Annotated in this window: 49 protein-coding genes, 3 tRNA genes and 1 pseudogene (1 of these 53 running past the window's edge); 21 read left to right on the forward strand and 32 right to left on the reverse strand. The window is 56.1% G+C overall.

What is annotated here, in order from left to right:
- The 3 genes and pseudogenes from E8M78_RS10805 to E8M78_RS10815 form a co-directional block, all read right to left on the reverse strand.
- Positions 1-69: pseudogene (locus E8M78_RS10805) on the reverse strand (elongation factor Tu); the annotation flags it as partial.
- A 165-nt stretch (positions 70-234) separates the two neighbouring features.
- A tRNA-Gly gene (locus E8M78_RS10810) sits at positions 235-308 on the reverse strand.
- 27 nt (positions 309-335) lie between these two features.
- Positions 336-420, reverse strand: a tRNA-Tyr gene (locus E8M78_RS10815).
- Positions 421-613: 193 nt separating this feature from the next.
- On the opposite strand from E8M78_RS10815, the gene E8M78_RS10820 reads away from it, so the two are divergent.
- On the forward strand, positions 614-1,492 hold the full coding sequence (locus E8M78_RS10820) for an RNA methyltransferase (RefSeq protein ID WP_137135073.1): 879 nt from the start codon (positions 614-616) through the stop codon (positions 1,490-1,492).
- A 12-nt stretch (positions 1,493-1,504) separates the two neighbouring features.
- Here the strand turns inward: E8M78_RS10820 and E8M78_RS10825 are convergent, their stop codons facing one another.
- The 6 genes from E8M78_RS10825 to E8M78_RS10850 all read right to left on the reverse strand — a co-directional run bounded on the left by E8M78_RS10825 (position 1,505) and on the right by E8M78_RS10850 (position 6,809).
- Positions 1,505-1,903, reverse strand: coding sequence for a response regulator (locus E8M78_RS10825; protein WP_137135074.1), 399 nt, complete (start codon positions 1,901-1,903; stop codon positions 1,505-1,507).
- 214 nt (positions 1,904-2,117) lie between these two features.
- Positions 2,118-3,176, reverse strand: a complete 1,059-nt coding sequence (locus E8M78_RS10830) for an HD domain-containing phosphohydrolase (protein ID WP_137135075.1) — start codon at positions 3,174-3,176, stop codon at positions 2,118-2,120.
- A 10-nt stretch (positions 3,177-3,186) separates the two neighbouring features.
- Positions 3,187-5,412: an ATP-binding protein gene (locus E8M78_RS10835; RefSeq protein WP_137135076.1), complete on the reverse strand. Its 2,226-nt coding sequence runs from the start codon at positions 5,410-5,412 to the stop codon at positions 3,187-3,189.
- The gene (locus E8M78_RS10840; RefSeq protein ID WP_137135077.1) at positions 5,409-5,903 is read right to left on the reverse strand and encodes a molybdopterin-dependent oxidoreductase; all 495 of its coding nucleotides are present in this window, start codon (positions 5,901-5,903) and stop codon (positions 5,409-5,411) included. Before E8M78_RS10840 ends, E8M78_RS10835 begins: the two co-directional genes overlap by 4 nt.
- 45 nt (positions 5,904-5,948) lie before the next feature.
- The gene (locus E8M78_RS10845) at positions 5,949-6,410 is read right to left on the reverse strand and encodes a chemotaxis protein CheW (protein WP_137135078.1); all 462 of its coding nucleotides are present in this window, start codon (positions 6,408-6,410) and stop codon (positions 5,949-5,951) included.
- A 323-nt stretch (positions 6,411-6,733) separates the two neighbouring features.
- Positions 6,734-6,809, reverse strand: a tRNA-Thr gene (locus E8M78_RS10850).
- 164 nt (positions 6,810-6,973) lie between these two features.
- On the opposite strand from E8M78_RS10850, the gene E8M78_RS10855 reads away from it, so the two are divergent.
- Complete coding sequence (locus E8M78_RS10855) at positions 6,974-7,747, forward strand: NAD kinase (RefSeq protein WP_137135079.1); 774 nt, start codon at positions 6,974-6,976, stop codon at positions 7,745-7,747.
- 77 nt (positions 7,748-7,824) lie between these two features.
- Here E8M78_RS10855 and prfB read toward each other — a convergent pair.
- The 3 genes from prfB to E8M78_RS10870 form a co-directional block, all read right to left on the reverse strand.
- Positions 7,825-8,956 (reverse strand): peptide chain release factor 2 gene (prfB, locus tag E8M78_RS10860; RefSeq protein WP_137135080.1). Its coding sequence is split into 2 segments (ribosomal slippage): positions 7,825-8,886 and positions 8,888-8,956, totalling 1,131 coding nucleotides; the frame shifts between segments, so codons are not numbered across the junction.
- A gap of 117 nt (positions 8,957-9,073) precedes the next feature.
- Positions 9,074-11,527 (reverse strand): penicillin-binding protein 1A, encoded by a 2,454-nt coding sequence (locus tag E8M78_RS10865; RefSeq protein WP_137135081.1) that lies wholly within the window; start codon positions 11,525-11,527, stop codon positions 9,074-9,076.
- 256 nt (positions 11,528-11,783) lie between these two features.
- Positions 11,784-13,025: an N-acetylmuramoyl-L-alanine amidase gene (locus tag E8M78_RS10870; protein WP_137135877.1), complete on the reverse strand. Its 1,242-nt coding sequence runs from the start codon at positions 13,023-13,025 to the stop codon at positions 11,784-11,786.
- Positions 13,026-13,662: 637 nt separating this feature from the next.
- Between E8M78_RS10870 and E8M78_RS10875 the strand changes: the two genes are divergently transcribed.
- From E8M78_RS10875 to aat, 6 genes are all read left to right on the forward strand, one after another.
- Positions 13,663-16,593, forward strand: coding sequence for a ribonuclease E/G (locus E8M78_RS10875; RefSeq protein ID WP_137135082.1), 2,931 nt, complete (start codon positions 13,663-13,665; stop codon positions 16,591-16,593).
- A gap of 289 nt (positions 16,594-16,882) precedes the next feature.
- Positions 16,883-17,653 (forward strand): DsbA family protein, encoded by a 771-nt coding sequence (locus tag E8M78_RS10880; protein ID WP_137135083.1) that lies wholly within the window; start codon positions 16,883-16,885, stop codon positions 17,651-17,653.
- Between the two features lie 155 nt (positions 17,654-17,808).
- Positions 17,809-18,246, forward strand: a complete 438-nt coding sequence (gene aroQ / locus E8M78_RS10885) for a type II 3-dehydroquinate dehydratase (RefSeq protein ID WP_137135084.1) — start codon at positions 17,809-17,811, stop codon at positions 18,244-18,246.
- Between the two features lie 25 nt (positions 18,247-18,271).
- Complete coding sequence (gene accB / locus E8M78_RS10890) at positions 18,272-18,748, forward strand: acetyl-CoA carboxylase biotin carboxyl carrier protein (RefSeq protein WP_062552584.1); 477 nt, start codon at positions 18,272-18,274, stop codon at positions 18,746-18,748.
- A gap of 9 nt (positions 18,749-18,757) precedes the next feature.
- On the forward strand, positions 18,758-20,107 hold the full coding sequence (gene accC / locus E8M78_RS10895) for an acetyl-CoA carboxylase biotin carboxylase subunit (protein ID WP_062552585.1): 1,350 nt from the start codon (positions 18,758-18,760) through the stop codon (positions 20,105-20,107).
- 2 nt (positions 20,108-20,109) lie between these two features.
- Positions 20,110-20,727, forward strand: a complete 618-nt coding sequence (aat, locus tag E8M78_RS10900; protein WP_137135085.1) for a leucyl/phenylalanyl-tRNA--protein transferase — start codon at positions 20,110-20,112, stop codon at positions 20,725-20,727.
- 75 nt (positions 20,728-20,802) lie between these two features.
- Here aat and E8M78_RS10905 read toward each other — a convergent pair whose 3' ends face one another.
- From E8M78_RS10905 to E8M78_RS10945, 9 genes are all read right to left on the reverse strand, one after another.
- Positions 20,803-21,204: a DUF2155 domain-containing protein gene (locus tag E8M78_RS10905; RefSeq protein ID WP_246658327.1), complete on the reverse strand. Its 402-nt coding sequence runs from the start codon at positions 21,202-21,204 to the stop codon at positions 20,803-20,805.
- Positions 21,205-21,440: 236 nt separating this feature from the next.
- Positions 21,441-21,839, reverse strand: coding sequence for an NADH:ubiquinone oxidoreductase subunit NDUFA12 (locus tag E8M78_RS10910; RefSeq protein WP_062552588.1), 399 nt, complete (start codon positions 21,837-21,839; stop codon positions 21,441-21,443).
- Between the two features lie 98 nt (positions 21,840-21,937).
- Positions 21,938-22,405 (reverse strand): GNAT family N-acetyltransferase, encoded by a 468-nt coding sequence (locus E8M78_RS10915; RefSeq protein WP_137135087.1) that lies wholly within the window; start codon positions 22,403-22,405, stop codon positions 21,938-21,940.
- A gap of 12 nt (positions 22,406-22,417) precedes the next feature.
- On the reverse strand, positions 22,418-22,918 hold the full coding sequence (locus E8M78_RS10920; protein ID WP_137135088.1) for a GNAT family N-acetyltransferase: 501 nt from the start codon (positions 22,916-22,918) through the stop codon (positions 22,418-22,420).
- A gap of 36 nt (positions 22,919-22,954) precedes the next feature.
- Positions 22,955-24,457, reverse strand: a complete 1,503-nt coding sequence (gatB, locus tag E8M78_RS10925; RefSeq protein WP_062552591.1) for an Asp-tRNA(Asn)/Glu-tRNA(Gln) amidotransferase subunit GatB — start codon at positions 24,455-24,457, stop codon at positions 22,955-22,957.
- Positions 24,458-24,553: 96 nt separating this feature from the next.
- The gene (locus E8M78_RS10930; RefSeq protein ID WP_137135089.1) at positions 24,554-25,063 is read right to left on the reverse strand and encodes a GNAT family N-acetyltransferase; all 510 of its coding nucleotides are present in this window, start codon (positions 25,061-25,063) and stop codon (positions 24,554-24,556) included.
- A 172-nt stretch (positions 25,064-25,235) separates the two neighbouring features.
- Positions 25,236-26,717 carry an Asp-tRNA(Asn)/Glu-tRNA(Gln) amidotransferase subunit GatA gene (gatA, locus tag E8M78_RS10935; protein WP_137135090.1) on the reverse strand — a complete coding sequence of 494 codons (1,482 nt, stop codon included), beginning with the start codon at positions 26,715-26,717 and terminating at the stop codon, positions 25,236-25,238.
- 60 nt (positions 26,718-26,777) lie between these two features.
- Complete coding sequence (gene gatC, locus E8M78_RS10940) at positions 26,778-27,065, reverse strand: Asp-tRNA(Asn)/Glu-tRNA(Gln) amidotransferase subunit GatC (RefSeq protein WP_137135091.1); 288 nt, start codon at positions 27,063-27,065, stop codon at positions 26,778-26,780.
- Between the two features lie 136 nt (positions 27,066-27,201).
- A complete protein-coding gene (locus tag E8M78_RS10945; protein ID WP_137135092.1) occupies positions 27,202-27,906 on the reverse strand; it encodes a metal-dependent hydrolase in 705 nt (234 codons plus the stop codon).
- A 186-nt stretch (positions 27,907-28,092) separates the two neighbouring features.
- Here E8M78_RS10945 and ruvX point away from each other — a divergent pair, with 186 nt between their 5' ends.
- Positions 28,093-28,584: a Holliday junction resolvase RuvX gene (gene ruvX / locus E8M78_RS10950; protein ID WP_137135093.1), complete on the forward strand. Its 492-nt coding sequence runs from the start codon at positions 28,093-28,095 to the stop codon at positions 28,582-28,584.
- On the opposite strand, the gene E8M78_RS10955 is transcribed toward ruvX, so the two are convergent.
- Complete coding sequence (locus E8M78_RS10955; RefSeq protein WP_137135094.1) at positions 28,524-28,853, reverse strand: DUF6105 family protein; 330 nt, start codon at positions 28,851-28,853, stop codon at positions 28,524-28,526. The genes ruvX and E8M78_RS10955 overlap by 61 nt on opposite strands.
- Positions 28,854-29,166: 313 nt before the next feature.
- Positions 29,167-30,819 carry an acyl-CoA dehydrogenase family protein gene (locus tag E8M78_RS10965; RefSeq protein ID WP_137135096.1) on the reverse strand — a complete coding sequence of 551 codons (1,653 nt, stop codon included), beginning with the start codon at positions 30,817-30,819 and terminating at the stop codon, positions 29,167-29,169.
- 122 nt (positions 30,820-30,941) lie between these two features.
- On the opposite strand from E8M78_RS10965, the gene E8M78_RS10970 reads away from it, so the two are divergent.
- The 9 genes from E8M78_RS10970 (at position 30,942) to rpmG (ending at position 42,667) form a co-directional block, all read left to right on the forward strand.
- Positions 30,942-31,898 carry an aspartate carbamoyltransferase catalytic subunit gene (locus E8M78_RS10970; protein ID WP_137135097.1) on the forward strand — a complete coding sequence of 319 codons (957 nt, stop codon included), beginning with the start codon at positions 30,942-30,944 and terminating at the stop codon, positions 31,896-31,898.
- Positions 31,895-33,184, forward strand: a complete 1,290-nt coding sequence (locus E8M78_RS10975; protein ID WP_137135098.1) for a dihydroorotase — start codon at positions 31,895-31,897, stop codon at positions 33,182-33,184. The genes E8M78_RS10970 and E8M78_RS10975 overlap by 4 nt, the downstream gene beginning before the upstream one ends.
- 11 nt (positions 33,185-33,195) lie before the next feature.
- Positions 33,196-33,813: a glycerol-3-phosphate 1-O-acyltransferase PlsY gene (plsY, locus tag E8M78_RS10980; protein WP_137135099.1), complete on the forward strand. Its 618-nt coding sequence runs from the start codon at positions 33,196-33,198 to the stop codon at positions 33,811-33,813.
- Positions 33,810-34,973, forward strand: coding sequence for a DNA-processing protein DprA (gene dprA, locus E8M78_RS10985; RefSeq protein WP_246658328.1), 1,164 nt, complete (start codon positions 33,810-33,812; stop codon positions 34,971-34,973). The genes plsY and dprA overlap by 4 nt, the downstream gene beginning before the upstream one ends.
- Before the next feature lie 429 nt (positions 34,974-35,402).
- The gene (gene topA, locus E8M78_RS10995; RefSeq protein WP_137135102.1) at positions 35,403-38,063 is read left to right on the forward strand and encodes a type I DNA topoisomerase; all 2,661 of its coding nucleotides are present in this window, start codon (positions 35,403-35,405) and stop codon (positions 38,061-38,063) included.
- 74 nt (positions 38,064-38,137) lie between these two features.
- Positions 38,138-40,417 carry a ribonuclease R gene (rnr, locus tag E8M78_RS11000; protein WP_246658329.1) on the forward strand — a complete coding sequence of 760 codons (2,280 nt, stop codon included), beginning with the start codon at positions 38,138-38,140 and terminating at the stop codon, positions 40,415-40,417.
- 65 nt (positions 40,418-40,482) lie between these two features.
- Positions 40,483-40,947, forward strand: coding sequence for a DUF983 domain-containing protein (locus tag E8M78_RS11005; protein WP_137135104.1), 465 nt, complete (start codon positions 40,483-40,485; stop codon positions 40,945-40,947).
- Positions 40,948-41,193: 246 nt separating this feature from the next.
- Positions 41,194-42,405 carry an MFS transporter gene (locus E8M78_RS11010; RefSeq protein ID WP_137135105.1) on the forward strand — a complete coding sequence of 404 codons (1,212 nt, stop codon included), beginning with the start codon at positions 41,194-41,196 and terminating at the stop codon, positions 42,403-42,405.
- 94 nt (positions 42,406-42,499) lie between these two features.
- Positions 42,500-42,667, forward strand: a complete 168-nt coding sequence (rpmG, locus tag E8M78_RS11015; protein WP_062552606.1) for a 50S ribosomal protein L33 — start codon at positions 42,500-42,502, stop codon at positions 42,665-42,667.
- An 805-nt stretch (positions 42,668-43,472) separates the two neighbouring features.
- Here the strand turns inward: rpmG and E8M78_RS11020 are convergent.
- Together E8M78_RS11020 and E8M78_RS11025 are read right to left on the reverse strand one after the other, a co-directional pair.
- The gene (locus E8M78_RS11020) at positions 43,473-44,837 is read right to left on the reverse strand and encodes a PleD family two-component system response regulator (RefSeq protein ID WP_137135106.1); all 1,365 of its coding nucleotides are present in this window, start codon (positions 44,835-44,837) and stop codon (positions 43,473-43,475) included.
- A 15-nt stretch (positions 44,838-44,852) separates the two neighbouring features.
- Positions 44,853-45,224 (reverse strand): response regulator, encoded by a 372-nt coding sequence (locus E8M78_RS11025; RefSeq protein ID WP_062552608.1) that lies wholly within the window; start codon positions 45,222-45,224, stop codon positions 44,853-44,855.
- A gap of 127 nt (positions 45,225-45,351) precedes the next feature.
- Between E8M78_RS11025 and E8M78_RS11030 the strand changes: the two genes are divergently transcribed.
- The 3 genes from E8M78_RS11030 (at position 45,352) to E8M78_RS11040 (ending at position 47,660) form a co-directional block, all read left to right on the forward strand.
- Positions 45,352-45,660: a DUF3572 domain-containing protein gene (locus E8M78_RS11030; RefSeq protein ID WP_137135107.1), complete on the forward strand. Its 309-nt coding sequence runs from the start codon at positions 45,352-45,354 to the stop codon at positions 45,658-45,660.
- Positions 45,657-46,301 carry a hypothetical protein gene (locus tag E8M78_RS11035; protein ID WP_137135108.1) on the forward strand — a complete coding sequence of 215 codons (645 nt, stop codon included), beginning with the start codon at positions 45,657-45,659 and terminating at the stop codon, positions 46,299-46,301. The genes E8M78_RS11030 and E8M78_RS11035 overlap by 4 nt, the downstream gene beginning before the upstream one ends.
- 135 nt (positions 46,302-46,436) lie before the next feature.
- The gene (locus E8M78_RS11040) at positions 46,437-47,660 is read left to right on the forward strand and encodes a L,D-transpeptidase family protein (RefSeq protein WP_137135109.1); all 1,224 of its coding nucleotides are present in this window, start codon (positions 46,437-46,439) and stop codon (positions 47,658-47,660) included.
- Positions 47,661-47,750: 90 nt separating this feature from the next.
- Here E8M78_RS11040 and dnaE read toward each other — a convergent pair whose 3' ends face one another.
- From dnaE to E8M78_RS11075, 7 genes are all read right to left on the reverse strand, one after another.
- Positions 47,751-51,248: a DNA polymerase III subunit alpha gene (gene dnaE / locus E8M78_RS11045; RefSeq protein WP_137135110.1), complete on the reverse strand. Its 3,498-nt coding sequence runs from the start codon at positions 51,246-51,248 to the stop codon at positions 47,751-47,753.
- 421 nt (positions 51,249-51,669) lie between these two features.
- A complete protein-coding gene (locus E8M78_RS11050) occupies positions 51,670-52,353 on the reverse strand; it encodes an ABC transporter ATP-binding protein (protein ID WP_137135111.1) in 684 nt (227 codons plus the stop codon).
- Positions 52,354-52,362: 9 nt separating this feature from the next.
- Complete coding sequence (locus E8M78_RS11055) at positions 52,363-53,670, reverse strand: lipoprotein-releasing ABC transporter permease subunit (RefSeq protein WP_137135112.1); 1,308 nt, start codon at positions 53,668-53,670, stop codon at positions 52,363-52,365.
- A gap of 41 nt (positions 53,671-53,711) precedes the next feature.
- On the reverse strand, positions 53,712-55,034 hold the full coding sequence (proS, locus tag E8M78_RS11060; RefSeq protein WP_137135113.1) for a proline--tRNA ligase: 1,323 nt from the start codon (positions 55,032-55,034) through the stop codon (positions 53,712-53,714).
- 594 nt (positions 55,035-55,628) lie between these two features.
- Positions 55,629-55,895: a DUF1467 family protein gene (locus tag E8M78_RS11065; protein ID WP_137135878.1), complete on the reverse strand. Its 267-nt coding sequence runs from the start codon at positions 55,893-55,895 to the stop codon at positions 55,629-55,631.
- 260 nt (positions 55,896-56,155) lie between these two features.
- Positions 56,156-56,560 (reverse strand): methylmalonyl-CoA epimerase, encoded by a 405-nt coding sequence (mce, locus tag E8M78_RS11070; protein WP_137135114.1) that lies wholly within the window; start codon positions 56,558-56,560, stop codon positions 56,156-56,158.
- Positions 56,561-56,659: 99 nt separating this feature from the next.
- Positions 56,660-57,671, reverse strand: the 3' portion of a protein-coding gene (locus E8M78_RS11075) for a ribonuclease J (RefSeq protein ID WP_137135115.1). The gene runs 659 nt beyond the window's last position; only the last 1,012 of its 1,671 coding nucleotides appear in the window; its start codon lies off the right edge, out of view — the gene reads right to left on this strand; its stop codon occupies positions 56,660-56,662.

The raw sequence follows: 57,671 nt of genomic DNA on the forward strand, positions 1-57,671 counted from the left end.
ATGGTCAACGTGGCCAATCGTGCCGATGTTCACATGCGGCTTGGTACGCTCAAACTTGCTCTTTGCCATTGATGCTTCCTGTGATCAAAAAGAATGGTTCATCCGCGCGTGCGGATTTGGTGACGCCGTTTAAGGCTTTCCAGTTCAATGCGCAAGATAATTATTGCAAAGGCCCCGGAGGTATCCACGCGCAACAGCCAGACGCCATCAACTGAATGTTTCCTGGTAGAATTTTGGAGCGGGTAGCGGGAATCGAACCCGCGTATTCAGCTTGGAAGGCTGCTGCTCTACCATTGAGCTATACCCGCGGGCTTGTGTTCGGTCGAAGATCAGAATGGTGGAGGGAGTTGGATTTGAACCAACGTAGGCTGAGCCAACGGATTTACAGTCCGTCCCCTTTAACCACTCGGGCATCCCTCCAGTATTCTGTCTGGACCGAAGACCAAGCTTGTGAACCGCGTCGTTTGCTGCAGTCACGGCGGCGTATATGACTGCCAGTTCGCCTGCTGTCAACACGACATCAAATGAAAATTTCGAGAAATTTCAAAACTTCTCTTCGACCTGTGGATGACGGTGGACTTTCCCCTTGGATGCACAGTCGCTATAAGGCGGCATGACCAAGAACGAAAACAAAGATAAATCCGCCCGAGACAGCCACTACGCCAATCTGCGTCGGCAAGTTCGCGATTCCAAGAGAGAGCGTGGCGAAATTCCGACGCCGGCGCCTGCCAAACGGCGTAAGTCAGGCGGAGATTGGTCTCCGCCTCAGCTCGAAGCGGAACAGGTCTACCTATATGGGCTTCATACCGTTCGCGCAGCCATTGAAAATCCGGCCCGCAAACTGCTGCGCCTCTTTGTGACGCAAAATGCGTTCATCCGGCTCGATATCGGCCCTGCGGAAGCGCTGCCGTTTCCGGTGGAATTCGTCGTTCCGTCGGACATTGAGCGAATCCTAGGCCCTGAAGCAATCCATCAGGGCGCCATGCTTGAGACCAGAGCGCTGCCCATTCGAAGGCTCGAAGCGCTGAAGGACAGCCCTCTCCTTCTGGTTCTCGATCAGGTAACTGATCCGCATAATGTCGGTGCGATCATGCGTTCAGCCGTCGCATTCGACGCGGGTGCGGTGATCACGACCCAGCGTCACAGCCCGACCGAGTCGGGTGTCCTCGCAAAGTCGGCGTCTGGAGCACTGGAACTCATTCCCTACATTCAAATCACCAATCTAGCTGATGCACTTGGTGAGCTCCATCGGCTCGGTTTCCAGTCCATAGGTCTAGACTCCGAGGGGCCCGCACCAATCGAGGGGACGTTCACTGGAGACAAGATTGCCCTCGTGCTTGGTTCCGAAGGGAAAGGGTTGCGCCAGAAAACCCGGGAAACCGTGACCTCCCTCGCCCGTCTCGATATGCCTGGCGCCATCAAGTCACTCAATGTATCGAACGCCGCCGCTATCGCACTTTATGCAACAGGACAGTTCCTCAAGCGCAAGTAAGCCTCAGTAATATCAGTTCTCGAAACGCTTGAAGCGTTCTGGCGCGAGCGCGTCGCCTCCCGACCTGAGATCCGCTGCGAATTGGATGGCACCGACCAGCTCCAGATCGAAGATCGGCTTTGAAATGACGCCTAGTGTTCCCGGCACGCCCTCGCCCAGCAGGTCCGGATTAGCCGTCATGAAGAGTACTGTCGCGCCAGATTGCGCAAGTGCGGCACCGATAGTCGGGCCGGTTATTCCGTCCTGCAACTGCACATCAACGAGCGCGATTTCGCAATCCTGAGCGTACTTCATCGCGTCCTGCGAATTCGCTGCTATGCCCACCACATCGTGGCCGAGCGCGATCACCGCATCCTCGATATGGAGTGCGATCAACAACTGATCTTCGACAATCAAAATTTTATAGGTCATTTAATTCGGCCCGCAATCCGAACATTGATAACCCACAAGCACTGGAAAGGTTCCCTTACTTTTTGTGCTATCGTGACGGCCACGATCACTGACGACGATCGGGATGTTTCTGCTCAATCATTCGGCGCGCGACCGTCTCCAGGGATCAACCACGCGCCTTGCAACGCAGACACCAGTTTTCAGTTTTATCCCTCTGACTGAGACAACCAGATGTTCAGGCGGCAGCTCCCGGCTCTTCGGTTCTTTCATGCGGAGCGTTCATGATTCTCCTGATATCTGGCAATGCGCTAATGAACGCCTGAACACATTGCGGATCAAACTGACTGCCGGCTCTATCGCGAATGTGCTGGATCGTCTTATCCATGGTCCATGCTTCCTTATATGGGCGAGCCGTCGTGAGGGCGTCAAAGCTATCGGCGATTGCAACGATTCGGCCTGCCAGAGGGATCTCGGCTCCGGAAAGCCGATGCGGATAGCCTTGACCGTCCCACCTCTCGTGATGAGCACCGGCAATCTCTGCAGCGAGTTGAAGCAGGCTGGAACGAGAATGACCGAGAATTCGCGAACCAATCGATGTATGACACTGCATCTGTTCCCGCTCGACATCGGTATAAATCCCGCGTTTCAGAAGTACAGCGTCCGGAATACCCACCTTACCTATGTCGTGCATCGGGGCAGCCATGCGAATATCTGCGCAGATTTCATCTGGTAGACCATAGGCCTTGGCGATTGCTTCCGAATACGCCCCCACACGCAGAGTATGCATGGCCGTTTCCGGATCTTTATAGCTAGCAGCCAAGGTCAGTCGGTAAATTATTTCCTGCTCACGCTCGCGCAGTTCGTTGACGACTTTTTCAACTTCAGTGCGCAGCCATTCCGCTCGCTCCGCCAATTGATTTCGGGCTGTGGTCAATGCCGCGAGGTTGCGGATGCGCGCCTGAAATTCGAGGGGGTTGATCGGCTTCGTCATAAAATCAATTGCGCCGGCATTCAACGCCGTCATTCGGGTAGCGGTATCGCCATCGGCTGTCACCACCACGAATGGCTTATCGCGATATTTATCGAAACGGCGAATCTCGACGAGGAGATCGACGCCATTATAGACAGGCATCTGGAAATCGATCACACCGATATCGAAATCCAGATCCGGCATTGCATGCAGCGCTTCTTCGGGACTGGAGAAGCCAATTGCCTTGCATCCATCCACGGTCGCAACAAGTTTCTTCAGCAGAACCAGATTGGTCTTGTTGTCGTCGACCACCAGAATGTTCATGTCTTTCTCCTCAGGCGGCCAGCGCAGTCTGCGCGGCACGAATTTGTTGCGAAAGCTCATCAATGTCGGCCAGTGTGAGTTCCCTCTTACGAAGAGTTTGCGCCTGCATGGCGATCTCCTCCAGACCGATATTGGCTGCAGCTCCCTTTAGATTATGCAGAAGCGTGTCAAAATTTTCCTTACGTCCGTCCTGCATTGAGACATTCAGTGAATTCAGAAGATCGACTGCGTCATCAAAAAATGCTGCCATGAGTTCCTCGAAGGCATCGGCTCCCAGGATCTCCTCAATCTCCTTGCGTCGGTCGGCCACAGCAGCGATACCGCTTCTCGGTTCCTGCGAATGGTCGACCGAAGTCGTATCGACGACAGGGCGTTCAGGCTCAATCGATGACATAGGAGTTACACCCTGCAACACGGCACTCAGAGCAGCGAGGCTAATGGGCTTTGCCTGGAAGCCAGTCATACCGGCATCACTGCATAGGCGACGATCTTCTTCCGAAGCATTCGCTGTCAGCGCTACAATGGGCACATTCCTGTTCCGGCTCTCGGGCTCACGAAGACGACGCGTCGCTTCAATCCCATCCATGATCGGCATTTGCATATCCATCAGAACAAGGTCGAAATCCTGTCTGGATGCCAACTCCAGTGCGACTTGACCATTTTCGGCGACGGCTGCTGTCTGCCCGAGGTGACTGAGATAGCCGAGGATAACCTGCTGATTGATTTTGTTGTCTTCAGCCAGAAGGATCCTCAGAGGTGCAATCCTGGTGAATCCCTTGGGCGTTTCGACATCCTGTTCTGTCGCCGGAGCCTCTGTTGCCTGCACAGGGACCTCGAACCAGAAGGTGCTGCCGAAACCGGGGGCACTATCCACGCCGATCCGGCCACCGAAGCGGTCGATGATCTCCTTGCAGATGGTCAGCCCCAGGCCGGTACCGCCGTAGCGGCGGCTGATGCTGGCGTCGACCTGTGAGAAGGGTCGAAACAGTTTTTTGCGCCCTTCTTCGCCTATACCGATGCCTGTATCCTGAACCTCAACACGTAACCAAACCGCATTCTGGCGAACCTGCTGCCGCATCCGCAAGGTTACGGTGCCTTCGCTGGTAAATTTCACTGCATTGCTCATCAGGTTCAACATCACCTGACGCAGGCGTGTGGGATCCGCAAGCACGTGCCGCGCATGCCAACGATGGGGAAGGTCGACAGAAATCCGCGTTCCCGCTTCAGTCGCGCGTCCGCGCATCATTTCCGCCGAATTCTCCGCTAGTGTGACGAGATCCACCGGACGCTCTTCGAGTTCGAGCTTGCCGTGCTCGATTTTAGCGTAGTCCAGGATCTCGTTGATGATATCGAGCAGAGCCTCCCCAGAGCGACGAATTGTTTTGACACGGCTCAGCGCATCGTCAGGGAGCTTGTTGAGTTCCAGCAGTTCCACCATGCCCAATATGGCATTGAGAGGCGTACGAATCTCGTGGCCCATAGTCGCCATGAACTGTGATTTGGCGCGGTTCCCCGCCTCAGCTGCCTGATAGGACACCGTTAACTCATGCGCCATGGCCTCCAGGCTTGCACCTGCCGCCTGGACACCGCGCAACTGGCGTCTGAGGCCGACAATCAATAGAAGAACGGATAGAGACAGCAGGCCAACGATCAGGAAAGCCTTCTGCTGGAGGGCCTCCACTTCCAAACGGTTCTGAGCGCGCTCTTCGCTCGTGAGCGTGTTCGTATAGACGAGCAAAGCGCCCGTCGCTTCCGACAATGCACTTGCCTGCGCCAGGAGCTCGACCGCATTTACAGACCCGGGGTCAATCTGCATCAACTTACTGAACACCAGATCTAGATGCATGATCATGCCCTGCACCTGCTCCAGTCTAGCCTTGACCTGGTTGTCTGCCGAAAAGCCCTGCTCGAACTTCGACTTTCGCAACACGTCCATGCGCGAATAGACGATATCGAAACGCAGGGCGAGCTTTTCGCGCGTCGCGGCTGCTGCCAAACCTTCGAAAGACAGTTCTTTGAGCGAATGGAACAGTTCGTCGGCCTCGCGGTCCAGTTGGTAGACAGACCACATCGCGTTTTCACGGACGGCGTCTTTGAGACTACCCTGTCGGTTCGAAATGTCGATGTATATGGAGACGAGAATCCCCAACAGGATCACCGCGAATATCTGCAGCGCCGCCGTCGTCCGGCTGGCGCGGCGAATGACCTCGCCACCAAACGGCATTGCTGGTGTCACGGCTTTACCTCAATCTCCTTGATCTGCCAGACAGACCGAGAAAAGTATTTTTCGTTGTAAAGTGCAGGATCTTTATCGAAAGGATAGATCAAAAAAAGTGGCCCCTTTTCCCGGACCGACATGACCTTGCCATTCTGTCGCGTCGCCAGAATCGTATCCAGCTTCTCCGCATCTTCAACGGGCACCTCCGCGAAATAGTCGTTCAATGCCTTCACTTGGAGTTTGCTGCCAGTCGCTCCCGCTTCTTTCAGAACTGCGCGCAAAAGCGGACCCGAGAAACTTGTCTCTCCTTCCGTCCAGGGTGTCTTCATCTTGCCCGTGCGGCCATCCAGTTTTTCCAGCATTTCAAGGTCGAACTGCGCCGTCGCACCGACATTGGCATGAGTAAGCGTGCCCTTGACCGTCAGGATCACAGGCCCCTTCGGCGCGTCCAACGCCAGGGCTGAGGAGGCAAACAGCAGGGAAGAAGCGATCAGAGTGAGAAATCGCATTTTTGAAGGCCCGTTTCGTTCTGCGGAGTGTAAAGAGGCAGCAACTCAGGCCGCCTGAGGAATCTGGTCGTTCTCGAACAGACGTTCGATATTGAGGTAACAGATCATTCCGGAGTCGTGAGTGATGATCCCGTCGCAGTAACGGCTATCGAAACTGGTCAGGACGACGGGGACCGGCTGCAGCTGATTAGCTGACACGGTCAACATGTCTGTCACGTGATCGACGACCAGGCCGACAATCGTTGGACCAGCCTCAGCCACGACGATGGCGCTGCGTTCCGTGCGTTCCGCTGGCGTCATGCCAAGTCGGCGCGCCAGATCAATGGTGGGAATCACATTACCGCGCAAATTGATGACACCAAGCACGAATTCAGGAGCGTTCGGGATAGGCATTGACGGCCCCCAACCGCGGATCTCACGCACGCCGGTGGTGCGGATGCAAAAGTTCTGTTCGCCCAAACGAAAGGCGATGATTTCCAGAGCGTCGTTCTTGGTTGCGGCCGTCATGGTTCGATCCTCATCTGGCAGTTTCGGGCAATGGTTCCGAACCGACGAGGGATGCCGTTCACGCAAGCACAATAGCCTGCATGGCTGACAGCTGAGAATCGTGAGGATGTCCGCGCTGAAGATGGCTTAACTGCGTCTCAGCATCGATTCGGTCGGGTCCGCATTCATTTCGGTGGTGATGCGACCGCATCGCCCGACGCTCTCAACCTAGTAGAAAGAGTCTAATCGACGCTGAAATAATTGCTTCAATTTGATTGAATTCTCGCTTTTTCAAGCAACGGCAGCCTGTAAGCTGCGACTGAATGACGACCATGAGGAGAGAATGGTGCCCCCGGCAGGGTTCGAACCCGCGACCCCCTGATTACAAATCAGGTGCTCTACCAACTGAGCTACAAGGGCACTTGCGGGTGTCCAACTAGCATATCTGGCCGCTGTGTAAACCCCAAAATGCATTTTTCGAGAAGAAGAGGAGATAAAAGAGAGGGAGAACCATCAACCCTCAGCACGGCCTTGTACCTGGAGACCGATATCGGCTACCAAAGTGCCAGGAACGAGGAGAGCCAATGTCTTCTACCAGCTACAAAATTTGCTTTCTGGCCTCTCCAGCACCAGAGGCGCAGGCGGCCTTTGCCGAGTTGACATCGTTATACGGGAATCACGATATCTCCGACGCCGATGTCGTTGTTGCACTGGGAGGCGATGGGTTCATGCTTCAGACCCTTCACCAGACCATCAATAGCGGCAAACGAATCTACGGCATGAATTGCGGTTCCGTCGGCTTCCTGATGAACGATTACCGTATTGATGGCCTCAACGCGCGAATCAATGCTTCAGTTGAAAACGACCTTCATCCTTTGCAGATGAAAACCCTCAATGCAGATGGGTCCAAATCCGTCGCACTTGCCATCAATGAGGTCTACATCTTCCGTCAATCTTACCAGGCGACAAAAGTGCGCGTGACCATCGATGGGCATACACGCCTCGAGGAGCTGATTTGTGACGGGCTGATGATTGCAACGCCAGCAGGTTCAACTGCCTATAATCTGTCTGCTCACGGACCCATTCTGCCACTGGAAGCCCCTTTGCTGGCCATGACACCGGTAAGCGCATTCCGTCCTCGTCGCTGGCGTGGCGCGCTTTTGCCGAACAAGGTCTGCGTTGAGCTCGATATTCTGGAAGCAGACAAACGTCCGGTGAATGCTGTCGCAGATAACACTGAGGTCAAGAGCGTACTCAAAGTTATCATTTCACAGTCCAGCGATCGGACTGCGAGGATCCTGTCCGATCCCGATCATTCATGGTCTGAGCGAATCCTGGCGGAGCAGTTCTCAGACTGATTATTCCTGCAAGATACAAAAAGGGCCGCGCAACATGCACGCAGCCCTTTGTAATCACGGCTGAAAGATCGAGCAGCTCAATCGATGTCGGCCACGTCTGCCCCGGCACCACCATTGATCCGGTGTGCGAGGGCCGCCTCCATGAACTCATTCAGTTCACCATCCAGAACATCGCCCGGTGCCGTGCTTTCCACGCCAGTACGAAGATCCTTCACCAACTGATAGGGCTGCAGAACATAAGAGCGGATCTGATGCCCCCATCCGATATCGGTCTTGGATGCGGCTTCGGCGTTTGCCGCCTCTTCCCGCTTCTTCAATTCAACCTCATAGAGACGTGCGCGCAACATGTCCCACGCCTTGGCGCGGTTCTTGTGTTGCGAACGCTCCTGCTGGCAAGCGACCACGATACCACTTGGAATATGTGTGATTCGAACAGCGGAATCCGTCGTGTTGACGTGCTGTCCACCCGCACCGGATGAGCGATAGGTATCGATCCGGCAATCGCTTTCGTTCACCTCGATCTGGATCGAATCGTCAACCACAGGATAGACCCAAATCGATGAGAATGACGTGTGGCGACGTGCGTTGCTGTCATAGGGCGAAATACGCACTAGCCGGTGAACGCCCGATTCGGTCTTAAGCCAGCCATAGGCGTTATGGCCCTTGACCAGGATCGTGGCAGACTTAATTCCCGCTTCTTCTCCGTCGTGGACTTCCAGCAGTTCCACCTTGAAGCCCGAGCGTTCCGCCCAACGGGTATACATGCGCAAGAGCATGTTGGCCCAATCCTGCGATTCGGTACCACCAGCGCCGGAGTGAACTTCAACATAGGTATCGTTGCCGTCCGCCTCGCCCGAGAGCATGGCTTCGACCTGCCGGCGGGTTGCTTCAGCCCGAAGAGCCTTCAACGCATTTTCCGCGTCGCGGACGACGGTTTCGTCGCCTTCTTCTTCGCCAAGCTGGATAAACTCGATATTGTCCCGAAGCTGCTGCTCCAGAGACTTCACGCCGCTGATGCTGTCGTCCAGCTGCTGGCGTTCGCGCATGAGCTTCTGCGCTTCACTTGCGTCGTTCCAGAGTGTTGGATCTTCCGCCTTGTTGTTCAACCAGTCCAGTCGTCTTACCGCCTGATCCCAGTCAAAGATGCCTCCTCAGCAGGCTTATGGCCTGCTTGATTTCGTCGATAACATTCAAAGTCTCGTTGCGCATTCTCTGCCTTCTCGTCCTTTCGGGATTTGACGGTTGAATAGTTCGACCGACGAGATCTGTAAAGCATCACAATGAGCTTGCCATCCTGTCGGCGCGGGATCTGAGCGTTCTGCTGGATCAGAACAGGCCACCGGAACCGGAAGTCACAGCCTGCTGTGCCTGCGGCGATGTCTTGAGGATTTCCTCAGGCGGCAATTGCGCATTCGCGCCGATGATCGTCAACGTGTCTGCTGGTCCGGTTCCCGGCTTGAACGCTTCAACGATCGTATCCGGCTCACCCTCAAGCGCAAACATGCCCGTCTTTCTATTGACGGCAATGAACTGCATTCCAGCAGGAACCTGGAATTTCGTCGCCGGGGTGACTTTGGCAGCCTGAGCGAGGAATTCACCGAAAATCGGTGCCGAGAGGCTGCCGCCAGTGCCGCCACGACCGAGCGGCGTCGGTGTATCGAAGCCGATGTAGAGGCCGGCGACGAGATTCGGCGTAAAGCCCACGAACCAGGCATCCTTTTCATCGTTGGTTGTGCCGGTTTTTCCAGCGACCGGACGATCCTTCACCGGGATCTTGCCTGCGGCGGTGCCACGCTGGACAACACCTTCCATCATCGATGTGATTTGATAAGCCGTCATCGGGTCAAGAACCTGCTCGCGGTTATCGATCAGCGTTGGCTCGGGCTGGTTTGCCCAACTATTGAAATTACATCCCTGACAGGTTCGCTCTTCATGGCGGAAAATGGTCTTGCCGTAACGATCCTGGATGCGGTCAACCAGGGTGGGCTTAATCTGCTTGCCACCGTTCGCGATGACCGAATAGGCAGAGACCATACGCAGAACGGTGGTTTCACCGGAACCAAGCGACATGGACAGAAGCGGCGCCATCTTGTCGTAGATGCCGAAACGCTGCGCATATTCCGCAACAAGATCCATGCCCATGTCCTGCGCGAGACGCACAGTCATCTGGTTACGCGATTTCTCGATTCCGACTCGAAGCGTCGACGGGCCACCGGATTCGCCACCGTAGTTATCCGGACTCCAGACCTGCCCACCAGACGTGACTTCAATCGGAGCGTCGAGAATAACGGAAGACGGAGTGTAACCATTGTCCAGCGCGGCAGCATAGACAAACGGCTTGAATGACGAACCGGGCTGGCGCATTGCCTGTGTCGCGCGGTTGAACTCAGACTGACCGTAAGAGAATCCGCCCACCATGGCCAATACGCGACCTGTATGCGGATCCATCACCACCATACCGCCCTGAACTTTCGGCGGTTGTCTCAACGCGAAAATGCCAGGCTTATTTTCGATCGGCTCGACGTAAACGACATCGCCTGGTTCGACCACACCAACGGGAGACTTGGCCGTTTTCTTGACGCCCTTCGCATCGCGGAAGGCCCATTTCATCTGATCGGCAGGAATCGTTCCCTTTTTGCGTTCCTCGACAACTTTACCGGCTACCAGGTCAGGTTGAAGACCGATATCGACCTGCTTGTCCGACACCGCAGTGACGACGGCCAGCTTCCACTCCGGAACATCACGCAGAGCCGGAACCTTGGCAAGTTCAGGGCCCCAGTCGCCGGATACGCCGATCTTGGCAATTGCACCGCGATAACCCCGGCGCTCGTCGTAATCGACCAATCCTTTTTGCAGGGAAGCCCTGGCCATGATCTGCAACTGCGGATCCAGCGACGTACGAACAGAAAGGCCGCCTTCATAAAGAGCCTTGTCGCCGTATTTTTCGATAATCTGGCGACGTACTTCTTCCGAGAAGTATTCGGACGCAGCCAGCGTCGCGCCACCACGGTTCATGTTCACTCCGAGCGGCTGCTTCTTGGCCTGCTCGGCGTCACTGGCTGTTATGTAGCCGTCTTCCGCCATGCGGCTGATCACGTAGTTACGCCGGGTCACGGCCGCTTCTTCATGACGGAACGGATTATAGTTCGCCGGACCTTTCGGCAGGCCGCCCAGATAGGCCGCCTCTGCGATCGTCAACTCTGTCACGGATTTATTGAAGTAGGTCAGTGCCGCGCCTGCGATGCCGTAGGAATTGAAGCCGAAGAAAATCTCGTTGAGATAGAGCTCGAGAATCTTGTCCTTCGAGTAGGTCTGCTCAATGCGGAAGGAGAGGATGGCTTCCTTGACCTTGCGATCAATCGTTTGATCCGCTGAGAGCAAAAAGTTTTTGGCAACCTGCTGGGTGATCGTCGATGCGCCTTCGGGTCGCCGACCGGATCCGATATTCTGAATATTGTTCACGACAGCACGTGCGAGACCCCATGGGTCAACACCGGGATGCTTGTAGAAGTTCTGGTCTTCTGCGGCGATAAATGCTGCCTTGACACGATCCGGGATGGCCTGAATCGGCAGAAAGAGGCGCTTCTCTCGCGCATACTCGGCCATCAGCGCTCCATTGCCTGCGTGAACGCGCGTTGCGACCGGTGGCTCGTAGGAGGCTAGTACCTCGTAATTCGGAAGGTCCTTGGATACGCCCATCAGGTAGACGGCGGCGACAGCAGCAAACGCAAAGAACGCGATGCACGCCAGGCCGAAAAAATATCCAAGTAATCTGATCATTCGCTAGCTACCGCTTCGGTCGTTCGGCACAGTCCAGGCCGACTCTCATGTTTCCACGCGTTTCGCACAAGGCCTGCACCGACTGCAAGCGTCGGCAGTCAAAAACCATGTTTGGTCACCCATTCCAAGCATCACTCTGTAACGCCGGGAATGTGAGTAAAATAGGGCTCTTGCGGAGACCTGCCCGTCTTCACCGCGATACTTTGACCGAAACGGCAACCCAATGAGAGCATGTTGCACTCAGGCAACAATGCAATCAGCCGCCGCCTGCAACAGTCTCGCCCCGGTATTTGAGGACCGCATCAACAAGAAGGCTGGTCACTTTATCCCGCCACTCTTCACTCAACAGCAGTTTTTCATCTCCCTCGTTGGACAAAAAGCCAAGCTCAAGCAGGATCGATGGAATGTCTGGTGCCCGCAGCACCTGAAAACCTGCAAAGCGGTGAGGATTATTGATCAGACCGATCTGACCCTCGAAGGATTTTACCACCCTGTTTGCCAGGGAAATGGAAAACGCCTGCGTTTCCCGGCGGGTCAAATCCAGTAAAATGTCGGCGATTTCAGGCTGTGGTACCTCAATCGAGTAACCGGCGAGTTGATCCGAAAGATTTTCACGCGCGGCAAGCGCTGCAGCCATCTTGTCCGATGCCGTATCGGACAGCGTGTAAACGGTCGAGCCGCGAATGTTCTTCTGGCCCAGCGTATCGGCATGAAGGGAGATGAAGAGATCTGCCTTGCCCTGCCTCGCAAGAACTACCCGCTCTGAAAGCGACAGAAAACTATCATTGCTACGGGTCAGAAATGCTTGAATGCCGGATTGCGTATTCAGCTTTTCGACCAAGATCTTTGCAAAGGCGAGCGTTATGTCCTTCTCCGGCGTTTTCGTCACGGCGCCGGAAGCTCCTGCGTCGATGCCGCCATGACCGGCGTCTATGGCGATGGTGAAGACACCATCCTTCGCAGTCGTACCATCCGGCAGTCCCCCAATAGTTGCCGACTGCTTTACTTCGGCATTCTTCCAGTTCTGGGTCCTGACCAATTCTGCGAATTTCTCCCTGGTTGTGATCTCAGCGTCGAGCACCAGCCTGAAACCGCGATCCTCGTTTTTTTGCACCTCGGCGGCAACCAGTTTTACAGGTCGTTGTGCGGTCAAGACGATACGCGCGCTGCCCTCGCCCATGGTTCCGTAACGGATGTCCTTGAACAGTCCGCGCGCGGAAAGATCTTCAGCAGGAAACCCGAATGCGGTCGCAGGCAAGTCAATGACGATACGTTCTGGCGAGGCAACATAATGAACTGAGAATTCCGGCTTGTCGTCGAAATCGACAACTACCCGAGATCGCGCATCATCGCCGACAATGCGCGCCGAGAATGCCAGCAGCGGTTCATCGGCTTTTTCGGTTGCTGGGACCGAAACGGGGCAGAGCAGAAACAGCGCGAAAAGCAAACGCGATAAAAGAGTGAAGACGCTCCCGGCACCGACTGCCCGTCGGCACATTGATTTCACGGAGCTTCTCCAAACCGGCCTCAATGCGCTTTCCCTCCCTGTATCTGATTCTTAATGTACAACACGCAATCACCGCTGTTCAATTTCCCCGGCAAAGGCGCTCAATGCCAAAGCGAAACGGCGCCACTGCGCTTTAGTCCGTCAATTTGATCCATAATAAGGCAGGATCGGCTTTGCCCTTGCTATTGTGACAGATAAAACATACAAGGCTTGTGAGGGTTTAAGTGTCGACGGGATAGTCTGTTGCAGGCAGCCAGCTGTCATGTTCTGGCGCCGTGGAGCAAAGACATCCGCCGTCTCTACACTTAGCCTGAAACACCATCAACTCCGGCATGGCCGGACGAATACCGGATGGCTCGCCATCCTGCTCATCGGGAGCAAATTCATCGGGTTCCGAAAGGAATCTTGTATAACGTCATTCTCGACTGGTCTTTAATGTTGCGGCACGATTTGCATACTCCAGGCAGGCTGAAAAGAACGAAGGTTCTGACGCTTGTCGTGGCGATGCCGCTCGAAAGCGTATCAGCGGGAAATCATTATCCGGCGCAAAACTCGCGATGCAGGGAGGTACTGACATGAGGGCAGGCCTCTTCAAGCACGCGCGGCTGCGCCGAGGAGCACATGTTCAATGGCAGACAAAATGCTTATCGACGCCTCCCATGCGGAGGAGACACGCGTCGTAGTCGTCCGGGGAAACCGGATTGAAGAGTTCGATTTCGAGTCGCAGCACAAGAAGCAGATACGCGGCAACATTTATCTAGCGAAGGTTACTCGCGTTGAGCCTTCCCTCCAGGCCGCATTCATTGACTATGGTGGCAATCGCCATGGCTTCCTTGCTTTCGCGGAAATCCACCCGGACTATTATCAAATTCCGCTTGCTGACCGCCAGGCACTGCTTCAGGCGGAAATGGAAGATAATCCCCGCCATCACGATCATGACATGGAGTCCGGTATTGATCTTGCGAAGGCGGATCAACCTGATGTGGGAATTATCAATCAGGTAGAAGCCGCTCTTGGCGCTGATGACAGCGTAAGCGAGCCGCTCGCTGCGACAGAAGCTTCTACCAATGCTGACAGCTCTGCTGAAGAGGTAGCTGCTGGGACGATTGCGGAAGAGAAGCCAAAAGCCAAGCCGCGCCGTAGCCGTGCCCGCAAAAAGCCGGTTGAGGCCGCAGCAGGTGAGACGGCCGTAGCTTCAGAAACGCCGGACGCAAACGACGACAGCACGCCCGACGAGATGGCGGCGATGGTCGATACCGACTCCGTGTCTGAAGATGTCGTCGATCGCCGTTCCAATGACGACGATGATGACGATGACGACGATCAGGAAAAGGAAGTCATCGAGTCCGTTGGCGCGGAAGATGCCATGGAAGAGGTGCCGGATCGCGTATACCGCAAGCCGCGCAAGCAATACCGCATCCAGGAAGTCATCAAGCGCCGCCAGATCCTGCTGGTTCAGGTTGCGAAGGAGGAGCGTGGCAACAAGGGCGCTGCTCTGACGACCTATCTTTCTCTTGCAGGTCGGTATTCGGTTCTTATGCCGAACACCGCACGCGGTGGCGGTATTTCGCGCAAGATCACAAATCCGACCGACCGCAAGCGCCTCAAGGAGATTGCGCGCGAGCTGGACGTGCCGCAGGGCATGGGCGTGATTCTGCGTACAGCCGGTGCGAACCGGACCCGTGTCGAGATCAAGCGTGACTTCGAATACCTGATGCGTCTGTGGGAGAATGTCAGAACGCTGACATTGAACTCGATCGCTCCCTGTCTGGTTTACGAGGAAGGATCGCTGATCAAGCGCTCCATCCGCGATCTTTACAACAAGGACATATCCGAGGTCATCGTTGCAGGTGAGGAAGGCTATCGCGAAGCGAAAGACTTCATGAAGATGCTGATGCCGAGCCATGCCAAGGTGGTTCAGCCCTATCGAGATCTGCATCCGATTTTCTCGCGCTCCGGTATCGAGGCACAGCTCGACCGTATGCTGCAGCCGCAGGTTACGCTGAAGTCCGGCGGCTATCTTATCATCAACCAGACGGAAGCGCTGGTCGCTATTGACGTCAACTCCGGGCGTTCGACGCGCGAGCATTCGATCGAAGAGACGGCACTGCAAACCAATCTGGAAGCAGCAGAAGAAGTTGCTCGCCAGTTGAGGCTCCGCGACCTCGCAGGCCTGATCGTTATCGATTTCATCGATATGGAAGAGAAGCGGAACAACCGCTCGGTCGAGAAGAAACTGAAGGATTGCCTGAAGAATGATCGGGCGCGCATCCAGGTAGGTCGAATCTCGCATTTCGGCCTTCTCGAAATGTCGCGTCAGCGTATTCGTGCCAGCGTGCTCGAATCCACAACGCAGGTCTGCTCGCACTGTGGCGGAACAGGTCACGTTCGTTCGCAGTCTTCGATCGCCCTGCATGTGCTGCGCGGTGTTGAAGAATACCTGCTCAAGAATACCACGCACGATATTACGGTGCGAACGACGCCCGAGATTGCGCTTTATCTGCTCAATCACAAGCGCGGCAACGTGGTTGATTATGAAAACCGCTTCGGCGTCTCTATCTTCATTGAAGCAGATGGCGCGGTCGGCGCAAGCCACTTCGCAATCGACCGCGGTGAGCCCGTTGCCAACCCTGTGAAGATCGAAAGCCTCGTTCAGTTTGCGGCCCTCCCCACTGAGGACGACGAAGACGATGTCATCATCGAAGCCGATGACGAGGACGAAGATGAGGCGCCAGCAGCTGCGGCAATCTCTGCGCAGGCTGTACGTTCTGAAGATGAGCAGGGCAATCGCAAGCGCAAGCGTCGCCGCCGCCGTCGCAATCGCAATGGCGAGCGCAACGATCCATCTCAGCAAGCTTCGGGTGACGCATCCGGTGCCGACGAAGACGGTGATGATGATGAAGACGATGATTCTGCGGAAAGCCAGATGGATCAGGCCCAGTCGGAAACCGATGAAGGCAATAAGCGCAAGCGTCGTCGTCGCGGCAAGCGTGGCGGTCGCCGCAATCGTCAGGGCGAAGAGGATGGCGCGCAGCCAAACTCCGGCGAGGATGATGCGGACGCCAATAGCCTTACCGACGAGAGCACAGACGACAATGATCTGAGCCCTGTATCCGGCTTCTCTGACGGCGGCTCGACGCAGGAACTGCAGGTCGATGCTGAAGAGGCAGTAGCAGCAGAAGCAAACGAAGCCGCAAAAACGGAAGAAGCTCCGGTCAAGCCGCGTCGCACGCGTCGATCCAAGGCATCCAGCAAATCGGAGATCGAAGCGCTTGCCGATACTGCCGCAGTGACGGAACAGCCCGCAACGAGCTCAATCCAGGCTGAAGTGGTGGAACCAGAAGCAGCGAAGACGGAACCAGCGGTCGAAGTCGCTGTAGACGCGGCTTCGTCATCGGAAGAAAGTGCGGCCGAAAAAGCAATTCGGGCAAACCGTGCTTCCAACATCGCTTCGTCGGAACCGGTTGTGACATCCAGCGCTCCATCCGACAGTGAGCCAGATGGCGAGCCGACGAAGCCGAAGCGTGCTGGCTGGTGGCAGAAGCGCGGCTTCCTTTGATATCCATATGAGACTTGTAAAGCGGTCGCACATGTTGCGGCCGTTTTGCTTTTCGTCGGTGAGATTATGAAACGTGCGCGAAGTGCTGCGGCACTTTTGTGGTCAAAGGTGATTGATCTCAATGTGTTGCGGTGGCAATCATGAATTGATCAGTCTCTGCCAAAATTGTGATCGTTTGATCCAGTAGACCCCGAGACCGCCGAAGCGCTACAGGATCGGGAATGATTCACCCAGATGTCAATCGATAGGGTTGAGTCGCGATCAGTTTCATCGATGCGCGATATAGAGGATGAACATGAAATCTTTTCTGAAGTTGCTTACCGCCGGGCTACTGGCATCCGCTACCGTTATCGCGCCGGGAACTGCTGCAAACGCTCTTGATGAACAGCAGAAGAAAGAATTCGGGGCATTCATCCGGGAATATCTGATCGCTAACCCTGAGATCATGCTCGAAGTGCAGGATGCGCTGGAAAAGAAGCAGCAGGATACCCGCACCTCTCAAGCGTCGGAAGGTATCGCAGCAAACAGCAAGGCAATCTTTTCAACAGCCAGCGACATCACCTTGGGTAATCCGAACGGCGATGTGACAATCGTTGAGTTTTTCGATTACAACTGCACGTATTGCAAGCGCGCCCTGACCGACATGGAAACAATCCTCTCATCAGACAAGAAGGTGCGTTTCATCCTCAAAGAATTCCCGATTCTCGGCCCGGATTCCATGGCCGCCCACCGCGTTGCCAGCGCCTTCAAAGCTATAGCGCCGGAGAAGTATCCACAGTTCCATAAGCAGCTTCTCGGCGGGCCGCAGCGGGCAACGGAACAGACTGCGATTGCTGTCGCAACAACTCTGGGCGTCAGCGAGGCCGCAATCCGGAAGTCGATGAAAGACAATCCAAACGACCAGCAGATCCGCGCGACCTATGAACTTGCAAACAATCTCGGCGTCACCGGCACACCGTTCTATGTTGTCGGAAACGAGGCTGTTTTTGGTGCTGTCGGACATGAAGAACTGTCCAGCAAGATCAGCAACATCCGCTCCTGCGGCAAAGCCACCTGCTGACCATTGCTTGCAACCCCTTCACCGGTCGCTTACCCCGCAGTGAGATCAGTATATTCAGTCATTAAACCCCGGTTATTAACGGCTTTTGTGGCCGGGGGCTTTCCCTTGCCAGCCTGCCGGTCTATAGGTTTCGCTGGTTTTATGGTGGGAATTCCATGAGCAAGACAATCTTTGTCCTCAACGGGCCGAACCTGAATATGCTGGGGAAGCGAGAACCCGGCATTTATGGCGGCAAGACTCTCAAAGATATCGAGAGCGCGTGCGTAACCGCCGGTCGGGAGCTTGGCTTCGAGATCGAGTGCTTTCAGAGCAATCATGAGGGCGCCCTCGTCGATCGGCTTCACGAAGCCGACGATCGGGCAGCGGGCGTTGTGATAAATCCTGGCGCTTACGGCCACACCTCCATCGCGCTTCACGATGCCATCCGGGCCATATCGGTCCCCGTGATCGAAGTACATATTTCGAACATCCATGCTCGCGAGGAATTTCGACATAAATCGATGATCGCACCAGCGGCCAAAGGCATGATCTGCGGCCTCGGCCCGGGCGGTTATCTTCTGGCATTGCGCGCGCTGCGCGACATCACCAATTAAGAACAACAGAGCACATAGGTTGACCATGTCTGAGAAGAAGAACGGTTTCGACAAGGGGTTGATCCGCGATCTGGCGAACATCCTCAACGATACCGATTTGACAGAGATCGAAATCGAGCAGGACGATCTGCGCATTCGCGTATCTCGTACCATTCAGGCGCCCCAGTACATCCAGGCTGCTGCACCGGCGCCGCAACTTTACGCAGCGCCTGCCGCAGCACCGGCAGCGCCCGTCACCGGCGCTGCCGTTGAACCTGCGAAAGATCGTTCAAAGGCTGTCACTGCACCAATGGTCGGCACAGTCTATCTATCCCCTGCCCCTGGCGCACGGTCCTTCATTGAAGTTGGTGCGACCGTAAAGGAGGGGCAGACGCTTCTTATCATCGAAGCCATGAAGACCATGAACCAGATCCCTGCACCGCGCTCGGGCAAGGTAACGGAAATCATCGTCAATGACGCGCAGCCTGTCGAATACGGCGAGCCGCTCGTTGTGATCGAATAAGGCGGTCTCATGATTTCGAAGATCCTCATTGCCAACCGTGGCGAGATTGCCCTTCGTGTCCTGCGGGCATGCAAGGAACTCGGCATCTCGACCGTCGCCGTTCATTCTACGGCTGACGCTGACGCAATGCATGTGCGTCTGGCAGACGAAAGCGTATGTATCGGCCCACCGCCATCACGTGACAGCTACCTCAACATCCACCAGATTGTTGCGGCTTGCGAGATCACCGGTGCGGATGCGGTGCATCCTGGCTACGGCTTCCTGTCGGAAAATGCCAAGTTCGCGGATATACTCGAAGCGCATGGCATTACCTTCATCGGACCCACCGCTGAGCATATTCGCCTGATGGGTGACAAGATCACGGCCAAGAAGACGGCTGTCGAGCTTGGTATTCCGGTCGTTCCGGGTTCCGATGGCGAAGTGACGCCTGACAACGCTCTGGAAATTGCGCGGCAGATCGGCTTCCCGGTACTTATCAAGGCTACTGCTGGCGGCGGCGGCCGTGGCATGAAAGTCGCCAAGACTGAAGCAGACCTTGAGGAAGCCTTTAATACGGCCCGTTCCGAAGCGGCTGCAGCATTTGGCAATGATGCCGTCTACATGGAGAAGTATCTCGGCAAACCTCGGCATATCGAGATCCAGGTCGTGGGTGACGGGGCTGGCAATGCTATCCACCTCGGAGAACGCGATTGCTCGCTGCAGCGCCGTCACCAGAAGGTTTGGGAAGAGGCAAACTCCCCTGCCCTGAATGTCGATCAGCGCATGAAGATCGGTCAGATCTGCGCTGACGCCATGAAGAAGATGAAGTACCGCGGTGCCGGTACAATCGAGTTCCTGTACGAGAACGGCGAATTCTATTTCATCGAAATGAATACGCGTCTTCAGGTCGAGCATCCGATCACAGAAGCTATCACCGGCATCGATCTCGTTCATGAGCAGATCCGCGTTGCCTCTGGTGCCGGGCTTTCCGTAACCCAGGACGAGATCAGTTTTTCCGGTCACGCGATCGAGTGCCGCATCAACGCTGAAGACCCGCGTACATTCGTCCCATCTCCGGGAACCATCACGCACTTCCACGCGCCGGGTGGCTTGGGTGTTCGTGTCGATTCGGGCGCCTATGCGGGTTACAAGATCCCCCCCTATTATGACAGCCTGATCGGCAAGCTCATCGTCCACGGTCGGACTCGCGTCGAATGCATGATGCGTCTGCGCCGTGTGCTCGACGAATTCGTCGTTGACGGGATCAAGACGACACTGCCGCTTTTCCAGGATCTCGTTTCCAACCAGGATATCGCCAACGGCGACTACGATATCCACTGGCTGGAAAAGTATCTTGCTGGCGACAAGCCCAGCGCTTGATCATGGCAGGTCGGCGCGGCAGATATTATCCCGCCATCACGCCGGAAATTCTGTTGCGTGCCTATTCCATCGGTCTGTTTCCGATGGCTGAATCGGCGGACGACCCGGAAGTCTTCTGGGTCGAACCGGAACTGCGGGGCATCATTCCGCTGGACGCTTTTCATATATCGAAGAGCCTTCACAAAGCCGTTCGGCAGCAAGCTTTCTCTATTCGTCGCAATACGGCATTCGAAGCCGTGATGGCGGGCTGCGCCGAATCAGCGCCTGACAGGCCGACGACCTGGATCAATTCCACAATCCGATCGCTCTACAAACAGCTCCATGCCATGGGTCATGCCCACAGTGTTGAAGCCTGGGAAGGCGATCAACTGGTCGGCGGGCTTTACGGCGTGTCCCTGGGGGCTGCATTCTTTGGAGAAAGCATGTTCTCCCGGCGCACAAATGCGTCGAAAATCTGCCTTGTGCATCTCGTGAATCATCTGCGTGCTAACGATTTTCACCTGCTGGACACGCAATTTACGACTGATCATCTGAAAACATTCGGCGCGATCGACATCCCGAAACAGGATTATCTCGAACTGCTGAAAGCAGCTGTCGAACTGCCTGACCGCCCTTTCTGATCAGTGACGGCCGAACATCACAGGCATCGACCACCAGCGAATTTGGTAGAGGACGCGGCCAGACGTGATGCGATTTTATGGCTTGGCAGCGGCAGCTGGCTTTGCCGGGCTTGCTGGAGGCGGAACATCTGACTTCTGCTTACAGCCTGTCAGCCAGACGTCATAGATCGGATGTTCAACTGCATTCAGACCAGGGCTGTCTGCAAACATCCATCCTGTGAAGATCCGCCTTATCTTGCGATCAAGCGTGATTTCATCGACCTCAATGAAGCCGTCTACCTTTTGTGCTTCTGTGTCATCGCGTGAGAAACAGGCTTTCGGCGTTACCTGCAAGGCACCGTACTGGACAGTCTCATTCACATAGACATCGAAGCGGGTAATACGCCCCGTGATCTTGTCGATCCCTGAGAATTCAGCAACCGGATTTTCGATACGGGCCGCGGAAGCAGGTGCAACCATCGCCAGACAGAGCGTCATTCCCAGAAGCAGCGAACGAACGGATCTATGGGACATGGGAGCGAAATCACCTTCAGAAATTACTAAAGCGTATCGCGATCTTTCAGATTCGCTCCTGACGCTTTATCTCTTTACTTTAACGCATGTCGTTGTCGCAAAACCGCTGAACACTTTTGCGCGACATGCTGTAGGTCCCGATCAATGCCGGGACCTAATGGAGATAGTTTAAAAATGTGGCGTGAGATAGAGCAAGACGCTCAGGAGCCCGGTGTCCATGCATCATAGTCACCGGTCACACGTGGACGCTGACCTGTCGCATCCATGGAGCCCGTTGGCTTGTACGCGAATGGCGTCCCTGTAAGGTTCTCATGATGGGGCTTCTGCCACTCACGGGCTGCATAATTTTCCTTTGAAGGAGGCGTATCGGTCCGGTAATGCATCCAGCCGTGCCAACCCGGCGGAATAGCCGAGGCTTCGGCGTAACCCTTGTAGATGACCCAGCGACGAGGCAGACCAAAGGATGTCATGCCGCCTTCGTAATAAACATTGCCCAGTTCATCCTCGCCTACGCGCTTGCCGTTGCGCCACGTAAAGAAGCGTGTGCCAAGCGTCTGGCCATTCCACCAGGTGAAGATTTGAAGGAGAAGATTCTTCATAGTTTTCCAGCGTCCTCGCGAGAGACAAGGAATGTTTCCTTGCCTCGCTTATGCAATCTCGATCGGCGAATGTCCAGCCTTTAGGGGGTGGATAGGCGCTATTTGAAGTGCATTCTGAAGCCTGTGTAGTCTGGCGAAAAACCGGCCTTCTCGTAGAAGGCCCGGGTTCCGTCACGGTCGCTTCGGTGCCTGATTTGCACCAGTCGGCAACCGCGTCGTTTTGCCTCGCTTACGGCAAACTCCAGAAGCTTTGAACCGATCCCCTGCCCGCGTTTGTCTGAGCGCGTATGCAAGGCCTCGATCACGCCCGTCAAGCCACCCCGACCGCGCAGCGTTCTTAGAAATGCGAGCTGAAAGCTGGCAACGACTTCGCCCCCCTGCTTGGCGACGTAAAGCTGCTCGTTCAGCGACTGATCTATGACGTGAAAGGCGCGGACATAATCATCAAAGGCTTGCTCGTCACTGGTATCACCATGGCCGCCATGCTCATCCTCCTCAAAAAGCCGGATCAATTCGGAAAGATCACTTTCCCTGGCTCTTCTGATATGCAAGTCGCTGTCAGTCATGGCACTCCTCCCTTAGTGCGCGAGCGGCTTCTCCATGATGATCGCTTCAATACCACTATTGTCCTGACCGCAGTTCTTGGTGCGGTCAACTTCTGTGAAGCCTAGTCGCGTGTAGAAGGAAATTGCGCGTTCGTTCGCAACGTCAACTTCCAGGCGAAGAATTTCCGCATCCGGGAAACAGGTTTCCAACTCGGCAAAGAGATCCCGGCCGATTCCTTCGTTCTGGCAAGTCGGATGCACGTAGAGCTGATGCAGGACTGCGGTCTTTGTCATCGTAGGCGACATGGCGGCAAATCCCATGCCACCAATCCGCTTTCCGTTATCGGCAACCAGAAACTCGCCGTCTTTCAGGTTGATCCTCTTCAGGATCGCCTCTGCGCTATGCAAGCTAGTGACGAGTGATCCCACCTTCAGCGGACCATGGATGGGATCATAGGTCGCGTGCCATGTCTCCGCCAATAGCTTGCGCACCGGCTCTACATCTTTTGGGCCCGCTGTACGAATGAAAAACATGGAACAGCCCTCTCTCGGAGAAGCAAGGCCGAAGCCTTACTCCTCGATGCCCAGCTTTGCCTTTACCAGCGCCTGCACGGCCTGCGGGTTGGCCTTGCCACCGGTCGATTTCATAACCTGGCCCACGAACCAGCCGGCCAGCGTCGGCTTTGCCTTGACCTTGGCGACCTGATCGGGGTTTGCGGCGATGATATCATCAACGGCCTTTTCGATGGCGCCGGTATCGGTCACCTGCTTCATGCCGCGGCTTTCCACGATTTCCGCAGGATCGCCGCCTTCGTTGAAAACGATTTCGAACAGGTCCTTGGCGATCTTGCCGGAGATGGTCTCATCCTTGATGAGATCGATGATGCCACCAAGCTGGGCAGGAGAAACCGGAGTCTCTTCAATGCCTTTGCCAGCTTTGTTCAAGGCGCCCAGCAAGTCGTTGATAACCCAGTTCGCCGCCGTCTTGCCATCACGACCTTCAGCAACCGATTCAAAGTAATCGGCGATGGCCTTCTCGGAAACCAGCACGGAAGCGTCGTAAACCGACAAACCAAGTTCGCGCACAAAACGGGCCTTCTTGTCATCGGGCAATTCCGGTAGGTCGCTCTTCAGCGCCTCAACGAAAGCATCGTCAAACTCCAACGGCAACAGATCCGGATCCGGGAAGTAGCGGTAATCATGGGCATCTTCCTTGGAGCGCATGGACCGCGTTTCGCCCTTGCCCGGATCGAACAGGCGAGTTTCCTGGTCGATCGAGCCGCCGTCTTCCAGAATTGCAATCTGGCGGCGCGCTTCGTATTCAATCGCCTGGCCAATGAAACGGATAGAGTTGACGTTCTTGATTTCGCAACGTGTGCCAAAGGCTTCGCCTGGACGGCGTACGGAAACGTTCACGTCGGCGCGCATGGAGCCCTCGTCCATGTTGCCATCACAGGTGCCGAGATAGCGCACGATGGAGCGCAGTTTCGTCATGTAGGCCTTCGCCTCATCCGAAGAGCGCATGTCCGGCTTGGATACGATCTCCATCAGGGCAACGCCTGAACGATTCAGATCCACATAGGACATGGTCGGATGCTGGTCGTGCATGGATTTGCCGGCGTCCTGCTCAAGGTGCAGGCGCTCGATACCGATCTCGATGTCTTCGAAGTTGCCCTGACGATCCGGACCGAGCGAAATGATAATCTTGCCTTCGCCGACGATCGGATCCTTGAACTGAGAAATCTGGTAGCCCTGCGGCAGGTCCGGATAGAAATAGTTCTTGCGATCGAAAATCGAGCGGTTGTTGATCTGCGCCTTGAGGCCGAGACCTGTCCGCACGGCCTGCTTCACGCATTCCTCGTTGATGACCGGCAGCATGCCGGGCATCGCCGCATCGACCAGCGAGACGTTGGAATTCGGCGCCTTGCCGAACTCGGTGGAAGCGCCAGAGAACAGTTTGGACTGTGAAAGAACCTGCGCGTGAACTTCCATGCCGATGATGATCTCCCAATCACCCGTGGCACCGGGAATCAGACGTTTCGGATCAGGTGTGCGCGTATCGACAAGGGTCATCTCAAAGGCTCTTCATGCGGTCAAATGGGTGAATGTCAGGTAGAACAATTGGTGGAGCGGTGCAAGCTTTGAGGCCATGTACCTGGTCATTAGAGACTAAAACTCAACGCCGTAGCCCGCTGGTGCCACAGCAACCAGTTGCTTGGACATCCCAACGGATTGCACATCCTGATCAAGCTTCGGCGCATATGCAATCGACAGCCAGTTAACCCGATAGCCGTTCATTTCAAAGAAACTGACCGCATCCGTATTATGTGCATGCGTTTCCAGCTTGATTTCATGGAAACCATGCTGGCGGACTTCCTCCTCGACGGCTTGAAGGAGCTCTGAACCGAGACCTCGCCGCTGATGGTCTGGGTCGATCCAGAAATCGGTGATCTTTTCGTCGAGCGCTTCGCGGGATGCCCATCCTGCAGCGACACCGCCCTCCTCGATCACCGTAATCTTCACCCAGGAGGAACGAACGAAGTCTCCGAACGCACGTAATGCGTTTTCCAGCATTGCCTCGGTGCCGCCAATGGGCCCCATGGCCTGGGCCCAGGCTCTCAGACCTATGCCTGTCAGCGCGTCGATCTCGTTCTCACGGGCATTGCGAACATGGTGCATGAAAATCCCCGGAACGTCGCCACGATTAGATCATTGCCGGAAGGTGTTTCCAAGCCCGTCGAGGGGATTAGCCTGCGATATGGAGATCTTTGTTGAAAACTGGTCAACAAAAAAGGACCGGCACAATGGATGCGCCGGTCCTTCTGCAGTCAGATAGTGGGTGTGGAGAGTGTTACCACCACTTTGCTGGCGTGAACTTTCCGGCGGCCTGTTCGATCACATGCGCCGTCTTGAACAGGGTTTCTTCTTCAAACGGCTTGCCGATGATCTGGAGACCCAGCGGCAAACCCTTGTGATCGAGACCGGCTGGAACCGAGATACCAGGAAGGCCGGCCATGTTGAGCGTGACCGTGAAGACGTCCTGCAGATACATCTTGACCGGATCTGCAGCGAGTTCCTTGTCACCGATGGCAAAGGCGGAAGACGGCGTGATAGGCGCCAGGATAGCATCGACGCCCGCATGAAACGCCTCTTCGAAGTCACGCTTGATGAGAGTGCGGACCTTCTGAGCCTTCAGGTAGTAGGCATCGTAGTAGCCAGCAGACAGAACATAGGTTCCGATCATGATGCGGCGCTGAACTTCCTTGCCGAAGCCCGCAGCGCGGCTCTTCTCGTACATATCGGCAATGTCCTTGCCGTCAACGCGCAGGCCGTAGCGAACACCGTCATAGCGTGCCAAGTTGGACGACGCTTCCGCGGGCGCCACGATGTAGTAGGCCGGAAGCGCATATTTAGTGTGTGGCAGCGAAATTTCGACGACTTCAGCGCCAGCATCCTTCAGCCATTCCACACCCTGCTGCCACAGCTTTTCAATTTCCTCCGGCATGCCCTCGATACGATATTCCTTCGGAATGCCGATCTTCATACCCTTGACCGACTGACCAAGTGAAGCTTCGTAATCCGGAACCGGCAAATCGACAGAGGTCGTGTCCTTGGTATCGACGCTCGCCATGCTCTTCAGCAGGATTGCTGCGTCGCGCACATCGCGCGCAATCGGACCAGCCTGATCCAGCGACGAGGCATAGGCAACGATACCCCAGCGGGAGCAACGGCCATAGGTAGGCTTGATGCCGACCGTGCCAGTAAAGGCCGCAGGCTGCCGGATGGAGCCGCCTGTGTCGGTGGCAGTGGCACCGGCGCAGAGATGCGCCGCAACAGCAGCAGCGGAGCCGCCTGAAGAGCCGCCCGGCACCAGCTTTTCATCCGAACCCTTGGCCTTCCACGGGTTTACCGCCGGTCCGTAATAGGAGCTTTCGTTGGATGAACCCATCGCGAATTCATCCATGTTCAGCTTACCGAGCATCACGGCACCATCATTCCAGAGGTTCTGGGTGACGGTCGATTCGTACTTCGGCTTGAACCCATCGAGAATGTGGCTGCAGGCCTGCGTGTGGATATCACGCGTTGCGAACAGGTCCTTCACGCCAAGTGGGATACCCTCAAGAGCGCCGCCCTTTCCATCTGCCAGACGCGCATCCGACGCTTTCGCCATCTCGCGCGCCTTTTCGGGCGTTACGGTCACGTAGGCGTTCAGGGCACCGTTGGCAGCGTCGATGGCCGACAGGTAAGCGTCCGTCAATTCGACCGCTGTGATATCGCGGCCCTTCAGTTTAGCGCGTGCTTCGGAAATGGTAAGGTTGGTAAGTTCGGTCATCGTGATCTCGAATTTGGCTTAAGGCTGCGTTGAAGGTCGGTGCTGCGGAATGATCCGCGCTTACTCGACGACCTTCGGCACGAGGAAAAAGTTCTGATCTGAATTGGGGGCATTGGCCACGATATCGGCGGCCTTGTCACCATCCGTCACGGCATCGGCGCGTTTGCGCATAGTGATTGGAGTAACGGAGGTCATCGGATCGACCCCACTGACATCAACCTCGGAAAGCAGTTCAACAAATCCGAGGATACCATTCAATTCACCCGTCATCCGTTCCAGATCATCTTCGGAAACGGCAATGCGGGAAAGGCGCGCAACGCGCTTGACGGTAGCGATATCGACGGACATGGAACTTCTCCGGATGAATTTTCCTCCCGCTATAATGGCCATATCCGGCATTCGCAACGGTTTTGGCCTCAACTGGGACAGAGATCTGAGGGAAATCAGCGCGGTTCTCCTCCGAACCGCGCTGATTTCCGTAACGTCAGATGCTTAGCGTTACGCCAACCTTGGGCGTCTCTACTCTGGTCTTCAGGCCTTCCATGCCTTTCACGAACTTTTCCGGCGTCTGGTCAATGATGGGGAAAGACCCGTAGTGGCACGGAATGGCATGCTTGAAGTCAAAGAAGCGCTGGCAGGCGAGCGCTGCCACGGCACCGCCCATGGTGAACCGGTCGCCGATCGGCACGAGACCGATATCAGGCTGATGCAATTCGTTGATCAGACCCATATCGGTGAAGATATCCGTGTCGCCCATGTGCAGCAGCGAGGCCTCATCTTCGAAATGCAGCATCAGGCCATTGGCATTGCCGAGCGCATGAGAGACCCCGTCTTCCGTAATCTGGGCGGAGGAATGGAGGGCCTGCGTCAAGGTCGCGCTGAAGCTGCCGAAGCTGACGGTGCCGCCGGTATTGCCCATTTCGAGACGCTGGACACCCTTGGAACCCAGCCATGCGGCGAGATCGGCATTTGCCAGCACAACGGCGCCGGTTTCCTGTGCCAGAGCCACGGTATCCCCTACGTGATCTCCATGACCATGCGTCAGCAAAATGTGCGTGATGCCCGCAGCCGCTTCCTTCCGATCCTGGTCTGCAAAGGATGGGTTACCGCTGAAGAATGGATCGATCAAAATCTTCGCATGGGCGGTTTCGAGCCTGAAGGCCGAATGGCCAAGCCAGGTGATCTTCATGATAAATCTCCATTTTGCAGTTGGGATCAAAGGGTCCGGGTGTGGACCGCCAGTTAGGCGCAGGTTATTCAACGCCATGATACGCATCAACCGGACAGACGGATTTTATTTCCCTTGCCAACCCCATAGTAGACCTAGAGCATCCGCAATCAATTCAAGAGCATAAGCCGAGAGAAGGAAACCGCCGTGGCAACAATGACGATCGAAGAACTGGCTGCCAGCCTACTGCCGGGGCAACCGGTGGCCGGTCTTGATCTCGGCACGAAGACCATTGGCCTTGCGGTCTCGGATTTGGGTAGGCGATTCTCGTCACCTCGACCCGTGTTAAAGCGCTTGAAGTTTACAAAAGACGCGGAACTCTTGCTAGCCTGGGCGGACAAGGAAAAGGTGGCAGCCTTCATCATCGGACTGCCAATCAATATGGATGGCTCATCGGGCCCGCGTGTTCAGGCGACCAGAGCTTTCGTTCGCAGCATGAGTGACAAGACGGAAATACCGTTCGTTTTCTGGGACGAACGTTTATCCACCGTGGCCGCAGAGCGAGCGCTTCTGGAAATGGATGTGTCCAGGGCAAAGCGCGCTGAACGGATCGATTCGGCGGCCGCGAGCTTTATTCTTCAAGGCGCCTTGGATAGGCTTGCATCCTTGGCAAGGGCTGCATCGGGAGATGACGCATAGCGCCTGATCCACCAGGCGTGAATCTGTTTGCGACGACGGAATGCCAGAATTGCGATAACGATCAGGCTGTCCACTGCAACGGCACGGACAACCAGCATGGGAAGAAGCGCCGGATCAATTCCCAAAATCTGTCCATAGATCTGAAAGACGAGATCGTGGGTGTCGCGGGTCAGCATGAAGAACCCGAAACTGATGTTGTAGTAGGATAGCCAGTACCAGGCCCCCAGGAATGCGACCGGGCCAGCCCAGAGGATGAGAAACCACTTCATGCGGCGTTTCCTTCCACAATTAGCCAGCGCGTTGAACCCGGCCAAGGTGCCGACAGAACCGCCCAGCGCAGAAACGCCATGACGCTCAGCACGATGGCAGGAAACGTCAGATCAACCGCCCAACTCGCAAAGAAGCAAAGAGCCAGACACAGTAATCCGTATTGATAGCATTGGTTGCCAGACACAGCCTTACCACGCAGCGATGGTTAACAAATCGTTAACCTCAACCTAGTGCGCGGGGTCCAAAGCGCAACGAGAACCACTCAATATGGTTAACGTCGGGCGCCGACCTGTGGATGACTGCCCTGGAAACTCAGCTGGCGGCGGGATACAGAAGGTCGACGATGTAGGAGGCATCGAAGCGGGAATCGAGCATTCCATAGGTAGCTCGCCACCCTCCGGCCAGACGGGTTTCCACGAAGGCGTCTGCGATCTTGCCGGCACCCAGCCGAAACAGCTCCGCAGCCGCCGCTGCCAACGCAAGTTGCTCGACCAGAAGTCTTGCCGCGCCCTCGTCCCGTTCCGCCAGGGCCATGGCGGCGCGCAGCACGTCCGTCGTCTTTCGTCCACTTGGACCCAGATCCCGCTCGATGCCCGACAGAACCGAATCGAACAGATCACGGCCTCTGCTCAACACGCGCAGCACATCCAGCGCCATGACATTGCCTGAGCCTTCCCAGATCGCATTGACCGGAGCCTCGCGATAGTGACGGGCAAGCGGACGCTCCTCCACGTAGCCATTGCCACCAAGGCATTCCATCGCTTCGTAGATCAGCGGAGGCGCGATCTTGCAGCACCAGTATTTGATGACGGGCGTCATGACGCGGGCAAAGGCTGCATCGGCGGGATTGCTACCGGCCTTGTCGAAGGCTTCTGCCAGACGATAGGCAAGCGCCGTCGCGGCTGCGACGTCCAGCGCCATATCCGCAAGAACCCGCGTCATCAGGGGCTGATCAATCAGGTTTTTGCCAAAGGCGCTGCGACCGCGGCAATGATGTACCGCCTCTGCCAACGAGGCCCGCATGATGCCAGCTGACGCAAGAGCACAATCCAACCGCGTGAGCGTTACCATGTCGAGGATGGTTCGTACTCCACCGCCCGCTTCGCCCAGCAGGTAGCCGAACGCATCCTGAAACTCGACCTCGGAAGAGGCATTGGAGCGGTTACCCAGCTTATCCTTCAGCCTCTGGAATTGAAGCCCGTTTGCCGTACCATCTTCCAGGAGGCGCGGAACCAGAAAACAGCCGATCCCCTCATTGGTCTTGGCAAGCATCACGAAGGCGTCGCTCATAGGCGCGGACATGAACCACTTGTGACCGGACAGGCGGTAGACACCCTCACCCACGCGTTCGGCCACCGAACGGTTGGCGCGCACATCCGTACCCCCCTGCTTCTCCGTCATGCCCATACCAACGGTGATGGCCGTCTTCTGCTGTGCCGGACGATTGGACGAATCATATTTCCGCGACAGGATGCGCGGCGCCCATTCCTTCTGGACACGAGGCGAAGCCATCATCGCCGCAACGGAAGCGCTGGTCATCGTCAGCGGACACAAATGGCCGCATTCCAGCTGGGAGGTCAGATAGAACCGGGCAGCACGGGCGCGGTGCTGGTTGTTGCGCGATTCGGCGATGTTCTCCCACAAGGAGGAATGCAGACCGCTGCCCATCGAGCGTCGCATCATGGCATGCCAGGCAGGATGGAACTCCACCGTATCCAGCCGTTCGCCTCGCGGACCGTGGGTCTTCAGCTTTGGCGGATTTTCATTCGCCATCCGCGCAAGTTCCTGCGCTTCGGGAGACGTTACATAGCGGCCCAGCGCATCGAACTCCTCGCGGATTGCGCGGTGCAATCCCGCCGTCAGATCCACGATCAACGGGTCTGTGCGATAGGCATTGATACCGGACCAGAGGCTTGGCTGGTTCAGGTCGGTGAGATTGTCTTCGGTCCGGTTCATCTGATTCATGAGCTGCTCTTAAACGAAAGCTGGGCAAATTGCATGGGGATCAAGAAAACTCGATGCAGCACACGCTTGCCCGCTCGCCTCGCTGTCTCTATAGACCGCGTAAACAAGCGGAGGACGTAATCGTGGTCTTCTTTCCCCACCGCCATCTCCTCGGGATCAAGGGCCTGACCGAGCAGGACATTACATTCCTTCTCGACAAAGCCGACGAGGCGGTCAAGATCAGCCGTCAAAGAGAGAAGAAAACTTCGACTCTTCGCGGGCTCACCCAGATCAATCTTTTCTTCGAGGCTTCGACACGCACGCAAAGCTCCTTCGAGCTGGCCGGAAAGCGTCTGGGCGCAGATGTCATGAACATGTCCGTCGGCAACTCTTCGGTCAAGAAGGGCGAAACGCTGATCGATACGGCCATGACGCTGAACGCCATGCGGCCTGATGTCTTGGTGGTTCGGCATTCGTCCGCGGGTGCCGCTGCCCTTCTGGCGCAGAAAGTGGCGTGCTCGGTCGTCAACGCCGGTGACGGTCAACACGAGCACCCGACGCAGGCACTTTTGGATGCGCTGACAATCCGTCGCGCCAAGGGCAAGCTGTCCCGCATCATCGTCGCGATCTGCGGCGATGTTCTGCACTCGCGCGTTGCCCGCTCCAACATTCTTTTGCTGAATGCCATGGGCGCACGGGTTCGCGTGGTCGCGCCGTCCACTCTGCTACCATCGGGCATTTCGCAAATGGGCGTGGAAGTCTTTCATTCCATGGAAGAAGGCCTGAAGGATGCAGATGTCGTGATGATGCTGCGTCTTCAGCGCGAGCGCATGTCCGGTTCGTTCGTCCCGTCTGTCCGCGAATATTTCCATTTCTACGGTCTGGACGCCGAGAAACTGAAAGCGGCCAAGGAGGATGCGCTCGTCATGCATCCGGGGCCGATGAATCGCGGTGTGGAAATTGCGTCGGAAGTCGCCGATGGTCCGCAGAGTGTGATTGAAAGCCAGGTCGAAATGGGCGTTGCCGTCCGTATGGCTGTGATGGAGACCTTGCTGATTTCCCAGAACCAGGGGCCGAGAAGCGAAGGAGTAGGCGCATGAAGCCGCTTGTTCTGAAGAACGTGCGTATCATCGATCCTTCCCGGCATCTGGACGAGGTCGGCACGATCATCATCGGTGACGACGGTCGTATTCTTGCATCTGGCGCAGACGCGCTCAATCAGGGATATCCCGAAGGTGCCGAGATACGCGATGCCAAGGGTCTCGTTGCGGCGCCGGGCCTCGTTGACGCACGGGTCTTTGTTGGCGAACCGGGTGCGGAACATCGGGAGACTATCTTCTCCGCCAGCCGTGCCGCCGCTGCAGGCGGTGTAACGAGCTTCATCATGATGCCGGATACGGACCCGGTCCTTGACGATATCGCTCTTATCGAATTCGTTCTCAAGACAGCTCGCGACAAAGCTCTCGTCAACATTCACCCAGCTGCAGCTTTGACGCGCGGGTTAAAGGGCGAGGAGATGACCGAGATCGGCCTGTTGAAGCAGGCGGGCGCCGTCAGTTTTACCCAGGGCCGTCATGGATTGGCTGATACGCAGGTTTTGCGACGCGCGATGACCTATGCGCGCGAGTTCGGGGCCGTGATTTCGCTCGAAGCCCGCGATCCCTACCTCGCCGTCAACGGGGTCATGAACGAAGGGCTTTTCGCCAGCTGGCTCGGTCTTGCAGGCGCCCCGCGCGAGGCAGAACTCATTCCGCTCGAGCGTGACCTGCGGATCGCCGCCCTCACCAAGGCCGCCTATCATGCAGCTAAGATCTCGGTGCCGGAATCGGTTGAAGCGATCCGTGTTGCACGCAATCGAGGTGCGAACGCAACCTGCGCCGTGTCGATCAATCACCTGTCGCTGAATGAAAACGACATCGGAGAATACCGGACCTTCTTCAAGCTTTCGCCGCCACTGCGCACGGAAGACGACCGTCAGGCCATGGTCGATGATCTGGCGAATGGAACGATTGATATCATCGTCTCTTCGCATGATCCGCAGGACGTCGACACGAAACGTCTTCCCTTCGGTGACGCAGCGGATGGTGCCATCGGGCTTGAAACCATGCTGGCGGCCGCCTTGCGGCTCCACCACTCCGGTCAGGTTTCGCTGATGCGCCTCATCGACGCCATGTCGACAAGGCCAGCGCAGATCTTTGGGCTCGACGCTGGAACGCTTAAACCGGGCGCAAAGGCAGATATTGCCTTGATCGACATTGATGAACCATGGATTGTGACGAAGGATACCATCCAGTCCCGCTCCAAGAACACGCCCTTCGAGGATGCGCGTTTTAGCGGACGGGCTGTCTCGACTTATGTCGCTGGCCGTCTGGTACACTCGCTGTAAGGAAATTGAGCATGGCAGAGCTGTTTAACTGGCAAATCACGCTTCCCATCGCGCTGGCCGCACTTGCCTTTGGCTATCTGCTGGGCTCGATCCCTTTTGGCCTCCTCCTGACCAAGGCGGCAGGTCTCGGCGACATCCGCTCCATCGGTTCAGGCAATATCGGCGCTACAAACGTCTTGCGCACCGGCAACAGGAAGCTGGCTGCCGCCACGCTTTTGCTTGATGCATTGAAGGCTACTGTCGCTGCCATTCTGGCTGCAGCGCTCTGGGGTCAGGAAGCCGGACTGCTGGGTGGCTTTGCGGCTTTCCTCGGCCATCTGTTTCCAGTCTGGCTTGGCTTCAAGGGTGGAAAAGGTGTTGCAACCTATATTGGCACGCTGTTGGGTATTGCACCGGCTATGGTTCTGGTATTTGCATTCCTGTGGCTGACGGTTGCAAAACTCAGCAAATATTCATCTCTATCGGCGCTTGTCGCCACACTTCTTATTCCCGTCGTGCTCTGGCTCATCGGGGAACCAAAAATTGCATTGGTCATGGCAATCATGACCCTGATTACATATTGGAAGCATAAGGCCAACATCGAGCGTCTGATCAACGGAACAGAAAGCAAGATCGGCCAGAAGGGATAAGTTCCTCTGTGTCCTCCGGCAAAGAAAATCGGAGGGGGGTTGCACTCACAGACGCCCAGCGGATCGCCTGGCTCAGGCTGATTCGCAGCGACAACGTGGGTCCTGCAACCTTCCGTGACCTCATCAATCACTTCGGCTCCGCCGACGCGGCTCTGGCCGCGATACCTGAAATGTCGCGCCGGGGTGGCGCGGCGCGTGCCATCCGCGTGGCAACCGTTCAGCAGGCGGAGCAGGAACTGGAGATTGCTGCTCGTTTCAATGCCAGACTGGTCGGCATTGGAGAGCCGGACTACCCATTTGCGCTTCGTCAGATTGACGCCGCCCCGCCCCTTTTGGCTATGAAGGGTGACTTTGCCGCAGCCAACCGACCGTCGGTCGGCATTGTCGGATCACGCAACGCCTCGATCAGCGGAGCCAAAATCGCCGCCATGATCGCACGCGACTGCGGTCGTGCCGGCTACACGATCACCTCGGGTCTCGCGCGCGGCATCGATACGGCGGCCCATCGGGCAAGCCTGGATACGGGAACCATTGCTGTGCTGGCGGGCGGCCTTGATCAACCCTACCCGCCCGAAAACATTCCACTGCTGGCGGACATCACGGATGGCGTTGGACTCTGCGTCAGCGAGATGCCGTTTGGATGGGAGCCACGCGCCCGCGATTTTCCGCGCCGCAACCGGCTCATCGCAGGGATATCTCTTGGGGTGGTCGTCGTGGAAGCAGCCCAGCGTTCCGGGTCTCTGATCACAGCGCGGCTGGCGGGCGACTTCGGACGTCTGGTCTTTGCGGTGCCCGGCTCTCCGCTCGATCCGAGATGCCATGGCACCAACGATCTTCTGAAGAATGGCGGCATTGTCACCACCTCATCGCAGGACGTGCTGGAGGCGCTGGCCCCCATCTCGCAACTGGACCTTTTCACCGGTTCTACCATTGCGGAACCAGGCGAAGATGGAGCGTCGCCGTTGATGCAACCTCTTGATGATAGTGATCGCATGCGGATCACCAATGCTCTTGGCCCCACACCTGTCGAAATCGACGACATCATACGCCATACAGACATCCCAGCAGCAACGGTTTACCTCGTGCTGCTGGAACTTGATCTAGCTGGACGGCTTCACCGGCATCCGGGCGGTCTAGTTTCTCTCCTGATGCAGAACTGACCGCGGGCGTCGACCTGACAACATATCGCCGGACTCGACATACGCCATTTCAAGGAGATAGCAGAGCATATCTGCATTCTCCTTATGGGCTACCTGCCGCAATTGACCCAGCATGTGCCGAACATAGGCGATGTTGGATCGCCACTCCTCATTATTGATTTGCTTTGAAGATGGTTCAACCATCTTGTCCTCGCTAAAATAACTTAAAATAATGCACGCGCAGGGTGTGCACTCCCGGGTGCGCTCGCAATGTGACATTTCTCATCTAAGATTGCAATAAATCATTAATCTCCTTATAGTTGTACTTACGCGAAAGGCAAAAATGCATCCTCCCTCTTGACCGCAGACAAAACGCCCTCCATGTCGGGAGGTCAGTTTCAAGCCGAAGCGCCATTTTTTCGCTTTGTCGCACCTCTCAGAGAAAAAATTATGAATGTCGTCGTCGTAGAATCCCCCGCCAAGGCCAAGACAATCAACAAATATCTTGGATCCGGCTTCAAGGTTCTCGCTTCCTTTGGTCACGTCCGAGACTTGCCAGCGAAAGACGGCTCTGTCCTGCCCGATCAGGATTTTGAGATGTCTTGGGAAGTCGACAGTGCATCTGCCAAGCGCATGAAAGATATTGCGGACGCCGTCAAAGGCTCCGACGGACTTTTTCTTGCGACCGACCCGGATCGCGAAGGTGAGGCCATTTCCTGGCATGTCCTTGATCTTCTCAAGAAGAAGAAGGTCATTGGCGACAAGCCAGTCAAGCGTGTGGTTTTCAATGCCATCACGAAAAAGGCCGTACTTGATGCAATGGCAAACCCACGCGATATCGACATATCGCTGGTGGATGCCTACCTGGCTCGTCGTGCGCTGGACTATCTGGTTGGTTTCAATCTCTCCCCGGTTCTGTGGCGCAAGCTTCCGGGTGCTCGCTCGGCCGGCCGTGTGCAATCAGTTGCATTGCGCCTTGTTTGCGATCGCGAAAATGAAATCGAGCGTTTTATCCCGGAAGAATACTGGAACATTTCCGCGCTTCTGAAGACGCCGCGGGGCGATGAATTCGAAGCCAAGCTTGTTTCTGCTGATGGAAAGCGGATTCAGAGCAAGGGCGTCAAGAACGGCGAGGATGCTGGCCGTCTGAAGGCGCTCCTGGAAGGCGCTGCCTATTCGGTCGAATCGGTCGAGGCAAAGCCGGTCAAGCGTAATCCAGGTCCGCCATTCACCACATCCACTCTCCAGCAGGCCGCCTCCTCGAATCTCGGTTTTTCGGCTTCACGCACCATGCAGGTCGCACAGAAGCTCTACGAAGGTGTGGACATTGGCGGCGAAACAGTCGGCCTGATCACATATATGCGTACAGACGGCGTGCAGATGGCGCCGGAGGCGATAGATGCGGCCCGTCGTGCAATCGGTGATCAGTTCGGTGAGCGTTACCTGCCCGAAAAGGCGCGCTTCTATTCCACGAAGGCAAAAAATGCGCAGGAAGCGCACGAAGCCATTCGTCCAACCGATTTCAATCGCTCTCCGGATAAGGTCCGTAAGTTCCTCGATGGCGACCAGCTTCGTCTCTACGAACTCGTCTGGAAGCGCGGGATAGCCAGCCAGATGGCTTCCGCCGAAATGGAGCGTACGACGGTCGAAATCACCGCAGCAAACGGCTCCGATCGTGCAGGGTTGCGCGCTGTCGGCTCTGTCGTTCGCTTCGACGGATTTCTTGCTGCTTATATGGATCATCGTGAAGACGGCGATACCGGAGAGGACGACGAAGATGGTCGCCTGCCCGAAATCAATGCGCGCGAGAAACTGGACAAATCCAAAGTCAATTCAAGCCAGCACTTTACGGAGCCACCGCCACGCTACTCGGAAGCTTCTCTGATCAAGAAGATGGAAGAGTTGGGCATCGGGCGTCCTTCGACCTATGCCGCAACGCTGAAGACGCTGAGTGACCGCGAATATATTGTCATCGAGAAACGCAAGTTGATCCCTCATTCCAAGGGTCGGCTCGTCACCGCCTTCCTTGAGAACTTCTTCACGAAGTATGTGGAATACGATTTTACAGCCGATCTGGAAGAGAAACTCGACAAGATTTCAGCTGGCGAACTGAACTGGAAGCAGGTGCTCCGGGAGTTCTGGGAGGCCTTCTTCGCCCAGATCGAGGACACCAAGGAGCTTCGCGTTACCAATGTTCTGGATGCGCTGAACGAAGCTCTCGCTCCGCTCGTTTTCCCGAAGCGGGAAGACGGCAGCGATCCGCGCATCTGCCAGGTCTGTGGGACGGGCAACCTGTCCCTTAAGCTCGGGAAATACGGGGCATTCGTCGGATGCTCCAACTATCCCGAATGCAACTACACCCGTCAGCTGTCCTCCGACGGGGCTGAAACGGAAGCTGCGGCCCTCAACGAGCCGAAGGCGCTTGGCCAGGATCCGATGACCGGCGAGGAACTGACACTACGGTCCGGTCGTTTCGGACCTTATATTCAGCGCGGAGACGGCAAAGACGCGAAGCGGTCTTCGCTGCCACGTGGTTGGAAGCCGGAAGACATCGATCACGAGAAGGCTCTGGCCCTTATCAATCTTCCGCGGGATGTGGGCCAGCACCCAGAGAGCGGCAAGATGATTTCTGCGGGTCTCGGACGCTACGGACCTTTCCTGCTGCATGATGGCACCTATGCCAACCTTGAAAGCATTGAGGATGTGTTCAGCATAGGTCTGAACCGCGCCGTCACTGTCCTCGCAGAAAAGCAGAGCAAGGGCGCCGGGCGTGCTCGGACTGCCGTCGCCGCCCTCAAAGAGCTTGGCGATCATCCGAGCGGCGGAGCCATGACGGTTCGGGAGGGACGCTACGGTCCATATGTCAATTGGGGCAAGGTCAATGCCACACTGCCGAAGGGCAAGGATCCGCAAAGTGTGACCGTTGAAGAGGCGCTCGCGCTTCTGACCGAAAAGGCTGGCAAGGCACCGGCCGCAAAGGGCAAGGCTGCAAAATCTACCAAAGCAACCAAAGCAGAAGCCGCTGACGCCAAGCCGAAAAAGACGGCAACCAAGGCAAAATCTGCCGCCAAGCCGAAGGCGGCCACGAAAACAAAGAAGACGGACACGTGAGCAAGAGACCGCGCGAAGACAAAAAACCCGTTCCGGTTGGCCGCAAAGCTGCCCTTCGCGCGGAAAAGGCCGCTCTGGGCGATCCAAATGTGATCATCCATGGCGTTGTTCCGCCCCGCGATATTCTGTTGCAGTTCATTTCCGATAACCCGGACCGCGCCTCAAAGCGTGAGATTGCCAAGGCCTTCGGTCTGAAAGGCGATACCCGTATCGAGCTCAAGGATGTGCTGCGTGACCTCGAGGAAGAAGGCCTTCTCCAGAAAAGCCGCAAGGCGCTGATGCGTCCTGGTGGCCTGCCGCCCATGACAGTGCTGGACATCACGACCCGCAGCAAGGACGGCGAACTGATTGCCCGGCCTGCCGAATGGCCGGATGATGGCGGCGTTGCGCCCGCGGTCTTGATCCGGCAATCCTCCGATAACCGCAGCAAGAGCAAGACGCCCGCTGCCGGACTTGGCGACCGCGTTCTTGCGAAGATATTCCCAAACAAGGATCGGTCCGGTCCCGCCTATACGGCGCGCGTCGTCAAGATCATCGACAAACATCGCAATGCCTCCCTTGGCGTCATTCGCATGATGCCGGAAGGTGGTGCGCGGTTGATGCCGATCGATCGCCGCGGCGAGGAAATGCAGATTTCGGCCAGTGACCTTGGCGACGCCAAGGACGGCGATCTGATCGAGGCTGATGTCCTGCGTGGGAACCGCTTCGGGCTAACCCGCGCCAAAGTGCTGTCGGTAGTTGGTTCGGTTGCGTCCGAGAAGGCAATCTCGATGATTGCCATCTATTCGCATGGCATTCCGCACATCTTCCCGAAACAGGTTCTGGATGAGGCGGAAGAGGCAAAACCAGCCAGCATGACGAAGCGAGAGGACTGGCGGCATGTGCCCCTGGTCACCATCGACCCGGCGGATGCCAAGGACCATGACGACGCCGTCTATGCCGAACCAGACCCGTCGCCGGACAATCCGGATGGCGTCATCGTGACAGTCGCTATTGCAGATGTGTCCTATTATGTCCGGACGGGATCATCGCTTGACCGTGAAGCCCTTAAGCGGGGCAATTCGGTCTACTTCCCGGATCGCGTCGTGCCGATGTTGCCGGAGCGGATTTCCAATAACCTTTGTTCGCTGCGTGAGGGCGAAGATCGGCCGGCACTTGCGGTCCGCATGGTCTTCTCCAAGGACGGCAAGAAGGCAGGCCATACGTTCCATCGCATCATGATGAAGAGTGCCGCCAAGCTCTCCTATCAACAGGCGCAGGCGGCGATCGACGGCAAACCGGATGACAAGTCCGGGCCGCTTCTGGATCCCATCCTGAAACCGCTATGGCATGCCTATGCGATGATGAAGCGTGGTCGCGACCGGCGCCAGCCGCTGGAGCTGGATATGCCGGAACGCAAGATCCTGCTGAAGCCGGACGGTACCGTCGACAAGGTCGTCATTCCGGAGCGTCTGGACGCGCACAAGCTCATCGAAGAGATGATGATCCAGGCCAACGTTGCTGCCGCCGAAACGCTGGAGAAGCAGCGTCAGCCGCTGATCTATCGCGTGCATGATGCGCCGTCGCTTGCGAAACAGGAGGTCCTGCGGGAGTTTCTGGCCACGCTCGGCATCCCGATGGCCAAGGGCGGACAGGTGCGGGCAAACTCCTTCAACGGTATTCTCGCAAAGGCAGAAGACACGCCGCATCAGGTGATGGTCAACGAAATGGTTCTGCGAAGCCAGAGCCAGGCTGTGTACAGCCCTGACAATCTTGGCCACTTTGGCCTGAACCTGATGAAGTATGCGCACTTCACCTCGCCCATCCGCCGCTATGCGGACCTTATCGTTCACCGCGCCCTCGTGCGCGCTTTGGGCCTTGGCGAAGGCGGACTTTCGCCTGAGGAGGAAACGCAGCTCGACGACATTGCCGCAGAGATCTCCACTTTCGAACGACGGGCCATGGCGGCCGAGCGCGACACCATCAACCGTCTGATTGCCCACCATCTGGCGGAGCGGGTCGGCCAAGAGTTCGAAGGCCGCGTCTCTGGCGTGACGAAAGCGGGACTATTTGTCACGCTTCCAACCTATGGTGCGGATGGCTTCGTACCGGTATCCACGCTGGGGTCTGACTATTTTGTCTATGATGAAGCCAGACAGGCACTCATCGGCGAACGGCACGGCCTAGGCTATCAGTTGGGCGATTCCGTCGACGTGCGTCTGGCAGAGGCAATACCCCTTGCGGGCGCACTGCGCTTCGAGATGTTGAGCGAGGGCCAGAAGATGGGAATCGCGACACGGTCCTTCCACAAATCGGGACGACGCGGCCGCTCTGCGCCGAAACGACCAGGGACGAGGCCACCGCGCCGCGGCTAACGTTGGGCGGCTGCACCGCCTGCATCGGATCTGGTTCGTAGTCTATGCGTGTATAGGAGAAGGCGATGGCCGAACACCAAGCATTATCAACTCCTGTGAAGCCGGTTCACTTTGGAGGTGCACAGGAGCCTGAGCGCCAACTCGGTCAGTCCATCATGCGTGGACTGCGTTGCACCTGTCCAAGATGCGGCACTGGTCGTCTGTTCAAAGCGTTTCTGAAACCGGTGGAGCAATGCTCTGCCTGTGGTGAAGATCTGCACCACCAGCGGGCCGATGACCTGCCCCCTTATCTCGTCATCTTCATTGTGGGTCACGTGACCGTCGGTGGCTTCATGATGACGGATATGGTCTGGCAATTGTCCGTCTGGACGCATCTTGCGATATGGACGCCAATCACCATCCTGATGGCGCTGCTGATGATGCAACCGGTCAAGGGAGGCGTGATCGGCCTACAGTGGGCGCTGAAAATGCACGGTTTCGGCAAAGAAGATGAGAGTATCGATCCTGGTCGAGGCGGTCCAATTGATTGACCGGTAAGACGTCGCCAAGGCATGAACATCCTGATGCCCCAATCTCTAACAATTAATGCACCGTAAAAACTTGCGGTCACCTGACATCCAGCTGTCATGCAAGCACGTTATGAGGCAACATGATCGCTCAGGACGGAAGCCTTCTTGATTGAAGATTTTGCCGGTACCGCTTCACCACGTGTCGATTGCAGATTATATCGACTTCGGCCGCGCCCAATTTGCGCGCAAAACCTAAGCGACGGGCAGATGGATTCATATTCGAAGGACAAGCATAATCCCAGCCAGGGAGACGGCGATAGCTGCCACCCGGAGGAGATCCACTGGCCTTCGCTGTTTGCTGCGATCTCGGCGATCAGCGCCGTCGGCATCGCGATCGGACTGGGGCTGCCCCTGCTCAGCATCATCCTGGAGAAGCGGGGCATATCGTCGACATTGATCGGCCTGAATTCAGCCATGGCTGGCGTGGCCGCAATGGCCGCTGCGCCGATAACGACCAAGTTGGCCCATGATTTCGGCGTCGCCAGAACAATGCTTTGGGCCGTCGTGCTGGCCGCTGTCAGCGCTTTGGGCTTCTACTACGCAACTGATTTCTGGATGTGGTTTCCGCTGCGCGTGGGCTTCCACGGCGCAACGACAACACTCTTCATCCTTTCGGAGTTCTGGATCAACGCCGCCGCCCCGCCCCGCAAGAGAGGACTGGTTCTCGGCATATATGCGACCGTACTTGCCGTTGGCTTTGCCATCGGGCCGTTAATCTTCTCGAAGATAGGGAGCGAAGGTGTACTTCCCTTCGCTGTTGGCGCTGCGGCGATCATGTTGGCCTTCATCCCGATCTACATCGCGCGCGGCGAAAATCCGGTTCTGGATGAGAAACCACAGCAACATTTCCTACGCTATGTCTTTCTTGTTCCCATGGCTACAGCAGCAGTCTTTGTCTTCGGGGCCGTTGAAGTGGGCGGACTGTCACTCTTTCCGGTCTATGCAAACCGTGTCGGCCTGCCGGAAGCAAGCGCCGCACAGCTGCTAACCATTATGGGAATTGGCAACATGGTCTTCCAGATCCCGTTTGGCATGATTTCCGACCGTCTGAAAGACCGTCGGCCGATGCTCTTCCTGATGGCTCTGGCGGGCCTTCTAGGCGCACTGGCACTTCCTTACCTTATCCACCACTGGTGGCTCATGGCAGGCCTGCTGCTGGTCTGGGGTGGTTGCGTATCCGGCCTCTATACAGTTGGGCTTGCGCATCTCGGATCGCGACTCACAGGATCTGATCTCGCTGCCGCCAATGCTGCATTTGTTTTCAGCTATGCGGTCGGGACAGTCGCCGGACCTCAGGCTGTTGGGATTTCGATCGATTTGGTCGGTAACAACGGATTTGCATGGGCACTTGCCGGTTTCTTTGCCCTATATGTGGTGATATTCATCGTTCGGACGGTTTTCAGCCGTCAACGGACTTGACTTTTCGGGCGCGATTTGTAGTTTCGCGCCAGATTTCGCCGTGGACCGTGTAAAGGCGTCCGCGGCTTGATTTTTTATTAGAGGCAGGAAGACCATGGCGAAAGCTACGACCATCAAGATCAAGCTGCTGTCGACGGCCGATACAGGTTTCTTCTACGTTACGACGAAGAACAGCCGTACGTTCACGGACAAGATGACGAAGACGAAGTACGATCCTATCGCTCGCAAGCATGTTGAGTTCAAGGAAACCAAGATCAAGTAACTTGATCCGAATTCCGTTTAAAAAGCGCGGCACCTCGGTGTCGCGCTTTTTTTGTTATGGGCACCTGTCGGCAACCACCTGCAACCGCTCCCCCGATATCACAATGTGTGTTGGACGCTCTTCAAGACGGCTAGGCGCTTAAACGCGCGAAAGCGGCTTCCTGCAAGATTTCTGTTGATGCTTGAGCGGGGAGCGCGCGGGATGTGCAGATGCTGCCTGGGCCTCTGCAAAAGGTTATTCGACCTTAGGGGGCCGATCGGCATGCAAAGCGGCACGAGGAACCGCATAACTGCACGCCGATCGACCGACCCCACGACCCAGGAGATGCGGCGGACCTGAGCATCATGGGGTATCTCTGTGTTCCTTCAGGAACTTATTCCGCTGACAACAAATTCGCGTAAAACCGGGACGAAATCAACCCATTCTTAACTAGCGCGTCAATTGATGCGTGACATGGTTAAAACAGCAAGATCGAAAGCCAGGATCAGCCTCGTGAGTTAAGATATAATCAAGATTAGTTTGGAATACTAATAAAGCTAAATCTAAATTGATGACATATAAAGATGATTACTTGTCGCTTTATTAGGAATAATTGATCTCAGTGCGTTTTAATGTGAAACATGCTCGCATTTTTTGCAATTGGTGACTGCAAGTCCCGACCTCTACTTTGGAGTGCAATCCGAAATCTGTTCGGCATCCGTCTGCTGTTACTCACACAAGCCCAGCGTCGTCCAATGTTGCCGAATCATATCGCCGTTATCGCACTATCGGGCCACAGCAACCGCCTGGCTAAACGCCTAGGTCACTATGCCGCAGCCGCAACGACCCGATTTCGTCCGCTGTTCTTTGCCTCGTATAGGGCTCGATCAGCATTTTTCAGGAGTTGTTCGGGTGTCTCCACGCCTGCAGTATAGCTCGCGATTCCTAAGGACGCAGTGATTTGCAGCGAACCGCCCGAAGGAAGAGCAAACGGAGCGGCCTCGATGATTCCACGAAGGCGCTCTGCGATAGAGGCGGCTGAATGCGCGTCCGTATCCGGCATCACGACCACAAACTCCTCGCCTCCGTAACGACAGGCAAGATCTGCACCGCGTACCGTGGAGCGAATGCGCCGGGCAAATTCACGCAGGATCTCATCCCCTGCATCGTGTCCATAGGTGTCATTCACGCTTTTGAACCGGTCGATATCGGTGATGCATACAGACAAAGGGCGCGATCTGGCGGCAGCACGATTGAACAGCGTCTTCAGATGATTGTCGAGATAGCGGCGATTATGCAAGCCTGTGAGGCCATCGGTGACCGCCAGTTCGATCGTCTGACGAACGCTCGATCGCAGTTTATCATTGAACCGCTTGCGTCGAATCTGTGTCAGGGTTCGCGCCACCAGTTCGTTTGGATCGAGGGGACGCGTCAGATAGTCGTTCACCCCAAGGTCAAGAGCCCTAACAATAAGGTCATCCCTTCCACTTTCGGTGATGAGCAAGAGTGGCAGGAAGCGCGTTCGTTCCAGGAGGCGAAGCTGAGAGCATAGTCTGAGGGGATCGTAATCTTCTATATTATCGTTGATGATTACGAGATCGACCGGAGACTCGGCTGCCTCGAAGATCGCAGCCTGCGGATCCGACATTGCTGTTACCTCAGCAACTGGCTTCAACGCCCTGATTATTCGCTCCTGGGAGCTTCCACGGCCGTCCACAAGAAGAACCTGCCCGCTCATATCGAAGCCATCGAACCGGGTCAGATCCTCGAAACCGATCGTTCGCGCGGTATCGGCGCGAATGCGAAGTTCGTCGCTGAGCGTCTTGAGACGCACGAGACTCTTGACGCGCGCAACGAGTTGCAGATCGTTGACGGGCTTGGTGAGAAAATCGTCGGCACCGGCCTTCAGGCCACGCACGCGATCTGCTGGCTGGTCGAGCGCCGTTACCATGACCACTGGAATATGCATGGTCTTCGGATTGGCCTTTAGCCGCTCACACACTTCAAAACCGTCCATTCCCGGCATCATGATGTCGAGCAGGATAACGTCGACAGGTGTGTTTGCGACGATTTCCAGCGCCTTGAAGCCGTTCTCAGCCGTCAAAACATCGAAGTATTCAGCAAGCAAACGTGCCTCCAGCAGCTTCACATTCGCCGGAATGTCATCAACCACCAGAATACGCGCTGTCATGTCCGCCTCCCCGCCTCAGGCGTCCCCAAGATAGGTCTTGATCGTTTCGAGAAACTTCGGCACCGAAATAGGCTTGGAGACGTAAGCTTCGCATCCACCCTGGCGGATGCGCTCCTCGTCGCCCTTCATCGCGAAGGCAGTGACCGCAACGACTGGAATGACATGAAGTTCATCGTCTTCCTTCAGCCATTTGGTTACTTCAAGGCCTGACACTTCCGGGAGTTGGATATCCATGAGGATCAGATCGGGACGGTGCTTTCGCGCCAGATCCAGCGCCTCCATCCCATTACGGGTCTGGATCGTCGTGTACCCGGAAGCCTCGATCAGATCGCGGAAGAGCTTCATATTCAGCTCATTGTCTTCAACAATCATCACCCGCTTGGGCATACTTTCTATCCTTCATTTCGGGCGATCGCGCCTATATTGAGATATAAGGCTCCAAACGCTCGATTCCATGCTCCGGCTTTCGGAACAGTAAGCGGATTTGGTTGAAGAAAAGGTAACTGGATCGTTGATGCGTTCAGAATTTGTAAACAGGCCGAAGCCTCCCCTGCCAAACGAAACAGCGGCCGCCGTTTTGCAGTGGCTGGCCAATGAGCCGGATATGCTGGGTCGTTTTCTAGCGCTTTCTGGTGTCCAGCCGATGCAATTGCGCAGTGCGCTGAGCGATCCCGGCTTCCTGGCAGGTCTCCTCGACTTCGTCATGTCGCATGAACCCACGCTTCTCGAATTCTGTAGGGTTTCGGAATGGAAGCCGGAGGATGTCGTTGCTGCTTGGCGTCATTACTCGGGCCCAGGTCTTGATTCAGGACACTACGAATGAGCGAAATCGTTGACATCGGCCATCTGCGTCTCAGCGACCGTCCACTTGTCGTTTGCGATGTCGACGATGTTGTCCTCGAATTCCTGTCTCCTTTCGAAGGCTTCCTTGGCAGCCTGGGCCACCGTTTGGTGCCCCGCTCCTACCAGCTGCATGGCAATATTCTCTCCACGCTGGACGAGCGTCCTCTGGCAGACGATGATGTGACGCAGTTGATCCAGGATTTCTTCGCGGCGCAGGAAGCCTGGCAACGGCCCTTTGGCGATGCGGTACAGGCCTTGAGGCGGCTAGCCGCGGAGGCCGACGTGGTGTTTCTCACAGCCATGCCGCCGCGCTATACGCATATGCGCAGGCGCCTGCTGGATAGCCTCGACCTCACCTATCCTTTGCTCGCAACCGAGAGCCCGAAAGGCCCTGTCCTTCGCCAGATACACGGCAGCCGAGATCTACCTGTCGCGTTTATCGATGACATGGCTCACAATCATCATTCCGTTGCCGCAGCGGTTCCCGAATGTCTGCTGGTTCATCTTATGCCGCAATCAGAAATGCATAACCACGCGCCGAAGCCAGCCCCCACGGTCCTTTCTGCGCAGAACTGGTCGGATGTCGAGCGCTTCCTCCTGTCACACTTTGCTCAGCGCTGAGACGAGTTCCTCAGTATCTTGATCGCTAGGAAACATGACAGGGCGCCGGAATCTGCCATCGGCTCGCATATACTCAAACCTTCATTAAGCTCCGTGGCGTAATGTTTCGTTTTGGTATTGGGTATGAGGTATGTCATGTTTGGACGCGCGGCGCTGGCGCTCGCCATACTTCCGAGCCTTGCGGGTTTCAGCTTCGCGGCAGAGGATGGACGAACGGTTCAGATCATTGTGTCCAGGGCAAAACAGAGCCTGACCGTTTATGATGATGGCAAGATAATCGCCACCTCAAAGGTCTCTACAGGTAAGCCCGGTCACGATACGCCAACGGGTATTTTCTCGATCCTGGAGAAACGAAAATACCACGAGTCCAATATCTACTCCAATGCGCCCATGCCCTGGATGCAGCGCCTGACATGGTCAGGTATCGCTCTTCATGAAGGCAAGGTGCCGAACTACCCTGCATCGCATGGCTGCGTACGGCTGCCTTCCGGCTTCGCCGAAACCCTGTTCTCGATGACCAAGCGGGGGGCACATGTCATCATTGCCGATGAGGATGTGGCGCCAGTCGTTGTAAGGCACCCGTTTCTATTCCAACTAACAACCGACGTGCAGATCCTTTCGGATGTCCCTTTGCGTCCTTCCAGCAAGACAACCGGCCCGGTCGAACTGGCAATGAACAATCCTGACCGGTCGCTTCTGCTGCCCAAACCAGAACCCATGGTCCGGACTCCGGAGGAGTCCCAGCCGCTTCGAATATTGATTACGCGTCGAGGCGACCGCGAACTCGTTGCAGACGTTCAGGCGATGCTGACAGAACTCGGCTTTGACGCAGGCGCGCCGGATGGATTTGCGGGAGAAATGACGCGCAGTGCCATAGCCGGCTTCAAGCGGTGGAAGAACCTGCCCTCCAAAGGCACACTGATATCAAAAGAGATGTTGGCGGCCCTTTATGCATCGGCTGGTCGCGACCCGGCTCCGCAAGGCCAACTCTATATTCGCCAAGGCTTCAAAGAAATACTCTCGACACCGGTCGCTATCCGGGATCCAGAGCGGGAACTCGGAACTCACCTCTACACCATAGCCGATATTGATCCGAAGAATGGCCAAGCGGTGTGGCAAGCGATCGCACTCAAAAATGAGCTCAGCGACGGCACGCGCAAAAGGCTGGGCATTGCGCCGGAAGGCTCGGTGGTTGAAGCAGCGGGGCAGAGCGTTTTGGATCGTATCGAGATACCAACGCAGATTCGTACCAAGATCAATGGAATGCTCACAGAAGGCACGTCGATCACCATTACAGACAATGGTGTCAGCTCCGAGACTGCGCCACAGGGAACAGATTTCATTACCTTGACGCGCTGAGATGATCTTGAAGCCACCGGAGCAAGGCATCACTTACCCGGAGACACTTCCACAGCGAGCAGATCTTGCCGCCGTTTCCCGGCTCTAGGGCTACACGACGAGTTCGACGTCCAGGACCCCAGGTGCGGTTTTCAGCGCCGCGGCAATTTCCGGGGAGATGCGGTACTTCTCCATCAGTTCAACCTCGATTTCCCGCTTGCCATCATCCTTCACGACCACGAACGATACAAGGCCGTCTCCTCTTGCATTCAGGTGCTTCACGATCGATCTCAAAGGGCTTGAATCCTTGACGTAAACGCGAAGCGCCTTCTGCATCTGGATCGACATCTCCTCCAGGGACTGAACCGTCTGGATACGGAGCCCAATTCCTTCCGGTCGCTCGTCCGCCTGCACCGTAATGACCAGCGATTTTCCCGGCTCCAGCAGATCGCGATACTGGTTTAAGGCTTCGGAAAACAACACGGCCTCGAACTGGCCGGTCGCGTCCGAAAACGTAACGATCCCCATCTTGTTCCCGGTGCGCGTCTTCCGCTCCTGCCGCGCGGTAACCGTACCCGCAAGCCTGCCAGCCCCTGCCCCGGCCTTCACGGCAGCGGAGAACTCCGCAAAATTCTGAACACGCATCTTTGCCAACACCTGCGCGTAGGTATCCAGCGGATGTGCAGATAGATAAAATCCGAGCACCTGATATTCGCGCAGCAGCTTTTCAGACGCCGTCCAAGGATCAAACGCAGGGAGAATGAGCTTCTCTGGTCCCGCTGCAGAGGACGCGCCAAACATATCGTGCTGACCGCTGGTTTTGCCTTCAGCCGCCCGCTGCGCATAGCCAATGATCCGATCCAAGCCGCCAACCAGCTCTGCACGATCCTTGCCGAAACAATCGAAGGCCCCGGCGAAGATCAGGCTTTCGAGAACGCGCCGGTTAACCTGCTTCGGATCGATACGCAGGCAGAAATCCTCCAGGCTGCTGAACGGCTTCTCACCACGCACAGCGACGATGTGTTCGACAGCGGCTTCGCCGACACCCTTTATTGCAGCCAGCGAGTAAAAGATGCAATTGTCACCTGTCTCGAACATGCGGAACGAGGTCTGAACGGACGGCGGAACAACCTTGATACCGAGGCGCTGAGCATCCTGCCGGAAATCATTCAGCTTCTCCGTATTGGCCATATCATAGGTCATTGATGCGGCGAGAAACTCCACCGGATAATGAGCCTTCATATATGCCGTTTGATAGGAGACGATGGCATAGGCTGCGGCGTGCGACTTGTTGAAGCCGTAATTGGCGAACTTGGCCAGTAGATCGAAAATAAGATCTGCCTGCGGTTTGGAAACCTCGTTCTTGATGGCGCCCTGGACAAAGCGTTCGCGCTGCTTGTCCATTTCCTCCTTGATCTTCTTGCCCATTGCGCGGCGCAGCAGATCAGCCTCTCCAAGCGAGTAACCGGAAAGAACCTGAGCGATCTGCATGACCTGCTCCTGGTAAACGATAACGCCTTGCGTTTCCTTCAGCAGGAAATCGATCTTGGGGTGAATGGATTCAATTTCTTCTTCGCCATGTTTGCGCGCATTGTAGACTGGAATGTTTTCCATCGGTCCCGGTCGGTAAAGCGCGACCAGAGCAATGATGTCTTCGATACAGTCCGGTCGCATGCCCAGAAGGGCCTTGCGCATGCCGACACTTTCCACCTGAAACACGCCGATGGTTTCGCCGCGCGACAGCATGTCGTAAGTCTTCTTGTCATCGAGCGGAATCGTGGCCAGATCGACATGGATGTTCCGTTTGGCGACGAAATCAACGGCCGTCTTCAGAACGGTCAGCGTTTTCAAGCCAAGGAAGTCGAACTTTACGAGTCCGGCCTGCTCCACCCATTTCATGTTGAACTGGGTGACCGGCATGTCCGAACGCGGATCTCGATACATCGGCACGAGTTTCGAAAGCGGCCTGTCGCCGATCACGATACCCGCGGCATGAGTCGACGCATGGCGATAGAGGCCTTCGATCTTCTGCGCAATATCCAGCAGCCGGCCAACGACTGGCTCCTTCTCAGCCTCTTCCCTCAGTCGGGGCTCTTCCTCAATGGCCTTGGAAAGCGGTGTCGGATTCGCTGGATTGTTGGGCACCAGCTTGCAGATCTTGTCGACCTGACCATAAGGCATCTCGAGAACACGCCCAACATCGCGCAATGCAGCACGCGCTTGAAGCGAGCCGAACGTGATGATCTGCGCCACCTGCTCGCGGCCATACTTCTGCTGGACGTAGCGAATGACCTCTTCACGTCGATCCTGACAGAAATCGATATCGAAGTCGGGCATGGAAACGCGTTCCGGATTCAGGAAGCGCTCAAAAAGCAGCGAGAACCGGAGTGGGTCCACGTCCGTGATGGTCAGCGCATAGGCCACCAGCGAACCTGCACCGGAGCCGCGGCCGGGGCCAACCGGGATGTCATGTTGCTTGGCCCACTTGATGAAGTCAGAAACGATCAGGAAGTAACCTGGGAACCTCATCCTCTCGATAACTGACAGTTCGAAATCGAGGCGTTCGCGATAATCCTGTTCGGTATAACCGGCGGCCATTCCGAGCGCCGCAATACGCGCTTCGAGTCCCTCCACGGACTGGCGACGCAGTTCCGCCGCCTCTGCGCGCTCCGCCTCCTCCGCATCGCTGGCACCTCCGGTAAAGCGGGGAAGAATGGGCTTTCTCGTTTTCAGAACGAAAGAGCAGCGGCGCGCAATCTCGATCGTATTTTCAAGCGCTTCAGGGAGATCCGCAAACAAGGTCTGCATTTCAGCACGGCTTTTCAGGCAGTGATCCGGCGTCAGGCGGAAGCGCGTATCATCCGACACAATAGCATTATGGGCAACCGCCATCAGGGCATCGTGAGCGTCGTATTCGGCCTTGGACGGAAAAAACGCCTCGTTTGTCGCGACCAGCGGAAGATCATGGGCATAGGCAAGTTCCACCAGCTTTCGTTCATGCAGCCTGCTATAACCGGTGTGCCGCTGCAACTCGACATAGAGCCTATCGCCGAACACCGCCTTCAATCGAAGCAATCGTTGCTCAGCCTGAGAGCTGTGCCCTTCTTTCAGCAGTGGATCGATGGGCCCCGAACTGAAACCGGTCAGCGCAATGATACCGTCCGCGCCTCCCTCCTCAAGCCACGACATCCGGATGTGAACCGCATGCCCCCCTTCACCACCGAGATAGGCGCGGCTGACGAGGTCGACCAGTCGTTCATAGCCAACCGCATTCGCCGCAAGCAGAACGATCGATGGAAGTTTGACGAATCCTCCGTTGCCACCCCGCTTTTCGTCGCCCTGATCCTCCATATCGATGGACATCTGACAGCCGATGATAGGTTGGATGCCGTCACCGGTAGCCTTCTCTGCAAACTCAAGCGCCACGAAGAGGTTGTTCGTGTCGGTAATCGCGATCGCGGGCTGATTGTCCGCGCTCGCTTTGGCCAGAATTTTCTTGAGCGGCAGGGCTCCCTCCAGCAGGGAGTAAGCCGAGTGCACACGCAGATGAACAAAACCTGGCGATACCGCCGTTTCTGCTGTCGCTGTGTCGTGAACCTGATCTGCCATTTACCTGCCGTTCTGCCTCAAATAGTCTCCTCCCAATTGTCGGCCGAACGGTCCCCAAAGTCCAGCAATGGAGTGACCAATCAACTGGAAAACGGCGTTCATTCCTTACATGGACAAGACAATGACGCAGAGGCTGGCGAGGAAAGTCATCATAGAGGCAAATGCAGCAACATCCCGGAGCAAGTCAGTCATCACGCTCTCCTTTTCCGTTATGTTTTTAATTTGTTCTTTTTTTGTTCCTTCGTCAATAAGCAGAACATTCGCAGAACGCTTTTATTGAATAAATTATGATGAGCGCGATGCCCTGCCCGCTTCATCATGATGTGGCGCTAGCAGCATGGATACAGCGCCTGTCAGCTCCGCCTAAGCGAGCAGGCAGATCGGCTAACGGCAAAATTATGGGGAGCGCTTGGCAGAACGACTAAAACTCCCGGATCTTGCCGCCTTCAATGGTGACGCGCCGATCCATCCGGCCTGCGAGTTCGTGATTATGCGTTGCGATCAAGGCAGCAAGCCCGGACTGCCGCACGAGCGCTTCCAGAGCATCGAAGACGTAGGAAGCCGTCTCCGGATCAAGATTTCCCGTTGGCTCATCCGCAAGAAGAATCAGTGGCGCATTGGCAACAGCACGCGCAATCGCCACACGCTGCTGCTCACCTCCGGACAACTCTGCGGGCCGATGATCTGCGCGGTGGCCGATTCGCATATAGTCCAGCAGTTGCGCGGCCCTTTCCTTGGCTTCCTTCCGCGAAAGCCCGGAAATCAACTGCGGCATCATGATATTTTCGAGCGCCGAAAATTCCGGCAGAAGATGGTGAAACTGGTAGACGAATCCTATGTCGCCGCGGCGAATGGCCGTGCGCCTGTCGTCCGGCAATCCGCCACATGCTTCCCCATTAACGTATATCTCGCCTCCATCGGGATGCTCGAGAAGGCCCGCCAGATGCAGCAATGTCGACTTACCGGTTCCTGACGGTGCGACAAGCGCCACGATCTCTCCAGCACGCAATTCGAAATCTGCTTCCTTGAGGATCGAGAGAACCTGCTCGCCCTGACCGTATTGACGGTCCACTGCAGCGAGCTTGAGAACGGTCTTTCGCGCCATGTTCCGATCCTATTCGTAACGCAATGCCTGGACCGGATCGAGCCGTGAGGCGCGCCAGGCGGGGAATATGGTGGCAAGGAAAGACAGCACAAGTGCCATGATAACCACAGACAGGGTTTCACTGAAGCTCATTTCTGCTGGCAACTGGCTAAGGAAATAGAGCTGCGGATCGAACAGAACCGTTCCTGAGACCCAGGAGAAGAACTGCCGGATCGACTCGATATTCAGACAAACCACAACGCCCAGAATGACGCCCGCGATCGTGCCAACGATACCGATAGCGGCACCCGTCATGAAGAAGATGCGCATCACGGCACCTGAACTGGCGCCCATCGTTCGCAGGATGGCAATGTCGCGACCTTTGTCCTTCACCAGCATGATCAGGCCCGAAATGATATTGAGCGCAGCGACCAGCACGATGAGTGTCAAGATCATGAACATGACATTCCGTTCCACCTGCAGCGCCGAAAAGAATGTCTGGTTGCGTTGGCGCCAGTCGGTCAGAAACACTTGCCGCCCTGCGGCTTCCTCGATCTTTGGCCGAAGCTCGTCAACCTTGTCCGGGTCCTGCAGGAAAAGCTCGATCGATTGCACGATACCGTCGGCATTGAAATAGGCCTGCGCTTCGGCCAAAGGCATGTAGATGATGGAAGCGTCGTATTCAGACATGCCGATCTCGAAGACGCCGGAGACACGGTAGGATTTGACGCGCGGCATCATCCCCATAGGCGTTACGTCACCCTCGGGGGAGACGAGCGTGATTCGTTCTCCGGCAGAGATGCCCAAGGACGCTGCCAGTCTCGAGCCAACGAGAACTCCGTCTCCTGTTGCAAATCCTGTCAGATCGCCAGAGCGAATATTGGTGGCGACCTCTTTCAGCTTTTCGAGATCTTCCGTTCGAATACCGCGAACAAGCGCGCCCGAACCCGCGCCCTGCCGGCCCGAGGCCAAGGTCTGCCCCTCCACAAGTGGCAGGGCCATCGTGATGCCGGATACGCCCGCAAATCTCTGCGCCAGCTGCGCATAGTCGGTTAGAGGCTTGTCTACCGGTTGAACAATAATGTGCCCGTTAATGCCCAGAATGCGAGAGATCAGCTCGGTGCGGAACCCGTTCATCACAGCCATGACGATGATGAGAGTCGCGACGCCGAGCATGATGCCGACGAAGGAAAAACCTGCAATGACTGATATGACAGTTTCCTTGCGCCGAGAACGCAGGTAGCGCCATGCAACCATGCGCTCGAAGGCGGAGAAAGGTCCAGCAGATGGAGTAGCATCTTGCTGTTGCACTACTTTGTTCGCCTCGGCCTTCGCCATGGTTTCTCCTGCTCCTGGGACCGTCTGCCTGAAGTTGCGGTTCAGGCAGTCAGGCGATTCAGTGCCGCTTCGACTGTCATCGTTTCACGGGCACCCGTTTTCCGGTCCTTCACCTCGACCTCACCGGTCGCCGCGGAGCGCGGACCAACGATGAGCTGTACCGGAACGCCGATCAGATCTGCTGTCGCGAACTTGGTGCCGGCACGGTCGTCGGTGTCGTCATACAACACGTCGAGACCGGCATTCGTCAGGCCGTCATACAGCTGTCCACACACCCGATCACAGGCTTCGTCACCCGCTTTCATGGTAATGACCATAGCGTCAAACGGCGAAACCGAGGCAGGCCAGATTATTCCGTTCTCGTCATGCGAAGCTTCTATGATGGCAGGAACAAGGCGCGTCGGCCCAATGCCATAGGAACCCATGTGGACAAGATGCTCCTTGCCGTCCGGTCCCTGCACTTTCGCACCCATTGGTTCAGAATACTTGGTTCCGAAATAGAAAATGTGGCCAACCTCGATACCACGCGCAGACAGGCGTTCCCCTTCCGGAATGGCGTTGAATGCAGCTTCATCATGCATTTCCGAAGTGGCAGCATAGGCGGATGTCCACTTTTCGAAAATGGCCTGCAGTCCAGCGACATCATCGAAATCCGTATTCTCGCCTGGGATCTCGAACTCGATAAAGCTTTTATGCGAATAGACTTCCGATTCTCCGGTATCCGCAAGAATAATGAATTCATGGCTATGATTGCCACCGATGGGGCCTGTATCCGCGCGCATAGGAATGGCCCGCACACCCAGGCGGGCAAACGTGCGAAGGTAAGCTACGAACATCTTGTTGTAGGAGTGAAGCGCACCTTCCCGAGTGAGATCGAAGGAATATGCGTCCTTCATCAGGAATTCGCGTGAGCGCATCGTGCCGAACCGTGGCCGGATCTCGTCACGGAACTTCAGCTGAATATGATAAAGGTTCAGCGGCAGGTTCTTGTAGGATTTGACATAGGAACGGAAGATATCCGTGATCATCTCTTCATTCGTCGGACCATACAGCATGGGCCGATCCTGACGATCCTTGATCCGCAGCATTTCCTTGCCGTACGCATCGTAGCGCCCGCTTTCCTGCCACAACTCGGCCGACTGCAATGTCGGCATCAACAACTCAACTGCGCCGGCACGATCCTGTTCCTGCCGCACAATGGCATTGACCTTGTCGAGCACACGCTTGCCGAGCGGTAGCCAGGAGTAAATGCCCTGGCTCTGCTGGCGGATCATCCCGGCACGGAGCATGAGACGATGCGAGACAATTTCAGCCTCCTTCGGATTTTCCTTGAGGATCGGCAAAAAGTAGCGGGAGAGACGCATAGCGTTTTCCGTAGTTGTAAGCTGATCCTGAACAACAGGAATCAGCAATTGAAATAGCAAGAGAGTTGAGGGCTACATAGCGGTTTAACGTGCCAATGGGAACCCGGCACGCTGGTCAAAGGCGCGTTCACACACAGCGGAGAAACAGTGATTTGCAGCTACTCGTGCCAGGAATTGCGCCAGTTCTGTGACGAAAAGTATGACATATGCGTCATTGGAAAAAAATTATGGGAGTGTGTCAAAACTGTCAAAAAGGCTAGTGACAAAGCTCAAACGTTAAGCTAGGTTCGGCTCATAAAAGAGGCAGGGAGTTCAAATCTTTGCCAATCGCGGTCAAGTCTTGGGAGGATCAGATCTTAGGCGCGCTCGTACGCAGCCCCGGCAACGGTTGAAGATCACGCGAAACTTTGAACAAGGCGTTTTCGCCTTGTTTTTTTTTGCTTATTCGAAGCGTCAGCGACTCGTTAAGCCACATTCCGCCATCGTTTCTGCCGCTCTTGCGGCCATCCGGTTGAGCGAAAGCTCAATGCGCCCCGGACGTCTCTGCTTCAAAATTTCGAATTGAATCCGGGTTCCACCTGCAGGACGGTCGCGTCAGGTGCGCCCGAAATCCGGAACGATACGTGGCAGAGAATTCAAACTGAAGCCAAAATATGTCGACGCGACATACCATGCGCCGTAAATCGCTGCTGAAATTACACTGGTGAGCAGAACAACGCGCGCGCCACGAAATCGAGCCGGCGCGCTTTCAACAGTTCCAAGTACCACTTCGTTTTCATCAGCCTGCGTTCTCAGACCGATTGGCAAAACCATGAACAGCACAGTCCACCAGATGATGAAATAGACTGCAAAGGCAGACATAATCTGAGTCACTGGGGTCCCTCCTGATCCCTGATACAATTGCGCACTCGGATTGCGGCACGCAGGCCAGTCTCCGCGCACCAATACTCAATTTTGTTTGATCGCATAGGCGCAAACCAGTGAGCTTGATCGTATTGAAGCTGAGCTTTTATAGCCGTAGTTCCACAGACTTACCATTTCCCCGCTTAGTGTTCACTGCGTCACTCGGTCCATCTGCGGATAAGCCTGTAGCGCCCAGTCGTCGGCTGTCTTATCGTCGCCTAAACCTGTTCGAGCTCGATCAAGGTTCCCTGGAAGTCCTTCGGATGCAGAAACAGTACAGGTTTGCCGTGTGCGCCGATCTTCGGCTCACCAGAGCCGAGCACCCGAGCGCCCGCTTGGCTCAATTGATCCCGTGCTGCTAGGATATCCTGGACCTCGTAGCATATGTGGTGCATGCCACCAGATGGATTTTTTTCCAAGAACGAGCGAATTGGTGAATCGTCACCAAGAGGCTCCAGCAGTTCAACCTTCGTATTCTCCAGATCCACAAAAACGACCGTTACGCCATGCTCCCGAAGAGCCTGAGGCTGCGAGATTCGTGCGCCTAATGTATCACGGTAACTGGCAGCCGCGACGCCGAGGTCCGGAACGGCAATTGCGATATGGTTCACCCTACCAAGCATCCATTCCCTCCGTCCGCAAAATCAACTCCGCACACCTGCTTGATTTACCAAGTCTAGTTGGACCTCTTGGGTGTCTCCGTCGCCAATCGCTGGCGCTTCTCAGGCTATACGATTGACGAACACGGTGACGACGGGTTTCTTCCCCCAGGCATTATTCGCCGCTGAACGAACGGAGCGGCGCACCGCCTCTCTCAGCGTGTCCAGATCCTTTCGACGGCTGCGAGGAATGCTTTCGACAGCACCCAGGACAGCGTCATAGAGCGTGTCCTCCATATCCTCGCCGTCGTCGTCATATTCCGGAAGGCCGAACGGTACGACATCGGGATCACCGATGAAATCATATCGCGCATCCAGCAAAACACTGACCGCGACATGGCCAACATAAGCAAGCTTCTTTCGGTCCGATATGCCCATTTCGTCTATATCGCCGATGAGCTTGCCGTCTTTGAAAATCCGGCCATGAGGTGCGTCATCGATGACTTGAACCTCACCCGGCGCGAGGCGCAGAATATTCCCGTTTCGCACACGGGGCACGATCTCAATGCCGGCACCTCGTGCCAATTCTGCCTGGGCCGTCAGATGTGCCGCCTCGCCGTGCACCGGTACCAGCACTTGCGGGCGAATCCACTCGTACATCTTCAGCAGTTCGTTGCGGCGTGGATGACCGGAAACATGAACGAGAGCCTGAGCATCCGTCACAATCTTGATACCCTGGTCGATCAGGCCGTTCATGATCTCAAGAATAGCTTTCTCGTTACCCGGAATTGTTCTTGACGAAAACACCACAGTGTCGCCGGATGCCAGAGCGACATGACGCATCTCATCACGCGAAAGCTTGGCCAGTGCCGCACGCGCTTCGCCCTGACTGCCGGTCAGAATCACAACCACTTTATCGCGCGGAATGTAACCATATTCATCTTCAGCGATGAACGGTTTGATGCCTTCCATCAGACCTACGTCGCGGGCAACATTCACCACCCTCTTCAGCGACGAGCCAAGCAGGAGAACCTCACGACCCGCGGCCTCGGCAGCCTGGGCGATTGATCGTATGCGGCCGACATTGGAGGAAAAGGTCGTGATCGCGACGCGGCCTTCTGCCTGTTCGATAACC

Source organism: Rhizobium sp. FKY42 (genome assembly GCF_005222835.1).
Taxonomy (GTDB): domain Bacteria; phylum Pseudomonadota; class Alphaproteobacteria; order Rhizobiales; family Rhizobiaceae; genus Neorhizobium.

Coding starts and splice junctions, on each gene's coding strand:
- E8M78_RS11020 (WP_137135106.1), bottom strand. CDS start 44,837: ATGACAGCGCGTATTCTGGTGGTTGATGACATTCCGGCGAATGTGAAG.
- E8M78_RS10910 (WP_062552588.1), bottom strand. CDS start 21,839: ATGAAGAATCTTCTCCTTCAAATCTTCACCTGGTGGAATGGCCAGACG.
- E8M78_RS10880 (WP_137135083.1), top strand. CDS start 16,883: ATGAACATGAAATCTTTTCTGAAGTTGCTTACCGCCGGGCTACTGGCA.
- dnaE (WP_137135110.1), bottom strand. CDS start 51,248: ATGGCAGATCAGGTTCACGACACAGCGACAGCAGAAACGGCGGTATCG.
- aroQ (WP_137135084.1), top strand. CDS start 17,809: ATGAGCAAGACAATCTTTGTCCTCAACGGGCCGAACCTGAATATGCTG.
- E8M78_RS11035 (WP_137135108.1), top strand. CDS start 45,657: ATGAGCGAAATCGTTGACATCGGCCATCTGCGTCTCAGCGACCGTCCA.
- E8M78_RS10845 (WP_137135078.1), bottom strand. CDS start 6,410: ATGACGGCCGCAACCAAGAACGACGCTCTGGAAATCATCGCCTTTCGT.
- mce (WP_137135114.1), bottom strand. CDS start 56,560: ATGCTTGGTAGGGTGAACCATATCGCAATTGCCGTTCCGGACCTCGGC.
- E8M78_RS11065 (WP_137135878.1), bottom strand. CDS start 55,895: ATGTCTGCCTTTGCAGTCTATTTCATCATCTGGTGGACTGTGCTGTTC.
- E8M78_RS10875 (WP_137135082.1), top strand. CDS start 13,663: ATGGCAGACAAAATGCTTATCGACGCCTCCCATGCGGAGGAGACACGC.
- gatB (WP_062552591.1), bottom strand. CDS start 24,457: ATGACCCTTGTCGATACGCGCACACCTGATCCGAAACGTCTGATTCCC.
- topA (WP_137135102.1), top strand. CDS start 35,403: ATGAATGTCGTCGTCGTAGAATCCCCCGCCAAGGCCAAGACAATCAAC.
- E8M78_RS10825 (WP_137135074.1), bottom strand. CDS start 1,903: ATGACCTATAAAATTTTGATTGTCGAAGATCAGTTGTTGATCGCACTC.
- plsY (WP_137135099.1), top strand. CDS start 33,196: ATGGCAGAGCTGTTTAACTGGCAAATCACGCTTCCCATCGCGCTGGCC.
- E8M78_RS11025 (WP_062552608.1), bottom strand. CDS start 45,224: ATGCCCAAGCGGGTGATGATTGTTGAAGACAATGAGCTGAATATGAAG.
- E8M78_RS10930 (WP_137135089.1), bottom strand. CDS start 25,063: ATGCACCATGTTCGCAATGCCCGTGAGAACGAGATCGACGCGCTGACA.
- E8M78_RS10945 (WP_137135092.1), bottom strand. CDS start 27,906: ATGAAGATCACCTGGCTTGGCCATTCGGCCTTCAGGCTCGAAACCGCC.
- accC (WP_062552585.1), top strand. CDS start 18,758: ATGATTTCGAAGATCCTCATTGCCAACCGTGGCGAGATTGCCCTTCGT.
- E8M78_RS11010 (WP_137135105.1), top strand. CDS start 41,194: ATGGATTCATATTCGAAGGACAAGCATAATCCCAGCCAGGGAGACGGC.
- E8M78_RS11050 (WP_137135111.1), bottom strand. CDS start 52,353: ATGGCGCGAAAGACCGTTCTCAAGCTCGCTGCAGTGGACCGTCAATAC.
- E8M78_RS10915 (WP_137135087.1), bottom strand. CDS start 22,405: ATGACTGACAGCGACTTGCATATCAGAAGAGCCAGGGAAAGTGATCTT.
- E8M78_RS11030 (WP_137135107.1), top strand. CDS start 45,352: ATGCGTTCAGAATTTGTAAACAGGCCGAAGCCTCCCCTGCCAAACGAA.
- accB (WP_062552584.1), top strand. CDS start 18,272: ATGTCTGAGAAGAAGAACGGTTTCGACAAGGGGTTGATCCGCGATCTG.
- E8M78_RS10855 (WP_137135079.1), top strand. CDS start 6,974: ATGTCTTCTACCAGCTACAAAATTTGCTTTCTGGCCTCTCCAGCACCA.
- E8M78_RS10870 (WP_137135877.1), bottom strand. CDS start 13,025: ATGTGCCGACGGGCAGTCGGTGCCGGGAGCGTCTTCACTCTTTTATCG.
- E8M78_RS10920 (WP_137135088.1), bottom strand. CDS start 22,918: ATGTTTTTCATTCGTACAGCGGGCCCAAAAGATGTAGAGCCGGTGCGC.
- E8M78_RS11040 (WP_137135109.1), top strand. CDS start 46,437: ATGTTTGGACGCGCGGCGCTGGCGCTCGCCATACTTCCGAGCCTTGCG.
- E8M78_RS10830 (WP_137135075.1), bottom strand. CDS start 3,176: ATGAACATTCTGGTGGTCGACGACAACAAGACCAATCTGGTTCTGCTG.
- E8M78_RS10820 (WP_137135073.1), top strand. CDS start 614: ATGACCAAGAACGAAAACAAAGATAAATCCGCCCGAGACAGCCACTAC.
- E8M78_RS10975 (WP_137135098.1), top strand. CDS start 31,895: ATGAAGCCGCTTGTTCTGAAGAACGTGCGTATCATCGATCCTTCCCGG.
- E8M78_RS11055 (WP_137135112.1), bottom strand. CDS start 53,670: ATGGCGAAGGCCGAGGCGAACAAAGTAGTGCAACAGCAAGATGCTACT.
- E8M78_RS11005 (WP_137135104.1), top strand. CDS start 40,483: ATGGCCGAACACCAAGCATTATCAACTCCTGTGAAGCCGGTTCACTTT.
- aat (WP_137135085.1), top strand. CDS start 20,110: ATGGCAGGTCGGCGCGGCAGATATTATCCCGCCATCACGCCGGAAATT.
- rpmG (WP_062552606.1), top strand. CDS start 42,500: ATGGCGAAAGCTACGACCATCAAGATCAAGCTGCTGTCGACGGCCGAT.
- E8M78_RS10955 (WP_137135094.1), bottom strand. CDS start 28,853: ATGAAGTGGTTTCTCATCCTCTGGGCTGGCCCGGTCGCATTCCTGGGG.
- E8M78_RS10905 (WP_246658327.1), bottom strand. CDS start 21,204: ATGACGCTCTGTCTGGCGATGGTTGCACCTGCTTCCGCGGCCCGTATC.
- proS (WP_137135113.1), bottom strand. CDS start 55,034: ATGCGTCTCTCCCGCTACTTTTTGCCGATCCTCAAGGAAAATCCGAAG.
- E8M78_RS10965 (WP_137135096.1), bottom strand. CDS start 30,819: ATGAATCAGATGAACCGGACCGAAGACAATCTCACCGACCTGAACCAG.
- E8M78_RS10840 (WP_137135077.1), bottom strand. CDS start 5,903: ATGCGATTTCTCACTCTGATCGCTTCTTCCCTGCTGTTTGCCTCCTCA.
- gatA (WP_137135090.1), bottom strand. CDS start 26,717: ATGACCGAACTTACCAACCTTACCATTTCCGAAGCACGCGCTAAACTG.
- gatC (WP_137135091.1), bottom strand. CDS start 27,065: ATGTCCGTCGATATCGCTACCGTCAAGCGCGTTGCGCGCCTTTCCCGC.
- E8M78_RS10865 (WP_137135081.1), bottom strand. CDS start 11,527: ATGATCAGATTACTTGGATATTTTTTCGGCCTGGCGTGCATCGCGTTC.